This is a genomic window from Pseudomonas sivasensis (assembly GCF_052938085.1).
Map to the genome: position 1 here is coordinate 5,930,023 of NZ_CP176442.1, position 57,355 is coordinate 5,987,377.

Here is a 57,355-nt window from a genome sequence, read left to right on the forward strand (position 1 = left end):
CGACGCGAAGTAATCGCACGCCGAACTCACCACGAACCCCACCACTTCGCCGCCATGAATATCCAGCCCGCCCTGCTCGATCAGGTAGGTATTCACCGCCGTGTCGAAAAAGCTGTAGTAGGTGACGTTATTCACGTGACCGTACACATCATTGTCGTGCCAGCGCGTAATGATCGGCTGGAAGTGGGGGTAATCGGCACGCTGTGGCACTGAATCAGGCATGGGCACCTCTGGTGAAAGTGGGTTTACAGGTCATTCAAATGGACTTCGGCCCAACTGCGTACTTCGGCATAGGGATAGTCTTCCAGCGCAGCAAAACCGGGAATGCTCCGCGCCTTCAGCTTGGTAAACAACGGCACACTGATACCCCCGAGAAAGCGCGTCAGTCGCTCGGCACCGGGCAGTTGGCCCGTGTGCTCATGATGCCTGTGGATAAAATCACCGCACAGCTCCATGAAATTTTTATCCACAAGCGGCGGCAAGCCCGGCGGTGATGGCAGGTGCGCCACATGGCCGTGACAGACCGAGCAATGTCCGCAGCGATGGGGGGCTTTTTCATCACCAAAATAATGGGCCAAGCGCTGGCCCAAGCAGTGATCGGTGGCAAACAGATCGAGCATGGCGTGAATCCGCGCCACTTCTGTCACCTCGTGGTGCTTAAAGCCTGTGTATAACTCGGCGCTTAACACCTGTGGATCAAATTCGGTATTCAGCAGGCTGTAGACCTCAGTCATCTGCTTGCTTTCCAGCTCGATCAGGCCTTGCTCCTGGAAGTAATCCAGCGCCTTCACCACACGATTGCGCTCGGCATTGTGCTGCTGATACAGCGCGTCGAAATCCACCGTCGCCCAGGTCTTAGCACGCTTGCACACTTGAATAATCGCCGCGACAAACTGCTGCCGCTCACCGGAAAACCGTGCCAGTAACGCTTCGGGCTCAATCAGGTATTTGAAGCGGTATTCGGCATAAAACGCGTAGCGCGGCGCGATCACGCCTTTGAGCTCCAACTGCACCAGCAGGGTCTTGAGTGGCAGCTCGCGGATATTGCTGTGGTCCGACAGCGACCTCAGTAAAAACTCCCACTGCCCTTCACTGCGCGCCGCCTGCAAATCCTCCAGCACCCGGCGGATCCCCTCCTGCTCAGGCGTGTCACCGTACACAAAGTTTTCCAGCACATTGAGGCTGTCACGGTTGGCCAACACCAGGCAGTCCGAGGGCTGTCCATCACGCCCGGCGCGGCCTATCTCCTGGCTGTAGTTCTCGATGGATTTGGGCAGGTCAAAATGCACCACATTGCGGATGTCACTCTTGTCGATGCCCATGCCAAACGCGATGGTGGCGACAATGCAATTGGAGCGCCCGCCCATGAAGCGCTGCTGGATACCCTCACGTCTGTCGTGGGGCAAGCCGGCGTGATACGCCTCGGCCTGTATGCCATTGCGGTTCAGATGCTCGGCAATATGCTCGGCGGTTTTTTGCAGGGTGACGTAGACGATGCTCGGCTGGTTGGCCCGTTCGCTCATCCACTGCACCAGGCGACGGCGTTTGTCCGCGCCGCTGACCGGTTCGACCAACAGGTTCAGGTTCGGCCTATAGAACCCCGTAGTCACCACATCACCCGGCGCTATGGCGAACTTCGCCTGCATATCGGCAATCACCTTGGGCGTGGCTGTAGCCGTCAGCAGCAGCGCTTGTGGGATCTTGAACTGACGCTGGTAGTCCGGCAGCTTCAGGTAGTCCGGGCGAAAGTTATGGCCCCACTCGGAAATGCAGTGCGCCTCGTCCACCACCAGCAGAGAGATCTGCACACTTTGCAGGAAGTTGCGGAAGCGCTCGTTCTTCAAGCGCTCCACGGAAATCATCAGGATTTTCAGCTCACCGGAACGGGCGCGGGCCATCACGTCATTGGCGTCGTCACGACTCTGGGCCGAATCGATACTACCCGCCGAAATGCCATGGCGCTGCAAAAAGCCCAACTGGTCCTGCATCAGTGCCAACAGTGGCGAGACCACCAGCGTCAGGTGCGGCAGCAACACTGCTGACAGCTGATAACACAGGGATTTACCCGACCCAGTAGGGAAAATTGCAGCCGCCGAACGACCGGCCAGAACGGCGCTGACCGTTTCTTCCTGACCCAAACGAAACTGTGGATAACCAAAGACCTGCTGGAGGGTGTCGTGCATAGGCTGTCACTCCATTGACCGCTGAAGGTGGCTTAAAAACGTAGCCCAGTAAGCTCAGCGGATCGAGAAAGGTCGCATGGAAAAAGAGACAGGATGATACACAGGCTGGGAGATGGCCCAGGGCCGAAGTGGGAATAACCTGATGATGCAGTAGGAAACACACCGATCCAAATGTGGGAGGAAGCAAGCACCTCCCACATCTTTAGAACTGCACTACAGCTGAATCAGCGGTTCTGCACCCGCTCAATCGCCGTGTCATACACCGGGTTGGCTTTCTGTTCCTTGGCCAACTGGTAGTGACGCAGCGCATCCTGGAACTGCCCCGCCGCTTCGTAGATCCGCGCAATGTTGTAGTAGGCACCTGCACGCACGGTCGCAGCATTGGCGCCGGTGGCAAGGGCGATAGCCTTGCGGTTGGCCCAGATCGACTCGGCAGTGTTACCGGCTTTCTGATACGCCAGGCCGAGGTTGCCGTAAGCCTTGCCGAAGCTGTTATCCAGATCGATGGCCTGACGGAAGTAGTCAATCGCCTGATCCAGATTGCCTGCCTGGTAAGCCGCTTCACCTTTCAGGTTCAGCTTCTTCGCATCAGTCTGTACGGAAGAGCTAACGGTGACTGCGGTGACCGCGACGCTGTCATCCAGCAGCGGTTTGACTTCGTTCAGCACATTGGCGGCATTCACTGTCACGCCACTGAAGGTGTTGATGTCCTGGAAGTCGCCGCTGCCGGTCATGCGGAACACCGTCCACAGGTTGCCGCTGCGGTTCTTAGGCACGTAGTAGGTGCGCACCAGCGATTGGCCCATGTACACGAACACCTTGGCTTCGCTGTCGGACAACTGGCGCGAGCCTGGGTTGCCGCCATTACTGTAGTCGTGCACGGCATAGACGTAGCTTTCGCCGTAGTGCTTTTTCTGCAGGGTGATGGTTTCCGGGCCGTAGCTGTCGGTGTCATCCACATCCAACTCGGCGTCGGTACCCTTCTGGTTCTCGAAATAGATGTTATTGCCGGGGAAAATCATGTGGGAGTCGAGGTCACTCGGCGTCTTGCCCCAGGTCAGCACCACACGCAGGCCATCGAGGTTTTCCATCACCGGGCTGATGGCGTAGGTCATGCCCGCGCATGGGCACTTCACCACCAGGTTGGAGTAGCCGGGCTTCTTGATGATCAGCAGGTTGCTCGCGTCATCGGCGGCCTCACTGGTCAGCGTCACTTGGCCCTGGGCGTTGGTGCGACCCACCACATTCTGCGCGCCGTTGCGTTGCAGTAGCACTTCGGCGTCGGCGATTTTCTGATCCTTGACCACGGCGCTTAGCACTTCAATCGGCAACTGTTCGGCCTGGACGGAAAAAGCCAACGCACACAATGACATCGCCGAAGCGACACGAAGCAAACCCATGCTTAACTCCCTTTAAGTAGTGGGCGGAAATCGCCCTACAAGATTTTGCGGTGAAACATACGCTTAATTCAGGCCACTGGCGGAGTTTTTGTAGAAAATGTGATGCCAAGCCACAAATGCCTGAAACAGTCGTAGGAAATTTCCACAGGTCACGACATCTCCTTCCCAAACTGCTCCAGATACCCGCTTAACCCTCTACAGAAGTTACCCGTCGCTGAATGAAAATAGCGCGGCCTCAACTTTCCCGGCAGAAACCTGTGAACATCGAAAGGACTCAATACATTGGCCACTACGGCATCACCTTCGCGGTGATTCGGTTTAGCGTTCTACCCGCCCATCGACAAACACTGGCAAACCTCTGTCTTTTGGAAGCCGGCACCCGCGCAACCGAAGTTCGCTATCGGCTGGCGGATCTCTACGGAAAAATGTTACCCGGTGATTTGCCTTGCAAAATGACTGTCGCAATCGCTAAGCCGCTGAACCGGCAGCAGGCAGATTTGCTCAATGAACGCGGGCGCCTTATCGCTCTAGCGTTAGCGGGACTTTTCAGTGCGCCAATTCACCCGTTTTCAAAACCAATAGCGCGCGCCGCTGCCACCCCTGTGGGTGCGATCACCAAAAGTATTAGTCGCAGCTATCCCCTCGAAGCCATGGAATGTCAGAAGCCATGACTATCTGCGTTCAAATTGTCGCCTTTGTGGCGCTATACCTTGTTTTGAATCACCAAATCACAACCCCAATACTCAGAAGGCGATTTGCTATCACGTTGCTCGCGACAGGCGTTACGTTGGCATTCCTACTACCCTACGTAGCAGTAATCCTTAAAATGCCCCTCCTGTCTGTATTCCTATTCTTGATAGGCTTGGCACTCTTCATCACCCGAAACAAATTCCGCTTGAAACGCGACCTCCCTCTTCACCCACTCCTGCGTGCCCCCACCATGAACCTCGCCCCCGACTTCCCCGAAGACCCCGTCATGCAGCAACTCCTGCAACTGCTGCACGAAGAAATCGGCCTGCCGAAACACAAGACTATCCGCCTGCAAACCTCACTCAATTTCGACCTGGGCTGTGACGGCAGTGAAGCCAAGCAACTGATGGAAGCGCTGGAGCAGGAATTCGCACTCGACCTGGGCGACTACGACACTTATCGTTACTTCAACCCGCCGGTCTTTGATGTGTTCCTCAAGCGTCGGGCCAAGGGGCGCGGCAACAAGGTTCCACTGACCATCGGCATGCTCTATCTCGCCATCAAGACTCACAGCTGGGACACGCAGACGCTGGAAAACCTGAGCTAACACGCAGCCCCCTGTAGGAGCCCGGCTTACCGGCGATGGCGGTCTTGAGGTCGCCATTGCCGGCAAGCGGGGCTGTTAAAGGAAATTGAGTCTTCAGAAAGGACGATACATGGACGTAACAATGGGCCTGCTGGCCGCCCTGCTCTGGGGTGGCACGGATTTCCTCGTGGGCCTCAACGCCCGGGCTGTCGGCGTTAAACGCGCCGTTTACTTTGGCCAGGCGCTCGGCTTCCTGATCATGACCTTGCTACTGGTCATGTTGCCGACCTTTCTCTTCAAATCCCTCGACGCCCCGCTAAGCGTCTGGCTGCTGGGCATCGCAGCCGCGCTGCTCACCGTGTCCGGCGCTCTCGCGCTGTCCAAAGCCTTCGCCATGGGCAAAGCCGCGATCGTTGCACCACTGGTGACATCGTACGGCGTGGTCACTACCTTATTGTCCTGGGCCAGCGGCGAGCACATCAGCCTTATACAACTCGGTTGCATTGCCCTATGCGTCATCGGCGTGATCCTCTCCAGCATCCACAAGGACAACGGCGTACCCCACAACAACCCCCGCCTATCCATCGCCTACGCCATGCTCGCCGCACTGTTGTACGGCGCCAGTTTCTGGCTGCAAGGCCGCTACACGCTGCCCGCGTTGGGACCGATCACCATGCTTTGGTTGGGTTATCTGGTGGGCGTGTGCGTACTGGTAATGATGGTGCTGAAGATCAAAGACGGCCTGAAAATCCCGCCACTGAAAAACTGTGCGACGCTGACCGGCGCGAGCTTGATGAACCTCGGCGGGTTCTCGGCGTTTTCATGGGGTGCGATGGCGGGGTCGGTTTCGGTGGTGACGGTGATCAGTACGTTGTCAGGTGGGATTGCGGCGATTCTGGGATTTGTGTTTTTCAAGGAGCGGCTCACTGCGGTGCAGGTGCTGGGGGTTGTATTGGTATTGATCGGAGCAGTAGTTCTGCACATCGCCGACTGACCTTTCGCGCATAAAAAAGCCGCCCACAAGAGGCGGCTTTTTCACAACACGCGAATCTTACAACTTAGGACCCGCAGCCTTGATCGCATCGCTCACTTCAAACTTCTTGAAGTTCTCGATGAACAGACCCGCCAGCGCCTTCGCTGCTTCATCGTAAGCGGCCTTGTCAGCCCAGGTATTACGTGGGTTCAACAGGCCGGTTTCAACACCCGGTACGGCCAATGGCACGTCGAGGTTGATGGTGTCGAGGTGTTCGGTTTCAGCACCGATCAACGCGCCGCTCTGGATCGCTGCGATCACACCGCGAGTGGTCGGGATGTTGAAGCGCTTGCCTACGCCGTAGCCGCCGCCGGTCCAGCCGGTGTTGACCAGGTAGACCTTGGAGCCGAAGCCGCGGATGCGCTTGATCAGCAGCTCTGCGTATTCGCCGGCTGGGCGTGGGAAGAATGGCGCGCCGAAGCAGGTGGAGAAAGTCGACTTGATGCCGCTACCCGACCCCATCTCAGTCGAACCCACCAATGCGGTGTAGCCGGACAGGAAGTGGTAGGCCGCTTGTTCTTCGCTGAGGATAGACACTGGTGGCAGTACGCCGGTCAGGTCGCAGGTCAGGAAGATCACTGCGTTTGGCTCGCCGCCCAGGTTCTTCTCGGAACGTTTGGCAACGTGCTCCAGCGGGTAGGCGGCGCGGCTGTTCTGGGTCAGGCTCACGTCGGCGTAGTCGGCGTGCTTGGCGTCGTCGATCACGACGTTTTCCAATACTGCGCCGTGCTTGATGGCTTTCCAGATAACTGGCTCGTTCTTCTCGGACAGGTCGATGCATTTGGCATAGCAACCGCCTTCGATGTTGAACACCACGCCTTCGCCCCAACCGTGTTCATCGTCACCGATCAGGTAACGGCTTTCGTCGGCCGACAGGGTGGTTTTACCGGTGCCGGACAGGCCGAAGAACAGGGTCACGTCGCCCGCTTCGCCGATGTTTGCGGCGCAGTGCATCGGCAGTACGTCGGAAGCCGGCAGCAGGAAGTTCTGCACCGAGAACATGGCTTTCTTCATTTCACCGGCGTAACGCATGCCAGCGATGAGTACTTTTTTCTGTGCGAAGTTGAGAATCACGCAACCGTCGGAGTTGGTGCCATCACGCTCTGGCACGCACTCGAAGTTAGCCACGTTGAGCACTTGCCATTCGTCACGGCCGGCTGGGTTGTACTGGGCCGGGTTGATGAACAGGCAACGACCGAACAGGTTCTGCCAGGCAGTCTGGGTGGTCATTTTCACAGCCAGGTAGTGGTCTTCGGCAGCCCCTACGTGAACGTGGGAAACGAAGTGCTCTTGCGCGTTGTTGAAAGCCTCGACGCGAGCCCACAGGGCATCGAACTTGTCGGCCGGGAACTTGCGGTTGATCGGGCCCCAGGCGATGGCGTCCTGGGTGGAAGGCTCTTCAACGATGAAACGGTCGACCGGCGAACGACCGGTGCGATGACCGGTTTCTACGACCAGTGCGCCAGTATCGGCAAGCACGCCTTCACCGCGCTGCAGGGCTTCTTTGACCAGATCGTCAACACTCAGATCGGTGTATACGGCGTTATTGGCTTGCGTCATGAGGTTCCCCGTCGGCCTATGGCCGAGTGCTCCAAACGTTTTGTAGTAGAAAGTTGCGCACTACTACCGCGAAAAAAGTGGGCCGGATTATGCCAGAAAAGCCCAAAAAGAGTAGGGCCCTCCCGTCAGAACACCTCTAATCCGGCATTTGTCAGGTGATTTACCTGTGCTTAAACGTTTTAGTGGCGGGTGTCGGATGGCGTGTCGATGCCTGCGCCAGCGAACAATTGAGTGACATCGGCAGCATCGAACAGGTAGCGCTGGTTGCAGAACTGGCAGTCGATCTCAATATTGCCACCGTGTTCCACCACCAGATTTTGCGCATCTTCCAGACCCAGGCTGACCAATGCGCTACCTGAACGCTCGCGGGAGCAACTGCAATGGAAGCGCAAGGTTTGCGCGTCGAACAGGCGCACAGGTTCTTCGTGGTAGAGACGATGCAGGATGGTTTCGTTGTTCAAGCCCAGCAGTTCTTCGGCTTTCAGGGTGTCGGCCAGAGCGATGGTGTGCCGCCAGCTTTCAGCGCGATCGTCGTCGTCCTTAATGCGGTCGGCCGGCAATTGCTGCAACAGCATGCCACGGGCGCGTTTGCCGTCTGCGTTGAGCCAGAACTTGGTGCCGACTTGTTGGGACATCACGAAATAGTTAGTGAAGCAATCCGATAAGGTTTCGCCGTCGAGGTCGACGATGCCCTGGTAACGCTGGCCTACGGTCGGGTCGACGGTGAGCGCCAGGACGCCGTTGGGCATCAGGTCCGCCAGCATGGCGTCCGGGGCAATCAGATCAGCGTCATAACGGGCCAGGCCGCGGATTTCACGTTCGCTGGAGCACTCGATCATCAGCAGCGGGATCGGGCCTTCGGAGCGGGCCTGCAGGATCAGCAAACCGTCAAACTTCATGGTGCCGACCAGCAACGCCGCAGCGGCCATCAGCTCTCCAAGCAGTTGCGCGACCGGCTCAGGATAGGGGTGCTTGGCGAGGACTTCGGCGTAGCTGAGTTCCAACGAAACCATTTCGCCGCGGGCGTCGCTCTCGTCGAAGATGAAGCGTTGGGTGAAGTCGGTATCCGGTAGATCAGTCATAGGTCTGGGTATCTGAATTGATGACAAATTGATTACAAGGTTTATAGAATTAAACGCTTTAGCACCGTTTTGGTGCGAATTTCTCCTGGAAACAGAGAGTTTAAATAGAGCGAAGAGGGACAGTTTATGAACAATCCGGGTTTGTTCCAAGCCAAGTGGAACCTCCGGCGATGGGCTCTGTGCAATCTACTCGCTATCGCGCTGCTGTGTTTTTGGCTGTGGCCCACGGGCCAGATGCTCTGTGTGATTTTCGACGAGTGGCTGTTTCATCTGCTCAATGACCCTCTGGCCACTAACGCAACGTGGCTGCACATTTGGGCCGTGGCCAGTTTGCGACCGTTTGATGCGGTGGTCGGGGTGATCCTGCTGTCGCTGCTGGTTCGCGGCGACTGGGTGTTCAAGGCCGTGCAGGTGCGTCAGGCGCTGTTAGGTTTTGTCGGCATTTTGTTGCTGCTGTTGTTTATCCGCATGCTGTTTTCCAAACTTGCGGCACAGATGGGCTGGCAGCACAGCAGCCCGTCGATGGTGATCGGCGGGGCCATTCAGATGAGTGATTACTTTCCTGGCCTGGAGAAGACCTGGGAGCTGAAGGACCGTTCGAGCCAAAGCTTCCCTGGGGATCATGCGTCTGTGCTGTTGATTTGGGGGATGTTTATGACGGTGTTCGCCAAGCGCATCGGCCAAGTGCTGGTGATCTGGGGCCTGGCGCTGTTGTTTATGATGCCGCGGCTGGTGGCAGGTGCGCATTGGGGGCAGGACGATTACATCGGCGGAGTGCTGCTGGCGCTGTTGGCATTGGGCTGGGGGTATTACACGCCGTTTGCGGCAAAGGTGTCGGGCGCTTTGTTACACGTGACGACGCCGATCTTCGGGTTACTTGGCAAGCTGCCGGTGATCGGAGGATTGAGCGTCGTGCGCACATCCCCTTAACGCTGCAGGCCGAATAAGCGAGGGGGCTGGCTCCCTCCCTAATTCGGCTGGGGTTATGCGCAATCAGTCATCACTGCCACTGCCGCGAAACTTGAAGAGATCGCGGCGTTGCTTCTTGCTCGGCTTACCATCGGTGGTCAGGCCTGAAGCCCCCGCCTTGCGCATCGCCGCAGCATTTTCGCGCTTGGCGATGCTAGCGTCGGTCTCGGTGTAGAGCGCCTGAGCTTCAGGTGCGCCACGACGCACGATGGAAAGTGCTTGGACCACAATGGTCTTTTCATCAAAACCGGTACGAATCTGAAACTCATCGCCGACGCGTGGCTCCTTGCCCGGCTTGCAGCGCTCGCCACGATGGTGCACCTTGCCACTCTCTATCGCCGCCTTGGCCAGGGCACGGGTTTTATAGAAACGCGCGGCCCACAGCCACTTGTCCAGGCGAACCTTTTCTTCCTCTTCCTGCTTTTGAGCCACTTGAATTCCTCGCTCTGAAAAATGTCGCAACTTTACCGTTGAAACCCTTCGACGCATAAACCTCAAGGCTCACCTAAGATACGCCAGGTAGCACCCTGTTTTCGCGAGGATACGCCGTGACCGACTTTCCCACTTCACTCACCTCGCCTGACCAGCGCTGCGTAGGCTGCCAGCAAAGCGAGCCCCTGGGTTTCGATTTTGCGTTTGCCTACCAGCCTATCGTAGACCTTCGGGATCATTCGATTTTTGCCCACGAAGCCTTGGTGCGCGGTACACAAGGCGAAGGTGCGTTGTCGGTGCTGAACCAGGTTAACGAAAGCAATCGCTACCGCTTCGACCAACGCTGCCGCACCCAGGCAATTGCCGGCGCAGCAGCCATGGGGATGCAAACCCATCTTTCCATCAATTTCATGCCCAACGCCGTGTACCGTCCGGAGTTGTGCATCCGCAGCACCCTGGAGGCGGCTCGCGCACACAATTTCCCGCTGAACAGACTGATTTTCGAGACGCTGGAAAGCGAGCATGTAGATAACTATCGCCATTTGACGAATATTCTGCGTGAATACCGCGAATTCGGCTTCAAGACCGCCATCGACGATTTCGGAGCGGGCTATTCGGGGCTGAATCTGCTGGCCGATTTCCAACCTGACTTGATCAAACTCGACATGGCTCTTATCCGCGATGTCGACAAGGATCGTGTCCGCCAGGTAATCGTCCGGGGGATTGTCACAATCTGTGAGCAGTTGAACGTTACTGTCATCGCCGAAGGCATTGAAAGTGCCGGAGAGCGAGACTTTCTGTCTGACTGTGGAATATTTCTCATGCAAGGCTACTGGTTCGCCAAGCCCGCATTCAAAGCCCTGGCCGAGGTTTCACCGAAAGCTTGGGCTAATTGACCGGTTACCCATATTGAAGACATTTGACCATTTGACCGTTGTGGGTCTGCGTGAGTGGGTGGCACTTCCCGACTTGGGAGTGGCAGGCCTGCGCGCGAAGATCGACACAGGTGCCAGCACCTCAAGCCTGCACGCCACCGATATCGAACCCTTTGAGCGCGACGGTGAGAAGTGGGTGCGCTTCACTGCGCATCTGGGCAGTGTTGTGCAACTGCGCCACCGCCGCTGCGAAGCGCCTTTGGTGACGATGAAAACCATCAAGAGCTCCAACGGCCATGCGCAGGTGCGCTATGTGATCAGCACCACCCTGGCGTTGGGTGATCGGGTATGGCGGGTGGAGTTCACCCTGGCCTGCCGCAAGGCTATGCGTTACCGCTTGCTGCTGGGTTCCAAGGCGCTGATTGACGGCCAGTTGGTGGTCAACCCCGGCATCAAGTACGTTCAAGACAAGCCGGTGTTCCCGGTCTCTACTATTTCTGCCCCAGGTGCTGCATGAAGATTGCTGTGCTGTCGCGAAACCCGCGTCTGTATTCCACCCGCCGCCTGGTCGAGGCCGGCACCGAACGTGGCCACGAAATGGTGGTGATCGACACGTTGCGTGCCTATATGAACATTGCCAGCCACAAGCCGCAGATCCATTACCGAGGCAAACCGCTGGAAGGCTTTGATGCCGTAATCCCGCGGATCGGCGCTTCGGTGACGTTTTATGGCTGCGCGGTGCTGCGCCAATTCGAGATGATGGGGGTGTTCCCCTTGAACGAGTCCGTGGCCATTGCGCGCTCGCGGGACAAATTACGTTCGCTGCAACTGCTGTCGCGCCGGGGGATCGGCCTGCCGGTCACCGGGTTTGCCCACTCACCCGATGACATCCCGGACCTGATCGAGATGGTCAACGGCGCGCCACTGGTAATCAAGGTACTGGAAGGCACACAGGGCATTGGCGTAGTGCTGTGTGAAACCGCAACCGCGGCGGAGTCGGTGATCGAGGCATTCATGGGCCTCAAGCAGAACATCATGGTGCAGGAATACATCAAGGAGGCAGGGGGTGCGGATATCCGCTGCTTCGTGGTGGGCGACAAGGTAATTGCGGCGATGAAGCGCCAGGCCAAACCTGGAGAGTTTCGCTCCAACCTGCACCGCGGCGGCAGTGCCAGCCTGATCAAGATCACCCCTGAGGAGCGCATGACCGCGCTGCGGGCGGCCAAGGTGATGGGGTTGGCCGTGGCGGGGGTAGATATCCTGCGTTCGAACCACGGGCCGCTGGTGATGGAAGTCAATTCATCCCCGGGCCTGGAAGGTATCGAAACCACCACTGGCAAAGATGTGGCGGGGATCATCATTCAGCATCTAGAGAAGAATGGTGGGCCGAATATGACCAGGACCAAGGGCAAGGGCTGATAAAACGCAGTCTGTGGCACACGTAAACCAAATGTGGGAGGGGGCTTGCTCCCGATAGCGGTGGATCAGCCAGCTTATTGGTAGCTGACCCACTGCAATCGGGAGCAAGCCCCCTCCCACATTTTGATCTGCGTTGTTTGTTAGACCGCGTCTCGGGGCAACATCAAGCCCAACGGCAAACGCACCCGCGCCTCAAGGCCGCCGCCTTCGCGATTACGCAACTCAACATTGCCACCATGCATCGAGGCAATTCGTCGCACGATTGCCAGCCCCAGCCCCGTGCCTTTGCCACCGCGTGCACGGTCCCCACGAGTAAACGGGTTGAAGATGCCCTCCAGTTCCGCCGGGTCGATCCCCGTGCCACGGTCCATCACACTCAGCACCACATAAGGTGCAGCGCTGTCGCCCGAAACGTACGCCGCCACTTCCACATCAGAACCGGCGTGATGCAAGGCGTTGCCAATCAAATTGTTCAACAGGCGCTTCATCGACACACGTCGCAACGCAAACGGCTGGATCGGCTCAAGGCGCATCCGTACTTGTTCGCCGTTCTGGTTATAGGGCGCAACCACCTCGCGCACCAAATCCGTCAGGTCGACTTCCTCAACTACCTCATCGCGGCCATCGCGGATAAACGCCAGAAACTGATCGAGAATCGCGTCCATATCCTCGATATCGCGGACCATGTCGTCGGTCAGATCGGTATGGTTGTCCATCAACTCCAGGGACAGTCGCAAGCGTGTCAGCGGCGTGCGCAGGTCGTGAGAGACACCGGCCAGCATCAACTCGCGTTCGCGCCCGGCCTGTTCGACATCCTCTGCCATCTGGTTGAACGCGCCGTATACCTCGGTCATTTCACTCGGTGTATCGCTGACCGGCAGGCGCACGCTACGCCCCTGACCCAATTGCCGGGCGGCAAACACCAATCGTTTAAGGGGTTGGTTGAGCTGGCGCACAAAGATCCACGCGGATGCTGTGGAAAGCAGCCCGATCGCCAAAAACCAGCCCAACACGTTCCAGATCTTCTGCCCCCGCAAAGGATGAGGGTACAGCGGTACTTTCAGCCAGTCCTCACCCAGGCTCGGCGCACGTACCCACAATGCAGGAGACACATGCATACGCAGCCGTACTTCGGTGTCTTCACCCAGTTCGGCCTGCATTTGGCGCTGGTAAATCTCGCTATAAGGCCAATGTTGCTCGCCTTCCGGCACACCTGCACCCGCCACGCGTACCAGAGTGGCGGCCTTGGCAATCTTCTCGCGGTTCTCGGGATCGGCGGCCCAATAGGCGCGCAGCGTCAAAGCCACACCGTGGCTGTACTGTCGATCCACCAGCACATCTTCGTTCATCAGCAGATAAACCAGCGTGAGCGCTTTGGAAAACAGAACGACGATCAGCACCAGCCAAAGGGTGCGGGAGAAGAAACTTTGTGGGAACCACAGCGGGGTTTTCATAGATGAAAGCTGGACACCTTGCAGGAACGAGCGGCGCTCGCAGAATTGCAGACGCCGGGCATCCCGTCGACCCTCATGGAGTCAAACGCCAGGATGCCCGCCCTGCAAATCATCGATCACTTGGTTGCGGTGCCATCCGGCACAAACACATAACCCACGCCCCAGACAGTCTGGATATACCGTGGCTTGGAAGGGTCCGGCTCGATCATCCGGCGCAGACGGGAAATTTGCACGTCGATGGAGCGCTCCAGGGCGTCCCATTCACGACCACGAGCCAGGTTCATCAGTTTGTCGCGTGTCAGCGGCTGGCGAGCGTTCATCACCAGCGCCTTGAGCACGGCGAATTCGCCGGTGGTGAGCATGTGCACTTCATCGCCGCGCTTGAGTTCGCGGGTCGCCAGCGACAGTTCGTAGTCGCCGAAGGTAACGCTTTCGTCTTCGCTGCCTGGCGCGCCCGGTACTGGCGGTGCCTGACGGCGCAATACGGCTTTGACCCGTGCCATCAACTCATCCGGATTGAAGGGTTTGGCCAGGTAGTCATCGGCGCCCAGTTCAAGGCCCTTGATGCGGCTCAGCTCATCGCCCTTGGCGGTGAGCATGATGATTGGAATCTGATTGTTCGCGCCGCGCAGGCGTTTGCATGCGGTCAGGCCATCTTCGCCGGGCAGCATCAGGTCGAGTACGACCAGGTTGAATACTTCGCGCCCCAGGAGGCGATCCATCTGCTCGGTGTTCGGCACCGCGCGGGCACGGTAGCCCTTGGAATTGAAGAAACGCTCCAGCAGGCTGCTCAGCCCTGGATCGTCATCAACGATGAGAATTTTTTCGCCTTCAGCAGTTTGTGCAGTGCTGCTCATTAGATGCTCCTCTTATCTCGGCGCGCATTATGGCGTAGCTGTCGTTATACGCACCGTGTGCATTGTTAGCAGATTTTTCCTCAACTGCCAGCAAACCCGCGCCCTACAACCACCCGCGCAGTAGCCCTCAAGGACAAAACGCTGGTTATAATGCGGCGCCCTCATACAGGGCGACGTCAGATCGTTACCTTTTTACTGCCAAGCTTTTTTACCCGCTTGTCGCGATTTTTCCGATTTCGAGGGTCAATAGGCTGCCTCTTGACCCAGGCAGCGGCGCCAGTCGGGCCGCTCAACCAGCTGCGCAAGGCCTTGTTTTCCGGGCCTGCGAGCTGCTTCTAAGAATTTCAGGTGGTTTTATGGACAGCATCAACAGCCGCATCGCCGAGGAACTCGGTGTACGCCCACAACAGGTCGAAGCGGCCGTCGCTCTACTGGATGAAGGCTCCACGGTGCCCTTCATCGCCCGTTACCGAAAAGAAGTGACAGGCAGCCTCGACGACATCCAACTGCGTCACCTGGAAGAGCGCCTGCGCTACCTGCGAGAACTCGACGAACGGCGTATCAGCATCCTCGCCAGCATCGAGGAACAGGGCAAGCTGACCCCGCAGCTTGAGCGCGACATCAAGCTCGCCGACACCAAAACCCGCCTCGAAGACCTTTACCTGCCCTACAAACAAAAGCGCCGCACCAAGGGCCAGATCGCCCTCGAAGCCGGCCTGGGCGAACTGGCCGACGGCCTGTTCAACGACCCGTCGCTGACCCCGGACACCGAAGCCGCGCGCTTCGTCAACGCTGAAAAAGGCGTTGCCGATGTCAAGGCAGCCCTCGAAGGCGCCAAGTACATCCTCATGGAGCGCTTCGCCGAAAACGCCAGCCTTCTGGAAAAACTGCGTACCTACCTCAAGCAGGAAGCCATCATCAGCGCTCGCGTCATCGCCGGCAAAGAGGAAGAAGGCGCTAAATTCCGCGATTACTTCGAACACGACGAACCGCTCAAGAGCATGCCGTCCCACCGTGCACTGGCGATTTTCCGTGGCCGCAACGAAGGCATTCTCAGCTCCGCACTCAAAGTCGGCGACGAGCTGCCGGGCACCATGCACCCGTGCGAAGGCATGATCGGTCAACAATTCGGCATCCAGAATCAGAATCGTCCTGCTGATAAGTGGCTCGGTGAAGTAGTGCGCTGGACCTGGAAGGTCAAGCTCTACACCCACCTGGAAACCGACCTGCTGGGCGAATTGCGCGACGGCGCCGAAACCGAAGCGATCAACGTCTTCGCCCACAACCTGCACGACCTACTGCTGGCCGCACCAGCCGGCCCGCGCGCCACCCTGGGCCTCGACCCGGGCCTGCGCACCGGCTGCAAGGTCGCCGTGGTCGATGCCACCGGCAAGCTGCTGGACCACGCCACCGTGTACCCGCACGTGCCGCATAACAAGTGGGACCAGACCCTCGCGATTCTGGCCGCCCTGTGCGCCAAGCATTCGGTGGACCTGATCGCCATCGGCAACGGCACCGCCAGCCGTGAAACCGACAAGCTTGCCGCCGAACTGATCAAAAAATACCCAGCCATGAAGATGACCAAGGTCATGGTCTCCGAGGCGGGCGCTTCGGTGTACTCGGCGTCGGAACTGGCTTCCAAGGAATTCCCGGACCTCGATGTGTCGATCCGTGGCGCGGTATCCATCGCCCGTCGCCTGCAGGATCCGCTGGCCGAACTGGTGAAGATTGACCCTAAATCCATCGGTGTCGGCCAGTACCAGCACGACGTGTCACAGCTGAAGCTGGCGCGTGGCCTGGATGCGGTGGTGGAAGACTGCGTGAACAAGGTTGGCGTGGATGTAAACACTGCCTCGGTCGCGCTGTTGGCCCGTATCTCCGGCCTGAACACCACGCTGGCGCAGAATATCGTCACTCACCGAGACGAAAACGGCGCGTTCAAAACCCGCGCCGCGTTGAAAAAGGTCGCTCGACTGGGCGAGAAAACCTTCGAGCAAGCCGCCGGTTTCCTACGCGTAATGAACGGTGACAACCCGCTGGATTCCTCGGCCGTTCACCCGGAAGCGTATCCGCTGGTGCAACGCATCGCCGCCGAGACCGACCGCGACATCCGTTCGCTGATCGGTGACGCTGCGTTCCTCAAGCGCCTGGACCCGAAGAAGTACACCGACGAAACGTTCGGCGTACCGACCATCACCGACATCCTGCAAGAGCTTGAAAAGCCTGGCCGCGACCCACGTCCTGAGTTCAAGACCGCCGAGTTCCAGGACGGCGTCGAAGACCTCAAGGATCTGGAGCTGGGCATGATCCTGGAGGGTGTGGTGACCAACGTGACCAACTTTGGCGCGTTTGTGGACATCGGCGTGCATCAGGATGGTTTGGTGCATATCTCCGCACTTTCGGAGAAGTTCATTAAAGACCCACGTGAAGCGGTGAAAGCCGGTGATGTGGTCAAGGTCAAGGTCATGGAAGTCGACATCCCGCGCAAACGCGTTGGTCTGTCTATGCGTATGAGCGACACCCCCGGCGAGAAAATCGACGGTGCCCGTGGCGCACGCCCAGGCTCGGCGCCGCGCCAGTCGCAGAACCGTTCCGAAAGCAGTCAACCGCGCAAGGAAACCGCAACCGCGGCGCCAAGCAACAATGCCATGGCCTCGCTGTTCGCCAACGCCAAGCAGTTGAAGAAACGTTGATGGAAATCCCGGCCGGTTTGACTCAGAGCGCCTTCAGCGAACTGATCGGCTGCCGCCTGCAACGCCTGGAAGAAGGCGTTGCCGAGGTGGCCCTGACCCTGGAGCCGCACCTGCGCAACCGCGCGGGCAAGCTCCATGGCGGGGCGATTTTCAGCCTGGTAGACATCACCATGGGGCTGGCCTGTTCCAGTTCCCATGGTTTCGACCAGCAGAGCGCGACCATCGAGTGCAAGATCAACTACATCCGCGCCGTGGAAGACGGGGATGTGCTGTGCACCAGCCGTGTGATTCACGCCGGCCGGCGCACCCTGGTGGTCGAAGCCGATGTGTATCAGGAGGAACGACTTGTCGCAAAAGCACAGGGCACCTTCGCTGTCCTATAGCTCACCACCCACGATTTGAGTTAATTTCGGCGCTGCGATAACGGCGTCGGAATTTTCCTGCTGCGCTATGGCCCAATTCATGGAGTGAAGTAGGCTTTTTTACCGCGGGTCAAATCGACTCACAACCAGGCGATCACGCCAGTTTTAACTTCACCCTTGTAGACCGTCCTGCCCACCCCCATATTGGGGCGACTGACGCGTGAAGGAATCCAACTTGAGCGAACTTCTCAACCGCCGCCTGGCTCTGCTCGGCAAGCGCGAACACCTCTCCCTGCTAGAGCAGTGCCTGCATGGCATCGAGCGTGAGTGCCTACGTGTCACGGGTGAAGGTCGCCTGGCGCAAACGCCGCACCCGGAAGCCCTGGGCGCCGCGTTGACCCACGAACAGATCACCACAGACTACTCGGAATCGCTGCTGGAGTTCATCACCCCAGCCCTGCCCAACCCGGCCGATACTCTGAGCAGCCTGGACAAGATCCACCGCTTTGCCTACACCAAGCTGGGCAGCGAATACCTGTGGAGCCCCTCGATGCCGTGCCCGTTGCCGGCCGAGGAAGATATTCCGATTGCCTACTACGGCACCTCCAATATCGGACAGCTCAAGTACGTGTACCGCAAGGGCCTGGCCCTGCGTTACGGCAAGACCATGCAGTGCATCGCCGGCATCCACTACAACTTTTCCCTGCCGGAACAGTTGTGGCCGTTGCTCAAGGAAACTGAAGGGTTCGTCGGCACCGACCGCGACTATCAGTCCACGGCTTACATCGCGCTGATCCGCAACTTCCGCCGTTACAGCTGGCTGCTGATGTACCTGTTCGGTGCCTCACCGGCCCTGGACGCGGGTTTCCTGCGCGGTCGCTCGCACCAGCTGGAAGTGCTCGACGCCGACACCCTCTACCTGCCCTACGCCACCAGCCTGCGCATGAGTGACCTGGGTTACCAGAGCAACGCCCAGGCCGGCCTAACGCCGTGCTACAACGACTTGGCGAGCTACACCGACAGCCTGCGCGAAGCGGTAGCAACGCCCTACGCGCCTTACGTCGAAATCGGCACGCACAAGGACGGTGAGTGGGTACAGCTCAACACCAACATCCTGCAGATCGAAAACGAGTACTACTCCAACATCCGCCCCAAGCGCGTGACCTACACCGGTGAACGACCAATCCAGGCGCTGGTGGCACGCGGCATTCAGTACATCGAAGTGCGTTGCCTGGACATCAACCCGTTCTTGCCGATGGGCATCGACCTGCCCGAGTCGCGCTTCCTCGACGCGTTCCTGCTGTACTGCGCGCTGAACGACAGCCCGTTGTTCGCCAACAACGCGTGCGGCAATGCCACCGCTAACTTCCTCAGCGTGGTCAAGGAAGGTCGTCGTCCGGGCCTGCAATTGCAGCGCGACGGCGCGCCGGTGGACATGAAGGAATGGGCCACCGAGCTGTTGGAGAAGATTGCACCGTTGGCCGCCCTGCTCGATCAGAGCCATGGCATCAGCGAGCACAGCCAGGCGCTGGACGCCCAGCTTGCTAAGGTCAACGACCCATCGCTGACCCCTTCGGCGCAGGTACTGGCCGCGATGGCCGAGCGCAAAGAGAGTTTCGCGCAGTTCTCCCTGCATCAGAGCGAGTTGCATGCCGAGTATTTCCGCCGTGAGCCGTTGCCCGCAGAAGAGCAGGCGCGCTTTGAGGACCTGGCGCGCAAATCGCTGGCGCAACAGGCGGAACTGGAGCAGAACGAAGTGGGCGATTTTGATGTGTTTGTGGGGTCGTACCAGGCGAGCATTCTCGCCATCAGTAACTAACTGAAGCCGGACCCGGCTCAAAATGTGGGAGGGGGCTTGCCCCCGATAGCAGAGCGTCAGTCACCCATCAGTGGCTGAGCTACCGCCATCGTGGGCAAGCCCCCTCCCACATTTGCCCTCATCAAGCTCAAGACTTACTTCAACCTTTCCCCACATAAGCTAATTCGAAAATGTTATTTATTTTCGGATTCTTAGATCATTTAGTCTCCTCTCACGCCGACCCTCGGCCGCCTGATTGAGGAGCTTCCCCTTGAAACTTTTAACCCCCCTGCGCCTCTTGGCGGCGTTGTCCCTGGCCGGTGCCAGCCTGTTTGCCCAGGCGGCTGATGTGACCATCGCTTACCAGACCACCGTGGATCCGGCCAAAGTCGCCCAGGCCGACGGTGCGTATGAAAAAGCCACCAACGCCAAAATTGATTGGCGCAAATTCGACAATGGCGCCGACATCATTGCCGCCATCGCCTCCGGTGACGTGCAGATCGGCTACCTCGGTTCCAGCCCGCTGACCGCGGCGATCACCCGCAAAGTGCCAGTGGAAACCTTCCTCGTCGCCACCCAGATTGGCGGGGCCGAAGCCCTGGTGGCGCGCAACGGTTCGGGGATCAACAGCCCCCAGGACCTGATCGGCAAAAAGATCGCCGTGCCCTTCGTCTCCACTGGCCACTACAGCCTGCTGGCCGCACTCAAGCACTGGAACATCGATCCGTCGAAAGTGACCATCCTCAACCTCGCACCGCCGGCGATCATCGCGGCCTGGAAGCGCGGTGACATCGACGCCACTTACGTGTGGGATCCCGCGCTGGGCGTGGCCAAGGAAAACGGCAAAGTGCTGATCACCTCTGGCGAGCTGGCCAAGTTCGGCGCGCCAACGTTCGATGCGTGGATCGTGCGTAAGGATTTTGCCGAGAAGCACCCGGAAATCGTCACGGCCTTCGCCAAAGTCACTCTGGATGCCTACGCCGCCTACCGCAAAGACCCACAAGCCTGGCTCGCCGACAAAGGCAACGTCGACAAGCTGGTGAAGCTATCCGGCGCTAAGGCCAGCGATATCCCGCTGTTGTTGCAAGGCAACGTCTACCCGCTGGCCGCTGACCAAGTGACCCTGCTGGGCGCCCCGACTACCAAGGCCGTGACCGATACGGCTGCGTTCCTCAAGGAACAAGGCAAGGTCGACGCCGTGCTGCCGGACTACGCGCCTTACGTCAGCGCCAAGTTCATTACTAACTGAGGAGTTCATCGCGATGGCCTTGCTACAACTGGAGCGCATCAGCGCACAGTACCCAGGCGCCCCGGAACCGGTACTGGCGGATATTTCACTCGACCTTGGGCCCCAGCAATTGCTGGTGGCCCTCGGGCCGTCCGGCAGTGGCAAGACCTCGCTGTTGAACCTGATTGCCGGTTTTGTCGAACCTTCTGCCGGGCGCATTACCCTTGATGGCGTGCCGGTCAAAGGCCCCAACGCCGAGCGTGGTGTGGTATTCCAGGACGATGCGTTGCTGCCCTGGCAGGATGTGTTGGCCAATGTCGGCTTCGGCCTCGAATTGGCCGGCGTACCCAAGGCCCAACGTGAAGTACGTGCCAGGGAAATGCTCGCGCTGGTGGACCTGGCGGGTTTCGACAGCCGCCGTATCTGGCAGCTCTCCGGCGGCCAGAAGCAACGCGTCGGCCTCGCGCGCGCCTTGGCGGCAGACCCGCGTGTGCTGCTGATGGACGAACCCTTCGGCGCCCTCGATGCCTTCACCCGCGAACAGATGCAGGAGCTGTTGCTGCAAGTCTGGCGCCGCACGGCCAAGCCTGTGTTCCTGATTACCCATGACATCGAAGAAGCCGTGTTCCTCGCCACTGATTTGATCCTGCTGGCGCCCAACCCAGGCCAGATCGTGGAACGCCTGCACCTGGACTTCGGCCAACGCTATGCGGCGGGTGAATCGGCGCGGGCGATCAAGTCCGACCCGCGCTTTATCGAGACCCGCGAACACGTGCTGGGCAAAGTGTTCTCCCAACGGCAGGTGTCCGCATGAGCAGCTACGAACTTCCCGCCACCGCCGCCAAGCCGGTGAAGCACGCGGTCATTGCGGTGCGCCGCAGCTTAAGCACACGCTGGATCAGCCTGCTGACACTGGCCGCGCTCCTGGCAATTTGGTGGGGGGTGACCGCCACCGGCTTGATCGAACCGCTGTTCCTGCCACCGCCGTCCGCTGTGCTGCAAAAAGGCTGGTTGCTCGCGACCACGGGCTATATGGACTCCACTCTGTGGCAACACCTGGGCGCGAGCCTCAGCCGTATCGGCCTGGGCCTGGGCTTCGCGGTGCTGACCGCCGTGCCGGTGGGCATCGCCATCGGTTCCAATCGCATTGCCCGAGGCATTCTCGACCCGCTGATCGAGTTCTACCGACCGATTCCACCTTTGGCCTACCTGCCGCTGATTGTGATTTGGTGCGGCATCGGTGAGCTGTCTAAAGTGCTGCTGATTTACCTTGCGATCTTCGCACCGATTGCCATCGCCACCGCGACCGGCGTACGCACCGTCGACCCGGCCAAATTGCGCGCCGCGCAGTCATTGGGCGCCACCCGCGCCCAGCTGATTCGCCATGTGATCCTGCCAAGCGCCCTGCCTGACATCCTCACCGGCGTGCGCATCGGACTGGGTGTGGGCTGGTCGACCTTGGTCGCTGCCGAGCTGATCGCCGCCACAAGCGGCCTGGGCTTTATGGTGCAGTCGGCGGCGCAGTTCCTGGTCACCGATGTGGTGGTGCTGGGGATCCTGGTGATCGCTCTGATCGCCTTCGCCATGGAAATGGGCCTGCGTGCCCTGCAGCGTAAGTTAGTGCCTTGGCATGGCCAGGCACATTGAGTGAGAACCGCATGAGCAGCCTGACCGTTACCCCATTGAGCACTGCCTTGGGCGCCCAGATCAGTGGCGTCGATATTACCCAGCCGCTGAGCGCCGAACACCGCGATGCCATCGAGCAGGCGTTACTCCGCCACTCGGTGCTGTTCTTCCGTGACCAGCCGATCACCCCGCAGCAACAAGCGCGGTTCGCCGCGAATTTTGGCGACCTGCATATTCATCCGATCTACCCCAACGTGCCGGAACAGCCCGAAGTGCTGATCCTCGACACCGCCGTCACCGACGTACGCGACAACGCCGTGTGGCACACCGACGTGACCTTCCTGCCCACCCCGGCGCTCGGCGCGGTGCTTAGCGCCAAGCTGCTGCCGGCGTTTGGTGGCGACACGTTGTGGGCCAGTGGTATTGCGGCGTATGAGGCGTTGTCCGAGCCGTTTAAGGCGTTGCTCAACGGCCTCACCGCCACCCACGATTTCACTAAGTCTTTTCCGCTGGAGCGCTTCGGCAACACCGCCGAAGACCTGTTGCGCTGGGAAGAAACCCGTAAGAAGAACCCGCCGCTGTCGCACCCGGTGGTGCGTACTCACCCGGTGAGTGGACGCAAGTCGCTGTTTGTCAGCGACGGGTTCACGACCAGGATCAATGAACTGGAACCGGCGGAAAGCGAGGCGATTCTTAAGCTGTTATTCGCCCACGCGACGCGCCCCGAATTCACTATCCGCTGGCGCTGGCAGGAAAACGACGTGGCGTTCTGGGACAACCGCGTGACCCAGCACTACGCGGTGGATGACTACCGGCCGCAGCGGCGGGTGATGCATCGGGCAACGATTCTTGGGGACGTGCCGTTCTAAACCACACTGCACATCAAATGTAGGAGGGGGCTTGCCCCCTCCCACATTGACCGAGTCATATCAAACTATTCAGCGGTCGATGGCTTTTCCCACAGGTTAATCCCGCCTTCCTGCGCAAACCGATCGATTTCCGCCAGTTCTTCCGCAGTGAAGCTCAAGTTCTTCAATGCTCCGACGTTCTCGATAATCTGCTCCGGCCGGCTCGCGCCGATCAGCGCACTGGTGACCCGTGGATCACGCAACGTCCACGCCAGTGCCAGCTGCGCCAGGCTCTGACCACGACGCTGGGCGATTTCGTTCAGCGCACGCACATGGGCGATGTTGGCGTCGGACAAGTGCTTGGCCTGCAACGAACCACCGCCCGGGCGATTGACCCGTGCATCGGCCGGCACACCGTTGAGGTACTTGTCGGTCAACAAACCCTGAGCCAGTGGCGTAAAAGCGATCACGCCGGCGCCGAGTTCCTCGGTGGTGTCGAGCAGGTCTTTTTCCACCCAGCGGTTGAGCAGGTTGTAGGCCGGCTGGTGGATCAGCAGCGGTACTTTCCACTCCTTGAGCAGCGCAGCGATTTCGCGAGTCTTCACGCCGGAATACGACGAAATGCCGATGTACAACGCCTTGCCTTGTTGCACGGCGGTGGCGAGGGCGCTGGCGGTTTCTTCAAGCGGGGTGTCGGCGTCAAAGCGGTGGGAGTAGAAAATATCCACATAGTCGACGCCCAAGCGCTGCAGGCTTTGGTCCAGGCTGGCCAGCACGTATTTGCGCGAACCGCCGCCCTGGCCGTAAGGGCCGGGCCACATGTCCCAACCGGCCTTGCTGGAGATAATCAATTCGTCGCGGTACTGCTTGAAGTCTTCACGCAGCAAACGACCGAAATTGATCTCGGCGCTGCCGTAGGGCGGGCCGTAGTTATTAGCCAGGTCGAAGTGGTTGATACCCAGGTCGAACGCCGTGCGCAACAGGGCGCGCTGGGTGTCGATCGGGGTGCTGTCGCCAAAGTTGTGCCACAGCCCCAGGGACAGTGCAGGCAGCACCAATCCACTGCGGCCTACGCGGCGATACGGAATAGATTCATAGCGGTTTTCGGCAGCAATGTACGTCATCGAATCCTCTCTGGGTCTAGGGCAAATAAGGCCTGGGAATAAGGTTATTCCCAGGCCTTTTAACCAGCTGAATCGCTTAAGTCTGCCCTTTCGTTGTACAGCAAAGTCCTACGCCAGAGGAACGATAAGACTCATAAAAAACTGCAATTTCACGCAAGCCCAACGTCACCGCTGGCCTGCGCAAAACCTAACGCACCAGGTGCAGGAACTGCAGGTGCCGCTCGTACTGGTCGAGGATGTCGTTGATGATCTGCTCCTTGGTGTAGCCCACCAGGTCGTAGTCCTGGCTGCCCTCGCTCAAGTGCACTTCCGCCCGGTAATAGCGACGGTTGTTGATCTCTTTGGAGCCCATGCCGCCACGGGCAAACGACGGCGTGAAATAGCCGCGCATCTGCACCTGGTAGATGAACGGATGCTCCTCGCCATGGCCGATTTCCAGGCTCACGCTGTCGTTGGATGGATCCGGTTGGGTGACCACCGAAAGTCCCTTCTCGACAAACACCGCCGTCACTTCTTCAATCGCCGGGCGCACCGTCGATTCAAGGAAGCGGTACACCTCATCGCGCGATGGGAAATGCACCGCCTGGCTCAAGCGCTGGCGCCAGCCGCCCTTGCCTTTACGCGAAGCCGAGATCGGCGCCAAGGAATGCAACTGGGCGATCTGCTTTTGCGACTCCAGATAGAAAGCCTTGTGCAGCCCCCACATCATCAGCAACAGAATCAGCGAGAACGGCAGCGAGGTCAGCACCACCGCCGATTTCAGCGAGTCGATACTGCCAGCAAACAGCAACGCACTGGTGACCAGCGCGGTCATCGCACCCCAGAACACCCGCAGCCATTTCGGCCCGTCTTCATCGGCGTTGCCGCCTTTGGACGACAGCGTCGACAAAACTACCGTGCCCGAGTCCGCCGAGGTGACGAAGAACACGAAGCTGATAAACACGGTCACCGCGATAACGGTTTTGCTCCACGGATAGGTTTCCAGCAGCAGGTAGAGGCTCATCGACGGGTCATCGATGGCCGACTGACCGAGCGCGGTCATGCCGTGGTTGAGCACTTGGTCGATGGCGCTGTTGCCGAAGATCGACATCCACGCCAGGGTAAAGCCCAGCGGGATCAGCAGCACGCCGAACACGAATTCGCGGATGGTGCGGCCACGGGAAATCCGCGCGATAAACAGGCCCACGAACGGCGACCATGCGATCCACCAGGCCCAGTAGAACACCGTCCAACCGCCCAGCCAGTCGCTCGGCTTGTCGTAGGCGTAGACGTCGAAACTCTTGGTCGGCAGCGCGCCGAGGTAGTCACCGATGTTCTGGATCAAGGTGTTGAGCAAGTGCTGGGTAGGCCCGGCGAACAATACAAACAGCAGCAGCGCGCAAGCCAGCAGCATGTTGATGTCGGACATCACCCGCACGCCCTTATCGACGCCGGCCACTGCAACAAGGATCGCCGCGCCCATCATCAGGGTGATCAAACCGACCTGAATCCACTGGGTGTGGGCAATGCCAAACAAGTAGTCGAGGCCGGAGTTTAGGTGCAGCACGCCGAAGCCCATGTCGGCGCCAAGACCAAACACCGTGGCAATGATGCCGAAGCCATCCACCGCGTAGCCGATAGGGCCGTTGATGCGCTTACCGATCAGCGGGTACAGCGCCGAACGCAACGCCAGTGGCAGGTTATGCCGGTAGGCGAAATACGCCAGCGCCATGCCGACAAACGCAAACACACCCCAACCGTGCAGGCCCCAGTGCAGAAACAGAATCTGCATGGCTTGGCGCGCGGCATCGGCGTTCATCGGCGCGCCTTGGGGCGGCTGCACCAAGTGCGTCAGCGGCTCGGAGACGCAGAAGAAGAACAGCGTGATGCTGATCCCTGCGGCGAACAGCATGCCGGCCCAGGACAGATAACTGAATTCGGGCTCGTCGTGGTCGGCACCGAGTTTTATCTTGCCGTAGCCCGATAGCGCGGTGACCACCACGAAGACCAGATACAGGGTCATCGCCAGCATGTAGTACCAGCCGACCGTATTGGCCGCCCAGTTTTGCGCTGCCAGCAACCAGGCACCGGCCTGTTGCGGGATAGCGATGACAGTGATGCCGAACAGCAGGATGAAGGTCGCGGCGAAGTAGAAAACCGGCGCATTCATGCGCACTTGGCCGCTGGCTGGGGTGGACGATGCACTCATGAGCGATGCACCCCGAGGTTGAAGCATGTGGCTGTAAATAACGGACTCAGCAAAGGTAAGCCTCCTGTTGTGAGCGGGCAGCGAACCACCGGGTTTAACTTGAACGAACATTCAAGTTAAACATGGATAGGCGGTTTTGGACTAATCGCAGGGCTGAGTGGTCGGTTATTCCTACACTAGCTCAAGGATTGGTATGACGGGTGCGGGAGGCAAATCGTTCAGCGATTGCGGGGTAAATCTGGAATGAGGCTAACAATGTGGGAGGGGGCTTGCTCCCGATGGCGGCGTGTCAGTCAATGAATGTACCAACTGACACTGCGCTATCGGGAGCAAGCCCCCTCCCACAGGGGATCTGCGTAGGGTTTTACTTCTGCGCCCCGTCATCATGCTGCAGATTCGCCTGAGTAATGTTCGCCTCAGCCGGCACACTGCGCGTCAGCCACACATTGCCGCCAATGGTCGAGCCCTTGCCGATGGTGATCCGTCCGAGGATCGTCGCCCCGGCGTAGATCACCACATCATCCTCGACGATCGGGTGACGCGGATGGCCTTTCTGCAACTGCCCATCTTCATCTGCCGGGAAGCGCTTGGCGCCCAACGTCACGGCCTGGTAGATGCGCACCCGCTCGCCGATGATCGCGGTTTCACCAATGACCACACCGGTCCCATGGTCGATAAAGAAGCTCGGGCCGATCTGCGCGCCGGGGTGGATGTCGATGCCGGTAGCCGAGTGGGCGATTTCCGCAATGATCCGCGCCAGCAGCGGCAAGCCGGCGCGGTACAAGTGGTGGGCCAGACGGTGGTGAATCACCGCCAGGATCCCCGGATAGCACAGCAACACTTCATCCACACTGCGCGCGGCCGGGTCGCCGTGGTAGGCGGCAAGTACGTCGGTGTCCAGCAGGCTGCGCAGAGACGGCAAGGCCAGGGCAAAACCCTGGATCAGGCGGATGGCGTGGGCATCGATCTGGCTGTCATCCTGCCCGCCCTGTCGCGCGGCATAACGCAGCTCAAGACGCGCCTGGGCGAGCAACGCATTGAGCGCGACGTCGAGGGTATGACCGACGTAAAAATCTTCACTTTCTTCACGCAAATCCGCCGGCCCCAAGCGCATCGGGAACAGCGCGCCGCACAGCGCTTCGAGGATTTGTGCAACGGCTTCTCGGGACGGCAATTCGCGTCCGCCATGCTCGCCGCTCAAGCGGCCATTGCGCGTTCGCCACTGGTCCCGGGCGCCGCGCAACTGGCTGACAATGGTCTGCAATTGCCAATGACTGGAACGCTCACTCACAGTATTTACTCCTGACGTAATGGCCATCACTTTACGGTATGCACCCTGGCCGCCATTAAGAACCAATGGTGTGATGCTAAGAACCATCGGGCATAAGCGATTGACGGTTGCCCGATGAAAAGTGCCTGCCTATAGTCGCTTCATCCCTTAGCCACCGTGCGTAGCCATGATCAAGCAACAGCTCGACCGTTTTAACCGCCTGGACCTGCTCGGCGGTGCCACCGCCCTGGAAAAACTCGAACGGTTGTCGACCTGGTTGGGACGGGACATCTACGTCAAGCGCGACGACACCACGCCACTGGCGATGGGCGGCAACAAACTGCGCAAACTCGAATACCTGGCCGCCGACGCCATCGCTCAGGGGGCCGACACCCTGGTGACCGCCGGTGCCATCCAGTCCAACCACGTACGCCAGACTGCCGCCCTTGCCGCCAAGCTCGGCCTAGGCTGCGTGGCCCTGCTGGAAAACCCCACCGGTACCGAAGACCCCAACTACCTGGGCAACGGCAATCGCCTGCTGCTGGAGCTGTTCGACGCCAAGGTGGAATTGGTGGAAAACCTCGATAACGCCGACGACCAACTCAACGCCCTCGCCGACCGCCTGCGCAGCAACGGCAAGAAGCCGTATCTGGTGCCCATCGGCGGCTCCAATGCCCTCGGCGCCTTAGGTTATGTGCGCGCCGGGCTGGAACTGGCCGCGCAGATCGAAGACAGCGGCATCGAATTCGCCGCCGTGGTACTGGCGTCCGGCAGTGCCGGCACCCACAGCGGCCTGGCCTTGGCGTTGAGTGAAGTACTGCCGAACTTACCGGTAGTCGGCGTCACCGTATCGCGCACCGACGAAGCCCAGCGCCCCAAAGTACAGGGCCTGGCCGAACGCACTGCCGAGTTGCTCGGCGTGGATATCCCCGAAGCCTTCAAGGTGATCCTGTGGGACGAATACTTCGGCCCGCGTTATGGCGAACCGAACGCCGGGACCCTTTCGGCGGTCAAGCTATTGGCGAGCCAGGAAGGCCTGCTGCTGGACCCGGTCTACACTGGCAAGGCCATGGCCGGCTTGCTGGACGGTATCGGGCGCCAGCGCTTTGAAGATGGTCCGATCATTTTCCTGCATACCGGTGGGGCACCGGCGTTGTTTGCCTATGACTCGGTTTTCAACTGAATAAACGCGGGCTAAATGTGGAAGGGGGCCTGCCCCCGATAGCGGAGTGTCAGCCAGCTCATCTGTTACTGATACACCGCTATCGGGGGCAAGCCCCTTACCACATTAGACTCAACGCATATTCATAAAAAGAATATCAATTGAGTTTTATATTATTTTCAAGTCTTAAAACCGGGCTTTATCATCGCGCCGAAGGCGAAGACGCGCTTCGCGCTTTAAGGCAGGATACGACTACCGCGTCACCTGCTTCGCTCAACATAAAAACACAGGGGCTCTTCATGACTATTTCCGTATTCCGTCGCACGTTGCTGGTCGGTACTTTGGGTTTGGCTCTCGGTGCCAGCCTGCTGGGCCAGGCCGTTGCCGGCGAGCAACTGGGCAACATCAAAAAGGCCGGCGAGATCAAAATCGGCCTGGAAGGCACCTATCCGCCGTTCAGCTTCGTCGATGAAAGCGGCAAGCTCAGCGGTTTCGAAGTCGAGCTGTCCGAAGCGCTGGCCAAGGAGTTGGGCGTCAAGGTCAAGCTGCAGGCCACGCCATGGGATGGCATCCTCGCTGCCCTGGAATCCAAGCGCCTGGACGCAGTGGTCAACCAAGTGACCATCTCTGAAGAGCGCAAGAAGAAGTACGATTTCTCCACGCCTTACACCGTTTCCGGTATCCAGGCGCTGGTGCTGAAGAAGAACGTTGACACCATCAAGACCGCCGACGACCTGGCCGGCAAAAAAGTTGGTGTGGGCCTGGGCACCAACTACGAGCAATGGCTCAAGGACAACCAACCCAAAGCCATCATCAAGACCTATAACGATGATCCGACCAAGTTCCAGGACCTGCGCATCGGCCGTATCGACGCGATTCTGATCGACCGCCTGGCCGCCCTGGAATACGCCAAGAAAGCCCCGGACACCGCCGCTGCAGGCGATGCCTTCTCCCGCCAGGAAGCCGGTATCGCGCTGCGCAAAGGCGAGCCTGAATTGCTGGAGGCGGTGAACAAGGCCCTCGACAAGCTGCGCGCCGATGGCACCTTGAAGAAGCTGTCCGAGAAGTACTTCAACGCTGACGTCACTCAATAATGGAAGCAGGTTTCCAACTCGCGCTGGACTCCGCGCCCTTTCTGCTCAAGGGCGCGTATTACACGGTGATTCTCAGCCTTGGCGGCATGTTCTTCGGCTTGCTGCTGGGCTTCGGCCTGGCCTTGATGCGTCTGTCGCGCTTCAAGCTGCTGAGCTGGACTGCCCGTGTCTATGTCTCGTTCTTTCGCGGCACGCCCTTGCTGGTACAGCTGTTTTTGATCTACTACGGCTTGCCGCAAGTGGGCATCGAGCTGGATCCGATCCCGGCAGCCATGATCGGCTTTTCGCTGAACATGGCCGCCTACGCGTGTGAAATCCTGCGGGCCGCCATCGCGTCTATCGAGCGTGGCCAGTGGGAGGCCGCTGCCAGTATCGGCATGACCCGCGCGCAGACCCTGCGCCGGGCCATCCTGCCGCAGGCGATGCGCACCGCGCTGCCGCCGCTGGGCAACAGCTTTATTTCGCTGGTCAAGGACACGGCGCTGGCCGCCACCATTCAGGTGCCGGAGCTGTTTCGCCAGGCGCAACTGGTGTCGGCGCGCACCTTCGAAATTTTCACCATGTATCTGTCCGCCGCTCTGATCTACTGGGTACTGGCGAGCATCCTGGCGCATTTTCAAAATCGTCTGGAAGACCGGGTCAACCGGCATGACCTGGAGTCTTGAAGCATGATCGTGGTTGAAAAACTGACCAAACAATTCAACGGTCAGGTGGTGCTCAACGGCATCGACCTTGAGGTCAAGGAAGGCGAAGTTGTCGCCATCATCGGCCCCAGCGGTTCCGGCAAGACCACCTTCCTGCGCTGCCTGAATTTCCTCGAAGAACCCACCAGCGGCCGCATCAAGGTGGGCGACATCCAGATCGACGGCAGCAAACCGCTCAACCAGCAACAGAACCTGGTGCGGCGCCTGCGCCAACACGTGGGTTTTGTGTTCCAGAACTTCAACTTGTTCCCCCATCGCACTGCGCTGGAAAACGTCATCGAAGGCCCCACCGTGGTCAAGAAGATGCCGCGCGAAGACGCTATTGCCCTGGGGCGCAAGCTCCTGGCCAGGGTCGGCCTGGCGGGCAAGGAAGACGCCTACCCACGGCGTCTGTCCGGTGGTCAGCAACAGCGCGTGGCGATTGCCCGTGCATTGGCCATGGAGCCGGAGGTGATTCTGTTCGACGAACCCACCTCGGCACTCGACCCGGAACTGGTGGGTGAAGTGCTGGCGACCATCCGCAGCCTGGCTGAGGAGAATCGCACCATGGTCATCGTCACCCACGAAATGAGCTTTGCCCGAGACGTTGCCAACCGGGTGATCTTTTTCGACAAGGGCGTGATCGTGGAACAGGGCGAAGCCAAGGCATTGTTTGCCAACCCCAAGGAAGAACGCACGCGGCAGTTTTTGAGCAAATTCCTCGCGCATTAACTGCACCCTACGATTGAGCATTTGTGGCGAGGGAGCTTGTTCCCTCGCCACCATTAGTATTCCTACAAGAAGTCCTCGCCCGCAGCTGTAAAACACGCTCGCTATTGCGCCTTAAAATCCCCCGCCCAGTCAGACCCGTCTGAATATCACCGAACCCGCCGTTAAGCCTTTTGCCGCCATTGACGCCCCTTGGCCAACCCTCTTATCTAAGGCCCAGAGGATTGGATCCTATCCCGGCTATTCACTGAATCGTTCCTTTCAGCCCCGCTGCGCACCTGCGCCTAAGGGTCGGAACGATTGCTGCTGGCTGCATCAAGGAGATTACTTATGACGTGCACTGCAACCCCGGCCCTGCTCACCGCCCCGACGTTGCCACAGGCCCTTCGAAACGGCATCAATGCCCTGGCAGCCGCACAGCTGCTGGTCGATATCGCACCCTACCCTGGCATGGATGACGGCGATCTGATCGAGCTGTTCTGGAACAACTGTTTTGCGGCCTCACGGCGGGTGACTGCCTGCGAAGTCGGCATGCCTACCCGACTGCGTGTTCCGGAAAGTTTTGTGCAGGAGGGTGTCGCTCAGGTTCATTACCAAATCATGCAGGTCGGCCGCGCCCCGGCACGTTCGGCCATGACGCACCTGCGTGTGAAAACCAACTCCCCCGGAGGCCTGCCCTGCGCCCTCTACAGCGATGAAAACCAGAACCTTGCACCGGTGGGTCTGCCGGACACCATTCGCCGCTACGGCGTGAATGCCAGCCAGGTGCGGCGGGGGATTCCGCTGACCATCGAGCCCTACCTGAACATGACCACCGGCGATGCCATCACCCTGCGTTGGGGCGACGCACGCATGGACCTGCCGAAGATCCAGGCCAAGGCCGTCGGCCAGGCGGTGCAGGTTTGGGTGCCGCCGACGTTGATAGTCGAGGCCGGCGACGACAGCCGGCTGGAGGTGACTTACTGCATTCTGGACCGGGTCGGCAACAATTCGCGCTGGGCGCCAGCCCGGACGCTACGTATTGCCGCCAGCGCGATCACCCGTCCGACCGGCACCTCGCCGGTCTATCAGCCACGCCCTCTGGGCTCACCCTGTGAACCCGGTTGATCGCCCTTCTATGCATATTCCCAAAAGTTAGTTTATTTAAATATTTAACAAGCTTAGGGTATATGCACCGGACCACCGGACATCTTTGATTTTTCTGTTTTCATTTCATTGAATGCGAGGTCGGTATGGTCAGAATTACCCCGGTGCACAACGCCAGGGCATTACGTGCAGCCAAGGAGCGGCGCTGATGTCTAACTTGGCTCTAACACCCCCCCAACGTGATCTGGACGTAGCACCGCTGCTGTTGCCGGCCGCCGTGCTGCGCAACGACGCCGAGGCGCTGAACGCCGCCCATGAGCTGGCCGAGGCCGCGCGCCTGCAAGCGGCCACGCGCGATCAGCAACGCAAGCTGCCATGGGCACAGATCGAACAGTTCACCCGCAGTGGGCTAGGCAGTATTTCCATTCCCCGCGAATACGGCGGCCCGCAGGTGTCATTCGTGACGCTGGCCGACGTGTTCGCAATCATCAGCGCGGCAGACCCGGCCCTCGGGCAGATCCCGCAGAACCATTTCGGCATCCTGCACCTGTTGCAGGGCGCTGCCACCGAACGCCAGAAAAAGCAGTTGTTCCAGAGCGCGCTCGACGGCTGGCGCATCGGCAACGGCGGCCCGGAAAGGGGCACCAAAAACACTCTGGAACTCAAGGCGCGCATCACCGCCAAGGGCGACGGTTACGTGATCAGCGGCCAGAAGTTCTACTCCACCGGTGCGCTGTTTGCCCACTGGGTAGCGATCAAGGCGCTGAACGATGACGGCAAGCAGGTCATGGCGTTCGTGCGCCGTGGCACCGAAGGGTTGCGCATCGTCGATGACTGGTCAGGCTTCGGCCAACGCACCACCGCCAGCGGTACGGTGCTGCTCGACCAGGTGCCGGTCGACGCCGACCTGGTGGTCGACAACTGGCGCATCGGCGACAGCCCGAACATCCAGGGCGCCGTCTCGCAATTGATCCAGGCCGCGATCGACGCCGGCATCGCCCGCGGCGCTCTGGATGACACCATCAGCTTTGTTCGCGAGCGCTCACGGCCCTGGATCGACGCCAAGGTCGAACGCGCCAGCGATGACCTGTATGTGATCGCCGATATCGGCAAGCTGAAAATCGAGCTGCACGCCGCCGAAGCGCTCTTGCGCAAGGCCGGCCAAGTGCTGGATCAGGTCAGTGCCGCGCCGATCACCGCGCAGTCCGCTGCACGCGCCTCAATCGCCGTGGCCGAGGCCAAAGTGTTGACCACTGAAGTGTCGTTGCTGGTCAGCGAGAAGCTCTTTGAACTGGCCGGCAGTCGCGCCACCCTCGCTGAGTTCAACCTCGACCGGCATTGGCGCAACGCGCGCGTACACACGCTGCACGACCCCGTGCGCTGGAAGTACCACGCGGTGGGCACCTATCGCTTGAACGGCACCCTGCCTGCTCGCCACTCCTGGATTTAACCGACCAGACCTCTGGAGAAATACGCATGACCCTTTCTCATCACGTCGCGGTTATCACCAGCGATGAACAAGCCCTTGTTGTCGCCAGCGACCTGGCCGAAGACTTCCGCCGCGACAGCGCCCAGCGCGACCGCGAACGCCGCCTGCCGCTGCCCGAGTTGGACGTGTTTTCCCGCTCCGGCCTGTGGGGCATCAGCGTGCCGAAGGCATACGGCGGTGCAGGCGTGTCCAACGTCACCCTGGCGAAGGTCATCGCCTTGATCGCCCAGGCCGACGCCTCCCTGGGCCAGATTCCGCAAAACCATTTCTATGCCCTGGAAGTGCTGCGCGTGAATGGCAGCCCGGCGCAGCAACAACGCCTGTACGCCGAAGTACTCGCCGGCCAGCGCTTCGGCAATGCCCTTGCAGAACTGGGCACCAAGACCGCTCACGATCGCGTCACGAGCATCACCCGCGACGGCGACGGCTTTCGCATCACGGGCCGCAAGTTCTACTCAACCGGTGCGATCTACGCGCAACGCATCCCGACCTCAGTGGTGGATGAGCACGGCGTGCAGCAGTTGGCGTTTGTACCGCGCGACAGCGAAGGCCTGAGCGTGATTGACGACTGGAGCGGCTTTGGCCAGCGCACCACCGGCAGCGGCTCGGTGGTGTTCGATAACGTCTGGGTCGCTGCCCACGACGTGGTCCCTTTCCAAAGCGCCTTTGAACGCCCGACTACCGTCGGCCCGCTCGCGCAGATTCTTCATGCTGCCATCGACACCGGCATCGCCCGCGCCGCCTTTGAGGATGCGCTGCACTTTGTGCGCACCAAGACTCGCCCATGGATCGATTCCGGCAACGACAAGGCCACTGAAGACCCGTTGACCCTGAAGAGCTTCGGCCACTTGAGCATCCGTCTGCACGCCGCAGAGGCATTGCTGGAACGCTCAGGTGAATTCCTCGACCGCGCCCAGGCCGACAGCAATGCCGAGACCGTTGCGGCTGCCTCGATTGCCGTGGCCGAAGTACGCGCCTTGAGCACCGAAATCTCCCTGGCCGCCGGCAGCACCTTATTCGAACTCGCCGGCAGCCAGGCGACCCTGGCCGAGCACGGCCTCGACCGCCACTGGCGCAACGCACGGGTGCACACCCTGCACGACCCGGTGCGCTGGAAGTACCACGCGGTAGGCAATTACTACCTCAATGCTGAAAACCCGCCACTGCGGGGGACCATTTGATGGCGAAGAAAAAGATCCTGCTCAATGCCTTCAACATGAACTGCATCGGGCACATCAACCACGGCCTGTGGACCCACCCACGGGATACGTCCACCCAGTACAAGACCATCGAGTACTGGACTGAGTTGGCGCAAACCCTGGAGCGTGGGCTGTTCGATGGCTTGTTTATCGCCGATATCGTCGGCGTGTACGACGTCTATCAAAACTCCATCGACGTGCCACTCAAGGAGTCGATCCAACTGCCGGTCAACGACCCGTTGCTGCTGGTCTCGGCCATGGCTGCGGTCACCAGGAATCTAGGCTTCGGCCTGACCGCCAACCTCACGTATGAGCCGCCGTATCTGTTCGCCCGACGCATGTCCACGCTTGATCACCTGAGCCGTGGCCGGGTGGGCTGGAACATCGTCACCGGCTACCTCGACAGCGCCGCCAAAGCCATGGGCCTTAGCGAGCAGGTCGAGCATGACCGGCGCTACGACCAAGCCGATGAGTACCTGGAGGTGCTGTACAAACTTTGGGAAGGCAGTTGGGAAGACGACGCGGTGCTCAACGATCCGCAAGCGCGGGTCTACGCGCAGCCGGACAAGGTGCACAAGGTCGAGCACCATGGCGAGTTTTATCAGGTGGAGGGTTATCACCTGTGTGAACCGTCGCCGCAACGTACGCCGGTGCTGTTCCAGGCCGGCAGCTCGGACCGTGGCTTGCTGTTCGCCGGACGCCATGCCGAGTGCGTGTTTATCAGCGGGCAGAACAAAGCGTCGACCAAGGTCCAGGTGGACAAGGTGCGCGCCAGTGCAGTCGAGGCCGGGCGTAATCCGGATGACATCAAGGTGTTCATGGGCCTCAACGTAATCGTCGGCGCCACCGAAGAGCAGGCCTGGGCCAAGCATGCCGAGTACCTGAGCTATGCCAGCGCGGAGGCCGGCGTGGCGCACTTCTCGGCGTCCACCGCGATTGATTTTTCCCAGTACGAAATCGACGAACCGATCCAGTACGTGAAGAGCAACGCAATCCAGTCGGCCACCAAGAACCTGCAAAACAACGACTGGACCCGGCGCAAATTGCTGGAGCAGCACGCCCTCGGCGGACGCTATATCACCTTGGTCGGCTCGCCCGAACAAGTCGCTGACGAGCTGGAATCGTGGATCAGCGAAACCGGGTTGGATGGCTTCAACCTGACGCGGATTGTGACGCCGGAAAGCTATGTGGACTTTATCGACCTGGTGGTGCCGGTGCTGCAGAAGCGGGGGTCGTACAAGACCGAATATGAGAACGGCACGCTGCGTGAAAAAGTATTCCACGGCAGTGCTCGCCTACCTGAACAACACACCGGCTCGACCTACCGCCACTGAACAAAAATGTGGGAGGGGGCTTGCTCCCGATAGCGGTGTATCAGTCACCGGATTGGTTTGCTGACACTCCGCTATCGGGAGCAAGCCCCCTCCCACATTGGATCTGCATTGTTTGTCCTAATACCTTATGACTGGAAACCCACTATGAAAAAGACATTCCTCAATAACCCAGTCAAAGCACTGGCCCTGGCCTTCGGGTTGTTCAGCTCGGCGGTGTTCGCCGCCGATGCACCGTTGAAAATCGGCACCACCGCGGCCTTCGCGATTCCCCTGGAAGCCGCAGTCGCCGAAGCCGGCAAGCAAGGCTTGAAAGTCGAGCTGGTGGAGTTCACCGACTGGATCGCGCCCAACGTCAGCCTGGCCGCCGGCGATATTGACGTGAACTACTTCCAGCACATCCCCTTCCTGGAAAACGCCAAGGCCGCCGCCGGTTTTGACCTGGTGCCTTACGCGCCGGGCATCATCAACAACGTCGGGCTGTATTCGAAAAAGTACAAAAGCTTCAACGAGCTGCCCGAAGGCGCCAGCGTGGCCATCGCCAACGACCCGATCAACAGCGGTCGCGGCCTGCAACTGCTGGCCAAGGCCGGGCTGATCACCCTCAAGCCGGGCGTGGGCTACAAGGCCACCGAAGAAGACATCGTCGCAAACCCAAAGAAAATCAAAATCCTGCAAGTCGAGGCCGTGCAGCTGGTACGTGCCTATGACGATGCAGACCTGGTGCAGGGCTACCCGGCGTATATCCGCCTGTCCAAGACTTTCGACGCGGAATCGGCGCTGCTGTTCGACGGCCTCGACCACCCGGAATACGTGATCCAGTTCGTGATCCAACCGAAGAGCAAAACCGACCCGCGTGTGATCAAGTTCGTCGACACCTACCAGCACTCGCCGGTGGTGCGCGCTGCGTTGGATAAATCCCTTGGCAAGCTCTACCAAGTGGGTTGGGAAGATAAAAAATGACCGCCGCCCACTCTCACCTGCGCGACCTGGGCACACCGCCCAGGGACGCCGAGCAGACTGAACTGCATCCAGACCTGAACCGCGCGCACGTGCGCTTTATCAACCTGGGCAAGACCTACGACGGCACGGTGCATGCCCTGCACGGCATCGACCTGGCGATCCAGCGCGGTGAGGTGTTTGGCATCATTGGCCGCAGCGGTGCCGGTAAATCCTCGCTGATCCGCACCATCAACCGGCTGGAGCAACCGAGCAGCGGGCGCGTGCTGATCGATCAGGTGGACATCGGCGACTTCGACGAAGACCGCCTGGTGGCGCTGCGTCGGCGCATAGGCATGATCTTCCAGCACTTCAACCTGATGTCGGCCAAGACCGTGTGGCAGAACGTCGAATTGCCGCTGAAAGTCGCCGGCGTGCCCAAGCTCCAGCGTGAGCAAAAGGTGCGTGAGCTGCTGGAATTAGTGGGTTTGCAGGACAAGCACAAGGCCTACCCGGCGCAGCTTTCCGGTGGGCAGAAACAGCGCGTGGGCATCGCCCGTTCGCTGGTGCACGACCCGCAGATCCTGCTGTGCGACGAAGCCACCTCGGCGCTGGACCCGGAGACCACCCAATCGATCCTCGGCCTGTTGCGCGAGATCAACCGGCGCCTGGGCCTGACCATCGTCTTGATCACCCATGAGATGGCGGTGATCCGCGACATCTGCGACCGCGTGGTGGTGCTGGAACACGGGCGCATCGTCGAGCAAGGCCCGGTGTGGCAAGTTTTTGGCAACCCGCAGCACGAGGTCAGCAAGACCCTGCTGGCGCCGCTGCAACATGGGCTGCCGGAAGAACTGCAAAGCCGGTTGCAGCACTCGCCGTCATCAGCGGACGCTGCAGTGGTGTTGCGCTTGCAGCTCACCGGCAGTGCCAGCGATGAACCGGACCTGGCCGCGCTGTTCAGCGCTCTCGGCGGGCGCGTGCGCTTGCTGCAAGGCGGTGTCGAACGCATCCAGGGCCATGCCTTGGGGCAATTGCTGCTGGCGGTGAATGGCTCACCCCACAGCGCCGAAGAACTGCGCAACCGCGCCGCGAATTGGGCACAACAGGCGGAGGTGCTGGGCTATGTGGTTTGATCGTTTAGTACAGGGCGCCATCGACACCTTGTTGATGGTCGGCGTGTCGTCGCTGATTGCATTGCTGGTGGGGATTCCACTGGCGGTGTTTCTGGTGACCAGCGACAAGGGCGGCATCTACCAGGCGCCGGCGCTGAACCGGGTGCTGGGGGCCTTCGTCAATCTGTTCCGCTCGATTCCTTTTTTGATTTTGATGGTGGCCTTGATCCCGTTCACCCGGCTGATCGTTGGCACCACCTACGGTGTGTGGGCGGCGGTTGTACCGCTGACCATCGCCGCGACACCGTTCTTCGCGCGGATCGCCGAAGTGAGTTTGCGCGAGGTCGACCACGGGCTGATCGAAGCCGCACAAGCCATGGGCTGCCGTCGTTGGCACATCATCTGGCATGTGCTGTTGCCCGAAGCGCTGCCGGGAATTGTCGGCGGATTTACGATTACGCTGGTGACCATGATCAACTCGTCAGCCATGGCCGGCGCGATTGGTGCCGGCGGCTTGGGCGACATTGCGTACCGCTACGGCTATCAGCGTTTTGACACGCAGATCATGCTGACCGTGATTGTGCTGCTGGTGGTGCTGGTGGCGGTGATTCAACTGAGCGGCGATCGCCTGGCGCGGGTGCTGAACAAGAGGTGAGGTATAGTCGGGCCCTCTCAGCGCCCGGTATTCACCGTCATGACCCTCAAGCCCGACGATCTCAACCAGATCACGTCCACCACCCTCGGCCACTACAACACAGTGGCCGAGGACTTCCGTGAAGGCACTCGCGATCACGATGTAAGCCAGAATATCGACGCACTGCTGCGGCATATCCAAGGTGCTGCGCCGTTCACCGTGCTGGATTTCGGTTGCGGGCCGGGACGGGATTTGCAGACGTTTACGCGAATGGGCCATATCGCCGTCGGCCTGGACGGCTCGGAGCGCTTTGCGCAGATGGCGCGCGAAGACAGCGGCTGCGAGGTGTTGCAGCAGGATTTCCTCAAGCTGGACTTACCCGCTGAACGCTTCGATGGGATCTTTGCCAATGCGGTGCTGTTTCATATCCCCAAGCAGGAACTGCCACGTGTGCTCAAGCAACTGCATGGGGCGCTGAAGCCTGGGGGTGTGCTGTTCAGCTCCAACCCGCGGGGTGAGAACCAGGAAGGCTGGAATGGGCCGCGCTATGGGGCTTATCACGACCTGGAGGCGTGGCAAACACTGCTCACCACCGCGGGGTTTGTGGAGCTGGAGCATTACTACCGGCCGGCGGGGTTGCCGCGTGAGCAGCAGCCTTGGCTGGCCAGTGTCTGGCGCAGACCTTAGAGGCAACGCACTTCAAATGTGGGAGGGGGCTTGCCCCCGATAGCAGTGGATCAGTTGGAGCATCTTTGACTGACCCACCGCCATCGGGGGCAAGCCCCCTCCCACATTTTTAACCGTGTTCTTCCTGTTGGGGTTCGCGGATCTTGTACCAGGCCACATACAGCGCCGGCAGGAACAACAGCGTCAGCAAGGTGGCGATGATGATGCCGCCAATCATCGCGTAAGCCATCGGCCCCCAGAACACTTCCCGGGCAATCGGGATCATGCCCAGACTCGCCGCTGCCGCCGTGAGCAGGATCGGACGACGCCGATGCTCGGTGGCTTCCACCACCGCGTCCCACGGCGTGTAGCCGGCCACTTCATATTCGTGGATCTGCGTCACCAGGATCACCGAGTTGCGGATGATGATGCCGATCAGCGCCAGGATACCGAGGATCGCCACAAAGCCCATGGGCGTGCCCGTGGGGATCAACGCCAGCACCACGCCGATCAGCCCCAACGGCGCGACACTGGCCACCAGGAACATCTTCTGCACGCTGTGCAGTTGGATCATCAGGAACGTCGCCATCAGGAACAGCATCAACGGCACCACGCTGGCAATCGGGCCTTGGGCCTTGCCGCTTTCTTCCACGGTACCGCCCGTGGCGACCTTATAGCCCACCGGCAGGCCGTCGCTGAATTTGTCGATCTCCGGCTTGAGCTGCTTGACCAAGTCGGTCGGCTGCATCTCGTCACGCACCGAGGCCTTGATGGTGATGGTCGGCTTGCGGTCGCGACGCCACACCAGCGGCTGCTCCAGTTCATAGCGCACAGTGGCAAACGCCAGCAGCGGGATCGAGGTGCCGTTGGGCGTGACAATCTGCAGGTTCTGCAAGGTTTCCGGGGTACCGCGCTCGGCGTCCTCGGCGCGGCCGACCACGTTGATCAGGTAGATATCGTCGTGCACCTGAGTCACCGAGGCGCCGCTGACCACGCTGTTCATCAACTGCGCCACGTCTTCGGATGACAGCCCGAGCTGGCGCGCCTTGTCCTGGGCAATGTCGATGCGCAGCACTTTGCCCGGCTCGTTCCAGTCGTAGATGATCTCGCCCAGGTGGGTGTTTTTATCCAGCAGGGTCGCCAGTTCGATGGCGTGCTTGCGCACTTGGTCGGTGTCTTTGCCGGACACGCGATACTGGATCGGGCGGCCCACCGGCGGGCCCATTTCCAATGGCTGCACAAAGCTGCCGATACCGACGAAGTCATCACGCAGGCGTTTTTGCAGGCGCGCGATCAGCTCACCGCGTTCTTCCAGGCCTTTGCTGACGATCACCAACTGCGCGTAATACGGGTTTTCCAATTGCTGATCGAGGGGCAGGTAGAAACGGATCGCGCCCTGGCCGATATAGGTGCTCCAGCGCGTAATGTCCGGGTCGTCCTTGATGATCGCTTCGAGGCGATCAACAGCCTTGCGCGTCTCGTTGATCGAGGCGTTTTGCGGCAGGTTGAGGTCAACGAGGATTTCCGGTCGGTCCGACGACGGGAAGAACTGGTTCTGCACGAACTGCATGGAGAACACCGACGCCACGAACAGGCCCACGGTGATGCCGATGGCCCACCAACGGTTGCGCATGGCCCACAGCATGCCGCCATTGAACGCGCGGCCGATGCGCCCCGGCTCGGCGCTGTGGGGTTTCACCTTGGCACTGAGGATGTGCACGCCAATCACCGGCGCAAACAGCACCGCCACCACCCACGACACTAGCATCGCCACGGCAATCACCGCGAACAGGGTGAAGGTGTACTCCCCCGCCGAACTGGCGTTGAGGCCAATCGGCACGAAACCGGCGACGGTCACCAAGGTACCGGTAAGCATCGGGAATGCCGTGGAGGTGTAGGCGTAGGTGGCGGCCTGCTCCTTGGTTTCGCCTTTTTCCAGGCGCGTGATCATCATCTCCACGGTGATCATCGCGTCGTCCACCAACAGGCCGAGGGCGATGATCAACGCACCGAGCGACACGCGCTGCATGGTGATGCCGCTGTATTCCATGAACACGAACACCAGCGCCAGCACCAATGGAATCGAGCACGCCACCACCAGCCCAGCGCGCATGCCGAGGCTGATAAAGCTCACCACCAACACGATGATCACCGCTTCGAACAGCGCGCTGGTAAAGCCGCCGACGGCCTCTTCCACCACCTCGGCCTGGTCGGAGACCTTATGCACACCGACGCCCACCGGCAGGTCGGCGGTCAGTTCGTCCATGCGCGTGTGCAGCGCCTTGCCGAACGACTGGATGTTGCCGCCCTTCTGCATGGCGATGGCCAAACCAATCGCCGGCTTGCCGTTGAAGCGGAACATCGGCCGCGCCGGGTCGACGTAGCCACGGGTAATCTCGGCGATGTCCGCCAGGCGATAGAAGCGGTCATTGAGGCGCAAATTGACATCGGCCAGGTCTTTCTCCGAAGCAAACTGCCCGGATGTGCGCACTGAAATCCGCTCAGGGCCGGCCTCGATCACCCCGGCCGGGGTCACCGCGTTCTGCGATTGCAGGCTCTGCACCACCTGGCGCTGGTCAACGCCCAACGCAGCCAATTTGCGCGTGGAGAAATTCAGGTAAATCACTTCGTCCTGCTGGCCGATCATCTCGACCTTGCCCAACCCCGGCACCGAACGAATCTCGGCGCGCACCTGCTCCACGTAGTCGCGCAACTGGCGCATCGACAGGCCGTCGCCGGTAAAGGCGTAGACCGAGCCGAACACATCACCGAATTCGTCGTTGAATGACGGCCCCTGCAAACCCTGGGGGAAGCTACCGCGAATGTCGTCGATCTTCTTGCGGACCTGGTACCAGATCTCCGGGATGGCCTTGGCGCTGGTGGTGTCCTTGAGGAACACGAACACCGTGGATTCACCCGGTCGCGTATAGCTTTTCACGTAGTCGAGGGAGTCGAGCTCTTCGAGTTTTTTCTCGATGCGGTCGGTGACCTGCTTGAGGGTTTCTTCCTGGGTCGCGCCCGGCCAGCGGGTCTGGATCACCATGGTCTTGATGGTGAACGAGGGGTCTTCCTCGCGGCCCAGGTTCATGTACGAGAACACGCCCATCAGCAGCGCGACGAACATCAGGTACCAGACGAAGGACTGATGCTTGAGGGCCCAGTCGGATAAGTTGAAGCTCCCTTTCATCGCGGGCTGTCCTCGTCGATTTTGACTTTTTGCCCAGGCTTCAGGCTGTTTACGCCGGCGGTGACGATACGTTCGCCGGGTTTGACCCCACCGTTGAGCAAGGCGCTATCAGCATCACGGCTAAGCACTGTGATGTCGCGCGGTTGCACGGTCTGGCTTTGGGTGTCGAGGATCCAGATGCGGGTCTTGCCGTCGACATCCTGCAAGGCGCTCAGGGGCAACTCAATGCGTGGAGCGATGGCCGAACTCAAGGTCACGCTGATCGCCGTGCCAAGGCGGAACGCGGGCGGTGTTTCGGCCAGGGTCAGGCGCGCGCGACGGGTGCGCGTGGCGCTTTGGGCCTGGGGTTCGATCTCGCGCACAGTGGCAGTGGTGTTGACGCTGGGGTCGAGTTGCCCGGCTACGAGGAACACCACGTCCGGGGGCAGCCGCTCGGCGAGACCTGCGGGCAGGTCGATCACCGCCTCCTTGATGTCCGGGCGCGCCAGGGTCACCACTTGCTGACCGGCGCTGACCACTTGGCCAGCCTCAGCGTTCCAGGCGGTGATAATACCGGCGTGGTCGGTGCGCAGCTCGGCGTAGTTGAGCTGGTCCTTGGCTTGGTTGACTGACGCTTGGGCCTGGTGGAGAGAGGCCTGAGTGGTTTTCAGATCGGTCTGGGCGATATCCAACTGCGCCTGGGCGCCGACGCCACGGTTGAACAATTCCTGCTGGCGGCGAGCGTTGGCCTGGGCGTTGATGAATTGCGCCTGGACGCGAGCGAGGTCGCCTTGGGCGGCGCGCAACTGGTTTTGCTGGTCGGTGGGGTCAAGGACAGCGAGCAAGGCCCCCTTCTGCACTTCAGCCCCCACATCCACGGCGCGGCGGGCGATACGCCCCGACACACGGAACCCCAGGTTGCTTTCGTAGCGCGCCTGGATGGTGCCGGCGAAGCGGCCGAGGGTTTCCTGGTCTTCGGCCTTCACTTCCATGGACAGAACTGGGCGCACCGGCTCGGGCGCGGGTTCTTCCTTGGAGCAGGCCATCAGCAACAGGCTGGCGGCGAGTATGAGCGTCAGGCGCTTCATGGCTTGGCTCCCTGCTGGGCAATCTCGACCAACATGCCGGGATGCAGCAATTGCCCACCGGCCACGACGACTTTTTCGCCGCCTTTAAGGCCGTCACTGATGATGACCTTACCGGTGAGGTACCGCGCCACCGTGACTTTATGCAACTGCGCCTTGCCGTCGCCGTCGACCAGCCACACGGCGGGTTCGCTCAAGTCTTTGGTCAATGCCGACCACGGCAGCTCGACGCTGGGCTTGGCCGGGCCATTGGCGGTGGCGCTGACCACCGAACCGAGCTGCATGCCTTTAGGCAGAGATTGCAGCGCAATCTTCACCTGCACCGTGCCGGTGTTGGCCGCCACGGCCGGCGTGACTTCACGGACTTTGCCCTGGACCTTGATGCTGGGGTTATCCAACAGGCTGACGGTGATCGGCGCGTCAGGTGGCGGCTCCACCAACAGGGATTCATAGACGTTGAACACCGCGTCGCGCTCGCCATCGGTGGCCAGGCTGAAAATCGGCACGGTGGCTTGCACCACCTGGCCGACTTCAGCTTGGCGTGCGGTGATCACTCCCGGCGCATCCGCAATCAGCGCGGTATAGCCGAGTTGTTCACGGGCGTTGGCCAACTGGGCCTGCGCGGCGGCCAGGGCACTTTGGCTGCTGCGCAGCGCGGCCTGGGCAGAATCGTATTCGCTGCGGCTGGTGTAGCCCTTGGGCAGGAGTTTTTCCTGGCGCACAAAGGCAGCGGCAGTCTGTTTTACCCGCGCCTGTTCCGCCACGACCTGGGCCTGAGCGGAATCGACGTTGGTTTGCAAATCCTTGGGATCGAGCTTGGCCAGCACTTGTCGGGCGGTCACGCGGTCGCCCACATCCACCATGCGCTGGATGATTTTTCCGCCGACGCGGAAGGACAAGTCGGTTTGCACGCGCGCCTGGATATCCCCGGTCAGCGTGACTGCCGCGGCGAAATCCGCGGGCTGCACGGTTTGCACAAATACTCGGGAATGCTGCTTGGGTTCAGCCTTTTCCTGGCCGCAAGCGCTCAGCAACACCACTAAACCCAAACCGACGATACAGATGGAAATACGACCGCCCATGCAGACTCCTTGTGCGCGATGCGATGTGCCAGTGTGTATGCGACTGTGAGCTTAGATCAGGGTTCCTTATCTGCATGGGGAAGGCGTATTGAGGGGGGGGTCACCGGCCTCATCGGGGCATAGGTATCTACACAACGTTGGCTCAACGCTGAACGTCCGGCAGATAGGGCTGTTGTGGCGAGCGGGCTTGTCCCGTTCGCCACAGGGAGATTTGTCAGCGTTTGAAAGTTGTGTAGATACCCATGCTCCCAATAGCGGCATAACAGTCAGCGCAGAACTAGCCCTGCCACTTCCCGCCTTCAACAATCACACTCTCAGGCTTGGTGTCATCGCTCAGTTCTTTGCGCACATATTGGTCATACAGCTTGAGCAGGAATTTCTCCTCACCCAACTTCGCCAACTCGGCATTCACCCAGTCACGCAGTTCGACGTTGCCCTTCTTCACGGCAGGCGCGATGGGCGCTTCGTCGCCGAGTTTCTCTTCCAGCACGCGGTAGCCTGGGTTCTGCTTGGCCCAGCTGAACAGCACCAGGTTGTCCTGGGCATAGGCATCGCCACGGCCAGCCGACAACGCTTGCAGCGACTCGGAGTTTTTCTCGAACTTGAGCAGTTTCCAATCCGGGTGGTTCTTGGTCAGCCAGATGTCAGCAGTGGTGCCGGTGGTGACGATAGTGGTGCGGGTGGCCAGGTCGTCCAGGCTTTTGACCGAGCTGTTGTTCGGCACCAGGGCCTGTACCGCGACTTTCAGGTTGGGGTTGGTGAAATCCACGGCGTCCTTACGTTCCGGGGTCACGGTCATGTTGGCGAGGATCAGGTCGACCTTATCGCTTTGCAGGAACGGAATGCGGCTCGCAGGCTCGACGGCGACGAATTCGACTTTGTTTTCATCGCCCAACAGGTCTTTGGCGAATCGACGGCCAATGTCGGTATCGAAGCCGACGTAGCGACCAGCTTCATCTACGAAACCAAACGGTGGCTTGTCAGTGAAGACCCCAACGATCAGCTTGTCGCGCGCCTTGATCTTGTCGAGGTAGCTCACGGCAGCAGCAGGTTTGGCGGGCTCTTCGGCCTTCTTATCGCAGCCGGCCAGTAAGGCGACGGCCAACAGTGGCAGCAGTAACTTTTTCATAGCAACTCCAGTTCCTTGGTTTTCTTGGGCAGTGTTGACACAAAGGAGAACTTCTCCAGGAACTGCTGCGCGCGTGCGGTTTGCGGGTTCGTAAAGAATTCTTCGGGGGTGTTGTGTTCGAGGATGCGGCCGGCCTCCATAAACACCACGCGGTCGGCGACGGCGCGGGCGAAGGCCATTTCATGGGTGACGATGAGCAGGGTCATGCCATCGCGGGCCAGGCCTTGGATCACTTCCAGCACTTCCTTGACCATCTCCGGGTCGAGGGCGGCGGTGACTTCGTCGAACAGCATGACTTGAGGGTTCATGCACAGCGAACGGACGATAGCGATGCGTTGCTGCTGGCCGCCGGAAAGCTGGCGCGGGAAGGCATCGCGTTTGTCAGCCAGGCCCACGCGCGCCAGCAGTTTCTCGGCCTGCTCGCGGGCCTCGCGGGGGTCGCGTTTCTGCACTTTGAGCGGGCCGAGCAGGATGTTGTCGAGCACACTCATGTGCGGGAACAGGTGGTAGCTCTGGAACACCATGCCGATGTCCTGGCGTACCTGGCGCCAGTCGGTATTTTTTTCCAGCAACTCCTTTCCGGAAAACCGCAGGCTACCGCTGTGGGCCACTTCCAACCCGTTAAGGCAACGCAGCATGGTGCTTTTGCCGCAGCCGCTGGGGCCGAGGATCACCACCACTTCGCCGCTTTGCACACTCAGGTCGATGCCCTTGAGCACCTGCTGGTCGCCGAAGAATTTGTTGAAACCCTGAAACTCGATCAATGCGCTCATGCTTGGGCCCAGCGCCGTTCCAGCACCTTGGAGGCGGCCGACAACGGGTAGCAGATAAAGAAGAAAAACAGGAACAGCACGCCGTAGATCAGAACCGACTCATAGGTGCGCTCGATGATTTGCTGGCCCACCTTGATCACATCCACCACGCCGATCAGCACCGCCAGGGAGCTGGTCTTGATGATGCGCGTGTAGACGTTGATGGTCGGCGGGGTCATACGCTTGAGGGCCTGAGGCAGCAACACGTAGCCGTATAACTGCGGGTCGGACAAGCCGATCGACAGGCCGGCTTCGCGCTGGCCACGGGGCAGCGAATGCAACGCGCCGCGTACCACCTCGCCCACTTCGCTGGCGCCCCACAACGACAGCACCAGCACCGCGCACCAGAAGCTCGGGATGCTCAGGCCAAAGAAGATCGGCAGGCCAAAGAACAGCAGGTACAACCACACCAGCACTGGAATCGCCCGGAACAGCTCCAGGTATACCCGCAGCACCGCGTTGATCAGCGTGTTGTTCAAGGTGCGCAGCACGCCATACAACACGCCGCCGACCGTACTGAAGGCGATGCTCAAAAACGAAATCGACAGGGTTTGCGCAGCGCCCTTACCCAATTGCGGCAACGACACCCACAACAACTCAAGACCCGAACTGGCCATGCTGGAGCCTCCTTTCCAAGCGGCTGAGCAGCAGCGATAGCGGCAAGAACAACAGCACGCAAATCAGCGTCAGCACGGCGAGCATTTCGTAGGTCTTGTAGTAGAGGGCGATGTAGCTCTTGGTGGTGTAGAGAATCTCCGGCACCGCCACGGCAGAGACCACGGTGGTCTCCTTGAGCAAGAAGATGAAGTTGGCGAACAACGCCGGCAGGCTGAGGATGCCCGCTTGAGGCAGGATCACGTGGCGCAGCAGTTGCCAGTGAGACAGGCCAATGGACTTGCCCGACTCGATCTGCGCCAGCGGCACCGCTTCCACACCGGCGCGCAGCACTTCGGTGAGGTAGGCGCCGCCCAGGAAAGTCATGGTGATGATGGCCGCCCAGAACCCGGAGATATTGAACCCCAGGGCCGGCAAGGCGAAGTACACGAAGAACAGCTGGATCAGCAGCGGCGTGTTACGCGCCAGCTCCACGTACAGCGCCACCAGGCGCGACAGGTAGGGCGTGCGAAACACCAGCAGCGCGGCGTTGATCAGCGCCACCAGCAGCGAGGTGGCAATGGCGATCAAGCCTACTTGCAGTGTCACCCCTACGGCTTTTAGAAACGCCGGCAGGGTGCTGAGGATAAATGCGAAATCGAAGGTCATCTTGAGTCCATATCGCCGCATGGGTAATGCCGCGAGCGCAGTCCGTTCCGGCGTGGGTAACGCCGGGTAGCGCGAACTCTAAAGGTATAAAAAGCAAAATTTAAATACCGAAATAGCATATTGATATCACCCAAAAAGATAACCCCCGGATTCGCGGGTTGGACAGGTGGCAGCTATGGTTGGGGGGTCTGTTTTTCGAGGGAATGAACCATGAACAAAGCGAAACCGATTGATCCGCAGGAGCTGGTGAAGTGGTTGGTGGCGTTGCGCAGGGCGATTAACAGCCGAGCTCTCTAAAACCACGAACAATCCAAAGTGAGATGAAGATCAAGTGTGGGAGGGGGCTTGCTCCCGATAGGGGTGTGTCAGTCAGTACATCTTTGACTGACACACCCCTATCGGGAGCAAGCCCCCTCCCACATGTCGATTGCATTCCAAATTCCAGGCATAAAAAAACGCCGACGCTCTACAAGCCGTCGGCGTTGAAACCTTGAAGGGGGTTTTGAGTTACATCAGAACGCCGGCACGACCGCGCCGTTGTACTTCTTCTCGATGAATGCTTTCACTTCCGGGCTGGTCAGGGCCTTGGACAGTTTCTGAATAGCGTCGCTGTCCTTGTTGTCCGGGCGAGCCACCAGGAAGTTCACGTAAGGCGAGTCGGCACTTTCGATGATCAGCGCGTCCTTGGCTGGGTTGAGGCCAGCTTCCAGGGCGTAGTTGGTGTTGATCAAATCCAGGTCAACCTGGTCCAGCACGCGTGGCAGCAGGGCCGATTCCAGCTCTTTGAACTTCAGGTTCTTCGGGTTGCTGGCGATGTCTTTCGGCGTGGCCAGGGCGTTGGTCGGGTCTTTCAGGGTGATCAGACCGTTCTTTTGCAGCAGCAACAGGGCACGGCCGCTGTTGGAACCTTCGTTCGGAATGGCAACGGTGGCGCCATCTTTGAGCTCAGAAATATTCTTGATCTTTTTCGAGTAACCGCCGAAGGGTTCAACGTGCACGCCAACCACGGTAACCAGGTTGGTGCCCTTGCCCTTGTTGAAGTTTTCCAGGTACGGCAGGGTCTGGAAGTAGTTGGCGTCCAGGCGCTTCTCGGCAACCTGCACGTTTGGCTGTACGTAGTCGGTGAAGACTTTGATTTCCAGGTCCACGCCTTGCTTTTTGAGGGCTGGCTTGACCAGTTCGAGGATCTCGGCGTGCGGCACCGGGGTCGCGGCTACGACCAGTTTCTCGTTGGCCTGGGCGAAGCCGGCAGTCAGGGCAGCCGCCAGAGCGGTAAACAACAGAACCTTTTTCATGCAGTGTCCTTATCGGAATTCCGGGGGCGTCGGTGACGACCGTTTTTATGTGGTGTGCCAGCGAAGTGCTATCGCGGCGTGAAACGGACAATACCTATATTTTTTATTCCCGAACAATATCTTTTATTCACGTTGATATTCCATTTTGCTCATACAGGAATTTTCGCAATGATTCCTGCTCGGCAGGACTGGCAGCGTTGAAAATCCGCTGCAGCTGCTCCACCGGTGAACCCGCCACCGGCAGGTTCAAATGTTCGGGCAAAATCTCGTCGCCGCTGCTGACCAGCAAGGCAAAGTGAATAACGTTCTCCAGCTCGCGCGTATTGCCCGGCCAGCTGTGGTGCTCCAGGACTCGCTGGGCAGCGTCGCTGATCAACGGCACCGGCAGGTCCAGGCGCTGGCTGTAGATGCCCAGGAAATATTCGGCCAACGAAAGGATATCGCCGACCCGCTCGCGCAGCGCTGGCAAGTCCAGTCGGCCTTCGCTCAAGTAATGGAACAGTCGCTCATGAAACTTGCCCGCCGCCACGGCCTGGGCCAGATCAATACTGGTGGCAGCTACCAAGCGCACATCCACCGGGCTGGGCTGATGGGCGCCGACGCGGGTAACTTCGTGGTTTTCCAGGGCTGCGAGCAATTTCACCTGGATCGGCAACGGCAAGTCGCCGATCTCATCCAGGTATAAGGTGCCGCCATTGGCCGAACCAAACCACCCGGCCCGGCTGCTGGCCGCGCCGCTGTGGGCGCCCGCCGCGTAGCCGAACAACTCGGCGTCGGCGTACGTCGGGCTGATGGCGCCGCAATTGACGGAGACAAACAAACCGGTGCGGTCGCTGCCCCGGTGAATATGCCGCGCCAGCAGTTCTTTACCGCTGCCGGTCTCGCCGCGAATCAACACGGGCAAAGCACGCGGTGCGAGGCTTTCCAGCTCTTCGCGCAGTTGACGCGAACGCGGGTCGACGAACACCAGTGCCTTGGCACGAATGCTCAGTGGGCTTTTTTCGGCGTCGGGGAAGGTCAGCAACGGCTGGCCGAAGGTTTCATGCAGACTCATGGCAGGCTCCCGCCCCAAATCCACTCAGGGACGGGGCGTTGAAAAAATTTATGCGCTACGCCGGGCGTGGTGCTCAAGGCGGCTTTGCAGGCGATAGAGGTAGGCGAAACCCTGCTCCCAGCGCTGGTGGCCGGACTTCACATTGATATGGCCGGCGCCGGACAGGATGCCGGCTTCGGCGCCCCAATTGCGCGCCAATTCCAGCGCACGCGGGGCGCTGACGGCACTGTCGTTGTCGGAGCTGACCACCTGACTGGGAAAAGGCAGCAAGTCGGTCGGGATCGGTGCGAAGTTGCGCAGGGCTGGAGAGCAAGCCGGGCGTTCGACATCAGCCGGCGCAACCAGCAAGGCACCGCGCACCTGCCGCAAGTACTGCAACGGCGCAGCGGCGGCCCAATGGGCCACAGTGATGCAGCCAAGGCTATGGGCGATCAGGATTACCGGCGTGCTGTCGGCAGCGATGGCTTCAGCCAACGCAGCCACCCAGTCTTCGCGACGCGGGGTGAGCCAATCGGCCTGCTCAACGCGCGCGCTGTTGGGCAAGCTATTTTGCCAATGGGTTTGCCAATGATCTTCTGGCGATCCTTGCCAGCCCGGCACGATCAGATAACGAATCGACTCGCTGTGCATGGGTGTGCCCTCCTGCAGCGTTTAACGTTGTAGGACAGTATAGGGACGAGGGTTATATTCGTTAAGGAATAAGAAGCTATTTATTAATAACCAAAAAACCAAATGTATCTAGGCTCAAAATGTGGGAGGGGGCTTGCCCCCGATGGCGGTCCGTCAGCAACAAGTAGGTGGCTGATCCACCGCTATCGGGGGCAAGCCCCCTCCCACATTGACTCGATTTCACATTCAATTTGCAGTGGTTTTTAGATGACGTGATGGGTACGAGGCATGCAGTCGATGGTGCGATTTACCACGGTCTTGGCCATTTCCAGCAAATGCCACACCGCATGGATTTTCGCTCGATCATGCGTTTGCAGGTGGTCACAACAGTCCCATACGGTGGCCTAGGCGCTGTGAATCAGATGGGCGATACAGAGTTGGGCGTCCTCGAAACTGAGGTTGTCGTTGGCGACGAGACAGTCAACGGGTTGAACAGGAAGTGCTTTGGTCATGGTGCAACTCCTAGTGAACACCGGAGCTACCACTAGCGCTGCTAAACGATAGGTGGCAGCTGTACGCGGGTTAGCAGACTGGCCAATAGGAACACCAGCGCACCCGAGGGTGCCCCACGCACAGCCACCATAAATGGAGATGTGAACCGTGTGCCTATTGAAATCAGGCTGCTAAACCCGATCACTGGAAACCAGCGACGGGCCGAAGACTAGCCATCCATTCCAACAGCCGCAAGGCGGCGGGGATTGTCTCGGAAACGTCCTGCAATTTAAAGGGACATGACTTGCTGGCCCTTTAAAAACCATGACGGCTCTTAATGGCAGCACTGACGAGCTTTCGCTTCTGACCATGGCACATGACTGCGTTAAATAGCCGCCTTCATTTCCTCCCCCGCCCGAGCCCCATGGACAACTCCAACATCGCGATCACCCTAGTTTTGATATCTGCCCTCATGCACGCCACTTGGAACGCAGTCGTCCGGGCCGGGAGCAGTCGCTTGATGACCTTGGCCATGGTCGACGGTACGGCGTTGCTGATCTGCCTGGCGGCGCTGCCGCTGGTGAATGCGCCAAGCCTGCAGGTGTGGGGCTACGTGCTGGTTTCCGTAGTGCTCAACACCGCCTATCGATTGTTCCTGATCAAAGCGTATGAAACCGGTGATTTCGGCCAGGTCTACCCGGTGATGCGTGGAGTGCCACCGGTTCTGGTCGCACTGTTTTCTTACGTCCTGCTGAATGAGCATCTGTCGTTCCACGCATTGGGCGGGGTGTTGCTGATTTGTGTAGGCATCATCAGCCTGACATTCGTGCGAAGGATGACCGCGCGCATGTTCAAACCAATCTTGATGGCCGTATGTGCTGGTGCGTTTATCGCGTCATACACGGTGGTGGATGCCAAAGGGGTAAGAGCCAGTGAGACGGTGCTGCAATACATCCTCTATCTGACGGTATTCCAGAGCATTCCGATTCCGGCGCTGGCGTTTTTCAAGAAGCGTTTGGCATTCGCCGAGGCCATTCGCAACCATTGGAAAGTCGGCGTTATGGGCGGCGTTCTTTACCTCACTTCCTACGGATTGGTGCTGTTTGCGCTGTCCCTGGACGCGGTGGCCAAGGTCTCAGCGTTGCGGGAAACCAGTGTTATTATCGGCGCCATTATTGCCGCGCTGTTTTTTCACGAGCGGTTCGGCTGGCGGCGGATGCTTTCGGCGTTCGTCATTGTTTGCGGGATCATCCTGATCAAAGTGAGCACCTGATGGGCCAACGTCCGCCACCTACTCCCATGCTGCAAGCCTTCGTCAGCGCTGCGCAAACGGGGAGTTTGCGCGCGCCGCCTCCCAGTTGAACCTGACCGCCAGTGCGATAAGCCATCAGATTGCAGGGCTGGAGGAGTGGTGGGGCGTGCAGTTGTTCGAGCGCCACTCTCGGGGCGTCAATCTCACCGCTGCGGGACAGGCTTTGTTGCCGGTGGCTGACGGTTTTTTCAACGCGCTTGAGGCGGTGTTGCACACACTTAACCCGAGCAAGTCCCAGCCGCTTTACCTCTCGTGCACGTCTTCTCTGTGTTCCAGCTGGCTGATTCCCAGGATGCATGGTTTTCACTCCGACGCTTCATTGAATCTCGACCTGGTATTGACCAGTGCGGATATGAACAGCACCCATCTCGGCGCCCATCAATTCGATGTTGCGATTGTGATGGGATACGGCAACTACCCGGATCATCATGCCGAGCTACTTATGCGCGATGCCGTGTTCCCGGTTTGCTCACCGGCATTTCAACAAGCGAACGGCGATATTCCGCTGACAGATATTGCGCAATACCCGCTCATTCACCGCGTGGACGATCAAGTGTGCCCGGGGTGGGAAAGCTGGTTTGCATTTCAGGGCTTGGCGGCTGCGCCTTATCACCATGGGCCGCGCTTTCCGGACTCAAGCCTGGCAATCAGCCTGGCGGTGAAGGGGGACGGGATTGCGCTGGCCAGAACAGCGTTGGTGTATGACCAGTTGGAAGAAGGTGCGTTAGTCACGCTAGGCGGCCCGGTGATGATGTCGCCGGCCGCGTACTACGTTATTTGTCGGAATGGGCGGCAGTCGGAACCTGATATCGCCAGGTTGATTAACTGGCTAAAAGAGAGCGTTAGAACGTTTCAGCGAGAAGTTGAAATCCGGTATCCACAAATCGCTGGGGTTGGCGCACTTTGAACGTGTGGTATTGCTGAAACCCAGGCAAAAAAAAGGCCGCACCCTGCCAAGGAGACGGCCAAAAAATTGTCGAGGCTTTTGAAGCTAACGTGCAGTAATCACCGACAGTTTGGTAATCCCCGCGCGCTCGATAGACGCCATGGCTCGCGCCACTTCGCCGTAGTTCACTCCGTCATCCGCCTGCAGTTGCACCCGCACATCGGGGTCCTTAGCCTTGGCCGCCTGCAGGTTGAATTCCAGCAGGTCCGGCTGGATTTCGTCCTTGTTGATAAACAGTTTGCCGGCGCCGTCGATGCTCACCACCAGCGGGTCTTTCTGCTCCACCGGCGCCACGGCCTCGGTCTTGGGCAGGTTGATCGGGATCGCGTTGGTCAACAGCGGTGCAGTGACGATAAACACCACCAGCAGCACCAGCATCACGTCTACCAGCGGCGTGACGTTGATCTCGCTCAGTACCTCATCGCTGTCTTGCGTGGAAAAGGCCATTTCAGGACGCCTCCTTCACTTTTTGCGGGTTGCCGGCAGCGCTTTTGTTGAGCGCCGGGTGCAGCAGCACACGGAAGGAATTTTTCTGCGCCAGGCTATAGAAGTCGTGGGCGAAGTCATCCAGGTCGGCGGCAGTCAGCTTGAGGCGACGCAGGAAGTAGTTGTAAACCAGCACCGCAGGTACGGCGACGGCGATCCCCACGCCTGTTGCAACCAGTGCGGCACCGATGGGGCCGGCCACGGTTTCCAGGCTGGCGGAACCGGCGGCGCTGATGCCCTTGAGCGCTTCCATAATCCCCCACACGGTGCCGAACAGGCCGATAAACGGCGAGGTGCTGCCGATACTGGCGACCACCGCCAAACCGGTCTCCAGAGAGCGGCGCTCACGTACGATCTGCTGGCGCAGGGCGCGTTCGAGGCGGTCCTGATGGTTGATTGCCTGGCTCAAGTCGGCAGCGTGAGGCGCATCGCCAACCTGGATCGCGGCATAACCGGCCTGGGCCACGCGGGCAGCGGCACCCGGTTGGGTCTCTGCCAATTCAGCGGCCGAATCAAGACTCGACGCCGCCCAGAACTGTTTGTGGAACTTGCGATCCTGGGCCTTGAGGCGACCGAATTGCACGCCCTTGAGCAAGGCCAAGCCCCAGGTGGCGACCGAAAAGACCACCAGCAGCCAGATCACCGCGCTTTCGATGGATTCAAGTGGAGATGCTAATGCCATGATGTTTTCCCTCTGTACAAGTCGCGGCGTGTGCAACACACCGAAGCGCAATAGTTAGTGAATCTTGAAGTCGATCGGAACGCTGACCCAGCCGTCCTGGGCCACATCGCCCTGCTTGGCCGGCACGAAGCTCCAACGCTTTACAGCGGTCAGTGCGGCGTCGTCGAGTTGCTGGCGACCGCTGCTTTTCTGGATCTGGATCTCACCCGGCTTGCCGCTGGCCAACACATGAACCCGCAACAACACCGTGCCTTCCCAGCCCCGGCGCTGGGCCAGTGACGGGTATTCAGGTGCCGGGTTCTTCAGGTACGCGGCGTTGGCAGAAGCCGGAGTAACCGGGGCGGGCGCAGGCGCGGCGACCGGCGCTGGCGCAGGTGGCGCAGGGACCGGTGGCGCCGGCGGTTGCTCTACCGGTTTGGCGACGGGTTTGGGCACGGGTTTTGGCACCGGCTTGGGTTTCGGAATCTTTTTCGGCGCCGGCTTGGCAGCCAACTCATCCACCACAGGGGGCGGTGGCTCGACCACAGGCGGCGGCGGTGGTGGTGGCGCAGGCGGTGGAGGTTCAACCACTGGCGGCGCTGGCTGGGAAAACTCGATGGTCATCGGTGGGATTTCCGGCGGCACAATCGGCAGCACTGGCGTCGCCTTCTGGCTCACCCAATAGATCACCGCACCGTGCAGGGCCAGCACCAGCAGCCCCAGCAGAATCCCTTCGCGGCGGCTAGAAAAACGCTTTGGAGTCTTCTGCGTTCGCAGTTGCCCCAACGGCGCGCGGTGCGGCCGGCCAAGGTCGACCAACTCACCACCAGGTGCCTGACGCCATAGCGCCTCGTGTGCACTGGCGGCGGTCTGGACATTGCCCATTGATTCACTCCCTACGGTCTTAAAACAAAAACCGACAGGCCTGCGTGGAAGGCCGTCGAGGGCTGAATCATCGGGGCCAGACGCTTATCTCTTAAAGTAATCTTTGAAGTTATACATAGATCTAAATTGAATAAACGAAGCCGGCACGAACGCCCAAGCCAGAGCCTGCAAGGCCTGGCGCCGAGGTGTGTTTTTTCAATGCTTTTCAGGCATAAAAAATATTCAGTAAAGGCATGGTTCGACGGGGCTGTTTGCGCACAAATCCAACAGTTCAGCCTGCAAGCATTGCCCCGCCGCGCTCAGGCCAGGACGCGCATATAACGCCAGGCGCACGCCTTGCACCGCCGGTAAACCGCTGTCCGGCCCCAACTCCACATGCCCAGGCTGCACCACCCGGCGCGGTAACAGACTCACGCCCAACCCCGCCGCCACAGCCGAACACACACTGGCCAGGCTGGCGCTGGAATAGCCGATGCGCCAGCGCCAGCCGCTGACTTCCAGGTGGTGCAGCATTTCGTTGCGGTACAACCCGCCCACCGGAAAGGCCACCAACGGCAAGGGGTCGCGGCCCAACGACGGCATGCTGCGGCTATCGACCCAACACAGCGGCTCGGGCCACGAGGCCAGACAGTCATCGCTGTCGCCCATCTGCTTGACCAACAACACATCGAACTCGCCGCTGCGGAATTGGCGCTGCAACTCGGGACCGAGACCGCTGGTGACCTCCAGGCGCACCCGTGGATACGCCAACACAAACGCCGAGAGCAGCGGCATCAGGCGCTCTGCGGCAAAGTCTTCCGGTACCCCCAGGCGCAGCACGCCGTCACTCTGCTGGTTGATCAGCACATCGGCGGCTTCTTCATGCAGCGCAAGGATGCGCCGCGCATAGGCCAGCAAGCGCTCACCTTCAGCCGTGGCGACCACGCGGCGTTGGTCGCGGTCCAGCAACTGGCACGCCACCGCGTCTTCGAGGCGCCGAATCTGCTGGCTGACGGTGGATTGGGTCAAATGCAGTCGCTCGGCGGCGCGGGTGAAGTTGCTGCAGTCCACCACGGCGACAAAGCTTCTGAGCAACACGGGATCGAACATCATCATTCTCTTTGCCACTGGTTGGCATGGTTATATTTAATTTCAGAATACCTGTGGCGATGGCCATACTCACGCCTCATTTACCCACTGCATGGACGCTGCATGACCCTCAACAAATCCCTCGCCGGCTGGGGCCTGCTCGTAGTGCTGGGCCTCAACCTTCGGCCGATCCTCAGTTCTATCAG

At 59.9% G+C, this 57,355-nt stretch carries 54 protein-coding genes (2 of these 54 running past the window's edge); 29 read left to right on the top strand and 25 right to left on the bottom strand.

All coding sequences use genetic code 11. The annotated features are described in order from the left end of the window. The 3 genes from ACKZ62_RS27205 to ACKZ62_RS27215 all read right to left on the bottom strand — a co-directional run. Positions 1–222, bottom strand: partial view of an acyl-CoA thioesterase gene (locus ACKZ62_RS27205; RefSeq protein ID WP_447096087.1) — the 5' portion only. 210 nt of this gene lie to the left of the window's left edge; 222 of the gene's 432 nt are visible here — the first part of the coding sequence; it begins with the start codon at positions 220–222; its stop codon lies off the left edge, out of view. Positions 223–245: 23 nt separating this feature from the next. Then, positions 246–2,183 (bottom strand): RecQ family ATP-dependent DNA helicase, encoded by a 1,938-nt coding sequence (locus tag ACKZ62_RS27210; protein WP_339484048.1) that lies wholly within the window; start codon positions 2,181–2,183, stop codon positions 246–248. 224 nt (positions 2,184–2,407) lie between these two features. Continuing rightward, entirely contained in the window at positions 2,408–3,583 is a 1,176-nt protein-coding gene (locus tag ACKZ62_RS27215) for a tetratricopeptide repeat protein (RefSeq protein WP_122682156.1), read from the bottom strand. Between the two features lie 257 nt (positions 3,584–3,840). Here ACKZ62_RS27215 and ACKZ62_RS27220 point away from each other — a divergent pair, with 257 nt between their 5' ends. From ACKZ62_RS27220 to ACKZ62_RS27230, 3 genes are all read left to right on the top strand, one after another. Next, the gene (locus ACKZ62_RS27220) at positions 3,841–4,254 is read left to right on the top strand and encodes a hypothetical protein (protein WP_260368046.1); all 414 of its coding nucleotides are present in this window, start codon (positions 3,841–3,843) and stop codon (positions 4,252–4,254) included. A gap of 269 nt (positions 4,255–4,523) precedes the next feature. Further along, positions 4,524–4,880 carry a DUF1493 family protein gene (locus ACKZ62_RS27225; protein ID WP_095186348.1) on the top strand — a complete coding sequence of 119 codons (357 nt, stop codon included), beginning with the start codon at positions 4,524–4,526 and terminating at the stop codon, positions 4,878–4,880. A 109-nt stretch (positions 4,881–4,989) separates the two neighbouring features. Continuing rightward, positions 4,990–5,853: an EamA family transporter gene (locus ACKZ62_RS27230; protein WP_241150151.1), complete on the top strand. Its 864-nt coding sequence runs from the start codon at positions 4,990–4,992 to the stop codon at positions 5,851–5,853. A 57-nt stretch (positions 5,854–5,910) separates the two neighbouring features. On the opposite strand, the gene ACKZ62_RS27235 is transcribed toward ACKZ62_RS27230, so the two are convergent. Next, the gene (locus ACKZ62_RS27235; RefSeq protein WP_032884949.1) at positions 5,911–7,452 is read right to left on the bottom strand and encodes a phosphoenolpyruvate carboxykinase; all 1,542 of its coding nucleotides are present in this window, start codon (positions 7,450–7,452) and stop codon (positions 5,911–5,913) included. A 179-nt stretch (positions 7,453–7,631) separates the two neighbouring features. Further along, on the bottom strand, positions 7,632–8,534 hold the full coding sequence (gene hslO / locus ACKZ62_RS27240; protein ID WP_032884948.1) for an Hsp33 family molecular chaperone HslO: 903 nt from the start codon (positions 8,532–8,534) through the stop codon (positions 7,632–7,634). A gap of 126 nt (positions 8,535–8,660) precedes the next feature. On the opposite strand from hslO, the gene ACKZ62_RS27245 reads away from it, so the two are divergent. Further along, positions 8,661–9,464 carry a phosphatase PAP2 family protein gene (locus ACKZ62_RS27245; RefSeq protein WP_122764501.1) on the top strand — a complete coding sequence of 268 codons (804 nt, stop codon included), beginning with the start codon at positions 8,661–8,663 and terminating at the stop codon, positions 9,462–9,464. A 63-nt stretch (positions 9,465–9,527) separates the two neighbouring features. Here ACKZ62_RS27245 and ACKZ62_RS27250 read toward each other — a convergent pair whose 3' ends face one another. Beyond that, entirely contained in the window at positions 9,528–9,935 is a 408-nt protein-coding gene (locus ACKZ62_RS27250) for an RNA-binding S4 domain-containing protein (RefSeq protein ID WP_032884944.1), read from the bottom strand. 116 nt (positions 9,936–10,051) lie between these two features. Between ACKZ62_RS27250 and rimA the strand changes: the two genes are divergently transcribed. The 3 genes from rimA to rimK are packed head-to-tail and all read left to right on the top strand — an operon-like array spanning position 10,052 to position 12,229. Then, positions 10,052–10,831, top strand: coding sequence for a S6 modification regulatory phosphodiesterase RimA (rimA, locus tag ACKZ62_RS27255; RefSeq protein ID WP_122756732.1), 780 nt, complete (start codon positions 10,052–10,054; stop codon positions 10,829–10,831). A 13-nt stretch (positions 10,832–10,844) separates the two neighbouring features. Then, positions 10,845–11,327 (top strand): retropepsin-like aspartic endopeptidase RimB, encoded by a 483-nt coding sequence (gene rimB / locus ACKZ62_RS27260; protein ID WP_032884940.1) that lies wholly within the window; start codon positions 10,845–10,847, stop codon positions 11,325–11,327. Then, on the top strand, positions 11,324–12,229 hold the full coding sequence (gene rimK, locus ACKZ62_RS27265; protein ID WP_003171022.1) for a 30S ribosomal protein S6--L-glutamate ligase: 906 nt from the start codon (positions 11,324–11,326) through the stop codon (positions 12,227–12,229). Before rimB ends, rimK begins: the two co-directional genes overlap by 4 nt. Positions 12,230–12,369: 140 nt before the next feature. Here rimK and ACKZ62_RS27270 read toward each other — a convergent pair whose 3' ends face one another. Continuing rightward, the gene (locus ACKZ62_RS27270) at positions 12,370–13,683 is read right to left on the bottom strand and encodes an ATP-binding protein (RefSeq protein WP_032884939.1); all 1,314 of its coding nucleotides are present in this window, start codon (positions 13,681–13,683) and stop codon (positions 12,370–12,372) included. A 116-nt stretch (positions 13,684–13,799) separates the two neighbouring features. Continuing rightward, entirely contained in the window at positions 13,800–14,540 is a 741-nt protein-coding gene (gene ompR / locus ACKZ62_RS27275) for an osmolarity response regulator transcription factor OmpR (RefSeq protein WP_015373500.1), read from the bottom strand. A gap of 356 nt (positions 14,541–14,896) precedes the next feature. On the opposite strand from ompR, the gene ACKZ62_RS27280 reads away from it, so the two are divergent. The 7 genes from ACKZ62_RS27280 (at position 14,897) to tauD (ending at position 23,116) form a co-directional block, all read left to right on the top strand. Further along, on the top strand, positions 14,897–17,233 hold the full coding sequence (locus ACKZ62_RS27280; protein ID WP_095186289.1) for a Tex family protein: 2,337 nt from the start codon (positions 14,897–14,899) through the stop codon (positions 17,231–17,233). Next, a complete protein-coding gene (locus ACKZ62_RS27285; protein WP_050442803.1) occupies positions 17,233–17,616 on the top strand; it encodes a PaaI family thioesterase in 384 nt (127 codons plus the stop codon). Before ACKZ62_RS27280 ends, ACKZ62_RS27285 begins: the two co-directional genes overlap by 1 nt. A 214-nt stretch (positions 17,617–17,830) precedes the next feature. Next, a complete protein-coding gene (gene gshA, locus ACKZ62_RS27290; RefSeq protein ID WP_095186290.1) occupies positions 17,831–19,414 on the top strand; it encodes a glutamate--cysteine ligase in 1,584 nt (527 codons plus the stop codon). Between the two features lie 250 nt (positions 19,415–19,664). Continuing rightward, the gene (gene tauA, locus ACKZ62_RS27295; RefSeq protein WP_095186291.1) at positions 19,665–20,642 is read left to right on the top strand and encodes a taurine ABC transporter substrate-binding protein; all 978 of its coding nucleotides are present in this window, start codon (positions 19,665–19,667) and stop codon (positions 20,640–20,642) included. A gap of 13 nt (positions 20,643–20,655) precedes the next feature. Continuing rightward, the gene (gene tauB / locus ACKZ62_RS27300; RefSeq protein ID WP_447096088.1) at positions 20,656–21,435 is read left to right on the top strand and encodes a taurine ABC transporter ATP-binding subunit; all 780 of its coding nucleotides are present in this window, start codon (positions 20,656–20,658) and stop codon (positions 21,433–21,435) included. Then, positions 21,432–22,268: a taurine ABC transporter permease TauC gene (tauC, locus tag ACKZ62_RS27305; protein ID WP_447096089.1), complete on the top strand. Its 837-nt coding sequence runs from the start codon at positions 21,432–21,434 to the stop codon at positions 22,266–22,268. The genes tauB and tauC overlap by 4 nt, the downstream gene beginning before the upstream one ends. Positions 22,269–22,279: 11 nt before the next feature. Continuing rightward, positions 22,280–23,116 carry a taurine dioxygenase gene (gene tauD, locus ACKZ62_RS27310; RefSeq protein ID WP_181644142.1) on the top strand — a complete coding sequence of 279 codons (837 nt, stop codon included), beginning with the start codon at positions 22,280–22,282 and terminating at the stop codon, positions 23,114–23,116. A gap of 65 nt (positions 23,117–23,181) precedes the next feature. On the opposite strand, the gene mgrA is transcribed toward tauD, so the two are convergent. From mgrA to epsC, 3 genes are all read right to left on the bottom strand, one after another. After that, the gene (mgrA, locus tag ACKZ62_RS27315; RefSeq protein ID WP_032884927.1) at positions 23,182–24,219 is read right to left on the bottom strand and encodes an L-glyceraldehyde 3-phosphate reductase; all 1,038 of its coding nucleotides are present in this window, start codon (positions 24,217–24,219) and stop codon (positions 23,182–23,184) included. Positions 24,220–24,406: 187 nt separating this feature from the next. Further along, a complete protein-coding gene (gene betT, locus ACKZ62_RS27320; protein WP_163033287.1) occupies positions 24,407–26,368 on the bottom strand; it encodes a choline transporter BetT in 1,962 nt (653 codons plus the stop codon). Between the two features lie 403 nt (positions 26,369–26,771). Further along, complete coding sequence (gene epsC, locus ACKZ62_RS27325; RefSeq protein WP_095186296.1) at positions 26,772–27,698, bottom strand: serine O-acetyltransferase EpsC; 927 nt, start codon at positions 27,696–27,698, stop codon at positions 26,772–26,774. Between the two features lie 166 nt (positions 27,699–27,864). Between epsC and ACKZ62_RS27330 the strand changes: the two genes are divergently transcribed. From ACKZ62_RS27330 to ACKZ62_RS27385, 12 genes are all read left to right on the top strand, one after another. After that, positions 27,865–28,860 (top strand): D-cysteine desulfhydrase, encoded by a 996-nt coding sequence (locus ACKZ62_RS27330; RefSeq protein WP_447096090.1) that lies wholly within the window; start codon positions 27,865–27,867, stop codon positions 28,858–28,860. A gap of 278 nt (positions 28,861–29,138) precedes the next feature. Then, the gene (gene tcyJ / locus ACKZ62_RS27335) at positions 29,139–29,933 is read left to right on the top strand and encodes a cystine ABC transporter substrate-binding protein (protein WP_032884923.1); all 795 of its coding nucleotides are present in this window, start codon (positions 29,139–29,141) and stop codon (positions 29,931–29,933) included. Beyond that, a complete protein-coding gene (gene tcyL, locus ACKZ62_RS27340) occupies positions 29,933–30,598 on the top strand; it encodes a cystine ABC transporter permease (RefSeq protein ID WP_032884921.1) in 666 nt (221 codons plus the stop codon). Before tcyJ ends, tcyL begins: the two co-directional genes overlap by 1 nt. Before the next feature lie 3 nt (positions 30,599–30,601). Then, positions 30,602–31,348, top strand: coding sequence for an L-cystine ABC transporter ATP-binding protein TcyN (gene tcyN / locus ACKZ62_RS27345; RefSeq protein ID WP_032884920.1), 747 nt, complete (start codon positions 30,602–30,604; stop codon positions 31,346–31,348). A 327-nt stretch (positions 31,349–31,675) separates the two neighbouring features. Further along, entirely contained in the window at positions 31,676–32,452 is a 777-nt protein-coding gene (locus ACKZ62_RS27350; RefSeq protein WP_181640204.1) for a hypothetical protein, read from the top strand. A 187-nt stretch (positions 32,453–32,639) separates the two neighbouring features. Further along, complete coding sequence (locus tag ACKZ62_RS27355) at positions 32,640–33,881, top strand: SfnB family sulfur acquisition oxidoreductase (protein ID WP_447096091.1); 1,242 nt, start codon at positions 32,640–32,642, stop codon at positions 33,879–33,881. A 26-nt stretch (positions 33,882–33,907) separates the two neighbouring features. Next, positions 33,908–35,101 carry an SfnB family sulfur acquisition oxidoreductase gene (locus ACKZ62_RS27360; RefSeq protein ID WP_032884916.1) on the top strand — a complete coding sequence of 398 codons (1,194 nt, stop codon included), beginning with the start codon at positions 33,908–33,910 and terminating at the stop codon, positions 35,099–35,101. Continuing rightward, the gene (locus tag ACKZ62_RS27365; protein WP_447096092.1) at positions 35,101–36,453 is read left to right on the top strand and encodes an LLM class flavin-dependent oxidoreductase; all 1,353 of its coding nucleotides are present in this window, start codon (positions 35,101–35,103) and stop codon (positions 36,451–36,453) included. The genes ACKZ62_RS27360 and ACKZ62_RS27365 overlap by 1 nt, the downstream gene beginning before the upstream one ends. A 144-nt stretch (positions 36,454–36,597) precedes the next feature. Next, the gene (locus tag ACKZ62_RS27370) at positions 36,598–37,413 is read left to right on the top strand and encodes a MetQ/NlpA family ABC transporter substrate-binding protein (RefSeq protein ID WP_447096093.1); all 816 of its coding nucleotides are present in this window, start codon (positions 36,598–36,600) and stop codon (positions 37,411–37,413) included. Then, positions 37,410–38,525, top strand: coding sequence for a methionine ABC transporter ATP-binding protein (locus ACKZ62_RS27375; RefSeq protein WP_181640208.1), 1,116 nt, complete (start codon positions 37,410–37,412; stop codon positions 38,523–38,525). The genes ACKZ62_RS27370 and ACKZ62_RS27375 overlap by 4 nt, the downstream gene beginning before the upstream one ends. Beyond that, a complete protein-coding gene (locus tag ACKZ62_RS27380) occupies positions 38,515–39,159 on the top strand; it encodes a methionine ABC transporter permease (protein ID WP_003187635.1) in 645 nt (214 codons plus the stop codon). The genes ACKZ62_RS27375 and ACKZ62_RS27380 overlap by 11 nt, the downstream gene beginning before the upstream one ends. A gap of 39 nt (positions 39,160–39,198) precedes the next feature. Beyond that, positions 39,199–39,825: a class I SAM-dependent methyltransferase gene (locus ACKZ62_RS27385; protein WP_122682173.1), complete on the top strand. Its 627-nt coding sequence runs from the start codon at positions 39,199–39,201 to the stop codon at positions 39,823–39,825. 109 nt (positions 39,826–39,934) lie between these two features. Here ACKZ62_RS27385 and ACKZ62_RS27390 read toward each other — a convergent pair whose 3' ends face one another. The 10 genes from ACKZ62_RS27390 to ACKZ62_RS27435 form a co-directional block, all read right to left on the bottom strand. Further along, on the bottom strand, positions 39,935–42,991 hold the full coding sequence (locus tag ACKZ62_RS27390; RefSeq protein ID WP_095186303.1) for an efflux RND transporter permease subunit: 3,057 nt from the start codon (positions 42,989–42,991) through the stop codon (positions 39,935–39,937). Beyond that, positions 42,988–44,058 (bottom strand): efflux RND transporter periplasmic adaptor subunit, encoded by a 1,071-nt coding sequence (locus ACKZ62_RS27395; protein ID WP_095186304.1) that lies wholly within the window; start codon positions 44,056–44,058, stop codon positions 42,988–42,990. Before ACKZ62_RS27395 ends, ACKZ62_RS27390 begins: the two co-directional genes overlap by 4 nt. Beyond that, positions 44,055–45,137, bottom strand: a complete 1,083-nt coding sequence (locus ACKZ62_RS27400; RefSeq protein ID WP_447096094.1) for an efflux RND transporter periplasmic adaptor subunit — start codon at positions 45,135–45,137, stop codon at positions 44,055–44,057. Before ACKZ62_RS27400 ends, ACKZ62_RS27395 begins: the two co-directional genes overlap by 4 nt. Before the next feature lie 277 nt (positions 45,138–45,414). Further along, on the bottom strand, positions 45,415–46,266 hold the full coding sequence (locus ACKZ62_RS27405) for a transporter substrate-binding domain-containing protein (protein ID WP_179179673.1): 852 nt from the start codon (positions 46,264–46,266) through the stop codon (positions 45,415–45,417). Then, entirely contained in the window at positions 46,263–47,039 is a 777-nt protein-coding gene (locus ACKZ62_RS27410; protein WP_447096095.1) for an amino acid ABC transporter ATP-binding protein, read from the bottom strand. Before ACKZ62_RS27410 ends, ACKZ62_RS27405 begins: the two co-directional genes overlap by 4 nt. Then, a complete protein-coding gene (locus ACKZ62_RS27415; RefSeq protein ID WP_032884905.1) occupies positions 47,036–47,695 on the bottom strand; it encodes an amino acid ABC transporter permease in 660 nt (219 codons plus the stop codon). The genes ACKZ62_RS27410 and ACKZ62_RS27415 overlap by 4 nt, the downstream gene beginning before the upstream one ends. Next, complete coding sequence (locus ACKZ62_RS27420; RefSeq protein WP_032884903.1) at positions 47,676–48,341, bottom strand: amino acid ABC transporter permease; 666 nt, start codon at positions 48,339–48,341, stop codon at positions 47,676–47,678. Before ACKZ62_RS27420 ends, ACKZ62_RS27415 begins: the two co-directional genes overlap by 20 nt. Positions 48,342–48,853: 512 nt before the next feature. Then, positions 48,854–49,636, bottom strand: coding sequence for a MetQ/NlpA family ABC transporter substrate-binding protein (locus ACKZ62_RS27425; RefSeq protein ID WP_095186308.1), 783 nt, complete (start codon positions 49,634–49,636; stop codon positions 48,854–48,856). Between the two features lie 127 nt (positions 49,637–49,763). Beyond that, on the bottom strand, positions 49,764–50,690 hold the full coding sequence (locus tag ACKZ62_RS27430) for a sigma 54-interacting transcriptional regulator (RefSeq protein ID WP_032884899.1): 927 nt from the start codon (positions 50,688–50,690) through the stop codon (positions 49,764–49,766). A gap of 48 nt (positions 50,691–50,738) precedes the next feature. After that, positions 50,739–51,320, bottom strand: a complete 582-nt coding sequence (locus ACKZ62_RS27435; protein WP_032884898.1) for an alpha/beta hydrolase — start codon at positions 51,318–51,320, stop codon at positions 50,739–50,741. A gap of 895 nt (positions 51,321–52,215) precedes the next feature. Here ACKZ62_RS27435 and ACKZ62_RS27440 point away from each other — a divergent pair. Both ACKZ62_RS27440 and ACKZ62_RS27445 read left to right on the top strand, forming a co-directional pair. Further along, entirely contained in the window at positions 52,216–53,064 is an 849-nt protein-coding gene (locus ACKZ62_RS27440) for an EamA family transporter (RefSeq protein WP_032884895.1), read from the top strand. An 85-nt stretch (positions 53,065–53,149) separates the two neighbouring features. After that, positions 53,150–54,010 carry a LysR substrate-binding domain-containing protein gene (locus tag ACKZ62_RS27445; protein WP_447096096.1) on the top strand — a complete coding sequence of 287 codons (861 nt, stop codon included), beginning with the start codon at positions 53,150–53,152 and terminating at the stop codon, positions 54,008–54,010. A gap of 84 nt (positions 54,011–54,094) precedes the next feature. Here the strand turns inward: ACKZ62_RS27445 and ACKZ62_RS27450 are convergent, their stop codons facing one another. The 4 genes from ACKZ62_RS27450 to ACKZ62_RS27465 all read right to left on the bottom strand — a co-directional run bounded on the left by ACKZ62_RS27450 (position 54,095) and on the right by ACKZ62_RS27465 (position 57,170). Further along, entirely contained in the window at positions 54,095–54,496 is a 402-nt protein-coding gene (locus ACKZ62_RS27450; protein WP_010565408.1) for an ExbD/TolR family protein, read from the bottom strand. A 1-nt stretch (position 54,497) separates the two neighbouring features. Continuing rightward, a complete protein-coding gene (locus tag ACKZ62_RS27455) occupies positions 54,498–55,220 on the bottom strand; it encodes a MotA/TolQ/ExbB proton channel family protein (RefSeq protein WP_099602154.1) in 723 nt (240 codons plus the stop codon). A gap of 51 nt (positions 55,221–55,271) precedes the next feature. Beyond that, on the bottom strand, positions 55,272–56,081 hold the full coding sequence (locus tag ACKZ62_RS27460) for an energy transducer TonB (protein ID WP_032884892.1): 810 nt from the start codon (positions 56,079–56,081) through the stop codon (positions 55,272–55,274). A 222-nt stretch (positions 56,082–56,303) separates the two neighbouring features. Beyond that, on the bottom strand, positions 56,304–57,170 hold the full coding sequence (locus ACKZ62_RS27465) for a LysR family transcriptional regulator (RefSeq protein ID WP_032884891.1): 867 nt from the start codon (positions 57,168–57,170) through the stop codon (positions 56,304–56,306). Positions 57,171–57,272: 102 nt separating this feature from the next. Here ACKZ62_RS27465 and ACKZ62_RS27470 point away from each other — a divergent pair, with 102 nt between their 5' ends. Then, positions 57,273–57,355 carry the 5' portion of a CynX/NimT family MFS transporter gene (locus tag ACKZ62_RS27470; RefSeq protein ID WP_447096097.1) on the top strand. The gene runs 1,087 nt beyond the window's last position, so 83 of the gene's 1,170 nt are visible here — the first part of the coding sequence; it begins with the start codon at positions 57,273–57,275; its stop codon lies beyond the right edge, outside the window.

Coding starts and splice junctions, on each gene's coding strand:
- ACKZ62_RS27210 (WP_339484048.1), bottom strand. CDS start 2,183: ATGCACGACACCCTCCAGCAGGTCTTTGGTTATCCACAGTTTCGTTTG.
- ACKZ62_RS27215 (WP_122682156.1), bottom strand. CDS start 3,583: ATGGGTTTGCTTCGTGTCGCTTCGGCGATGTCATTGTGTGCGTTGGCT.
- ACKZ62_RS27225 (WP_095186348.1), top strand. CDS start 4,524: ATGAACCTCGCCCCCGACTTCCCCGAAGACCCCGTCATGCAGCAACTC.
- ACKZ62_RS27230 (WP_241150151.1), top strand. CDS start 4,990: ATGGACGTAACAATGGGCCTGCTGGCCGCCCTGCTCTGGGGTGGCACG.
- ACKZ62_RS27235 (WP_032884949.1), bottom strand. CDS start 7,452: ATGACGCAAGCCAATAACGCCGTATACACCGATCTGAGTGTTGACGAT.
- hslO (WP_032884948.1), bottom strand. CDS start 8,534: ATGACTGATCTACCGGATACCGACTTCACCCAACGCTTCATCTTCGAC.
- ACKZ62_RS27245 (WP_122764501.1), top strand. CDS start 8,661: ATGAACAATCCGGGTTTGTTCCAAGCCAAGTGGAACCTCCGGCGATGG.
- rimK (WP_003171022.1), top strand. CDS start 11,324: ATGAAGATTGCTGTGCTGTCGCGAAACCCGCGTCTGTATTCCACCCGC.
- ACKZ62_RS27270 (WP_032884939.1), bottom strand. CDS start 13,683: ATGAAAACCCCGCTGTGGTTCCCACAAAGTTTCTTCTCCCGCACCCTT.
- ompR (WP_015373500.1), bottom strand. CDS start 14,540: ATGAGCAGCACTGCACAAACTGCTGAAGGCGAAAAAATTCTCATCGTT.
- ACKZ62_RS27280 (WP_095186289.1), top strand. CDS start 14,897: ATGGACAGCATCAACAGCCGCATCGCCGAGGAACTCGGTGTACGCCCA.
- ACKZ62_RS27285 (WP_050442803.1), top strand. CDS start 17,233: ATGGAAATCCCGGCCGGTTTGACTCAGAGCGCCTTCAGCGAACTGATC.
- tauB (WP_447096088.1), top strand. CDS start 20,656: ATGGCCTTGCTACAACTGGAGCGCATCAGCGCACAGTACCCAGGCGCC.
- tauC (WP_447096089.1), top strand. CDS start 21,432: ATGAGCAGCTACGAACTTCCCGCCACCGCCGCCAAGCCGGTGAAGCAC.
- tauD (WP_181644142.1), top strand. CDS start 22,280: ATGAGCAGCCTGACCGTTACCCCATTGAGCACTGCCTTGGGCGCCCAG.
- mgrA (WP_032884927.1), bottom strand. CDS start 24,219: ATGACGTACATTGCTGCCGAAAACCGCTATGAATCTATTCCGTATCGC.
- betT (WP_163033287.1), bottom strand. CDS start 26,368: ATGAATGCGCCGGTTTTCTACTTCGCCGCGACCTTCATCCTGCTGTTC.
- ACKZ62_RS27330 (WP_447096090.1), top strand. CDS start 27,865: ATGATCAAGCAACAGCTCGACCGTTTTAACCGCCTGGACCTGCTCGGC.
- tcyJ (WP_032884923.1), top strand. CDS start 29,139: ATGACTATTTCCGTATTCCGTCGCACGTTGCTGGTCGGTACTTTGGGT.
- tcyL (WP_032884921.1), top strand. CDS start 29,933: ATGGAAGCAGGTTTCCAACTCGCGCTGGACTCCGCGCCCTTTCTGCTC.
- tcyN (WP_032884920.1), top strand. CDS start 30,602: ATGATCGTGGTTGAAAAACTGACCAAACAATTCAACGGTCAGGTGGTG.
- ACKZ62_RS27350 (WP_181640204.1), top strand. CDS start 31,676: ATGACGTGCACTGCAACCCCGGCCCTGCTCACCGCCCCGACGTTGCCA.
- ACKZ62_RS27355 (WP_447096091.1), top strand. CDS start 32,640: ATGTCTAACTTGGCTCTAACACCCCCCCAACGTGATCTGGACGTAGCA.
- ACKZ62_RS27360 (WP_032884916.1), top strand. CDS start 33,908: ATGACCCTTTCTCATCACGTCGCGGTTATCACCAGCGATGAACAAGCC.
- ACKZ62_RS27365 (WP_447096092.1), top strand. CDS start 35,101: ATGGCGAAGAAAAAGATCCTGCTCAATGCCTTCAACATGAACTGCATC.
- ACKZ62_RS27370 (WP_447096093.1), top strand. CDS start 36,598: ATGAAAAAGACATTCCTCAATAACCCAGTCAAAGCACTGGCCCTGGCC.
- ACKZ62_RS27375 (WP_181640208.1), top strand. CDS start 37,410: ATGACCGCCGCCCACTCTCACCTGCGCGACCTGGGCACACCGCCCAGG.
- ACKZ62_RS27380 (WP_003187635.1), top strand. CDS start 38,515: ATGTGGTTTGATCGTTTAGTACAGGGCGCCATCGACACCTTGTTGATG.
- ACKZ62_RS27385 (WP_122682173.1), top strand. CDS start 39,199: ATGACCCTCAAGCCCGACGATCTCAACCAGATCACGTCCACCACCCTC.
- ACKZ62_RS27390 (WP_095186303.1), bottom strand. CDS start 42,991: ATGAAAGGGAGCTTCAACTTATCCGACTGGGCCCTCAAGCATCAGTCC.
- ACKZ62_RS27395 (WP_095186304.1), bottom strand. CDS start 44,058: ATGAAGCGCCTGACGCTCATACTCGCCGCCAGCCTGTTGCTGATGGCC.
- ACKZ62_RS27400 (WP_447096094.1), bottom strand. CDS start 45,137: ATGGGCGGTCGTATTTCCATCTGTATCGTCGGTTTGGGTTTAGTGGTG.
- ACKZ62_RS27405 (WP_179179673.1), bottom strand. CDS start 46,266: ATGAAAAAGTTACTGCTGCCACTGTTGGCCGTCGCCTTACTGGCCGGC.
- ACKZ62_RS27410 (WP_447096095.1), bottom strand. CDS start 47,039: ATGAGCGCATTGATCGAGTTTCAGGGTTTCAACAAATTCTTCGGCGAC.
- ACKZ62_RS27415 (WP_032884905.1), bottom strand. CDS start 47,695: ATGGCCAGTTCGGGTCTTGAGTTGTTGTGGGTGTCGTTGCCGCAATTG.
- ACKZ62_RS27420 (WP_032884903.1), bottom strand. CDS start 48,341: ATGACCTTCGATTTCGCATTTATCCTCAGCACCCTGCCGGCGTTTCTA.
- ACKZ62_RS27425 (WP_095186308.1), bottom strand. CDS start 49,636: ATGAAAAAGGTTCTGTTGTTTACCGCTCTGGCGGCTGCCCTGACTGCC.
- ACKZ62_RS27430 (WP_032884899.1), bottom strand. CDS start 50,690: ATGAGTCTGCATGAAACCTTCGGCCAGCCGTTGCTGACCTTCCCCGAC.
- ACKZ62_RS27435 (WP_032884898.1), bottom strand. CDS start 51,320: ATGCACAGCGAGTCGATTCGTTATCTGATCGTGCCGGGCTGGCAAGGA.
- ACKZ62_RS27440 (WP_032884895.1), top strand. CDS start 52,216: ATGGACAACTCCAACATCGCGATCACCCTAGTTTTGATATCTGCCCTC.
- ACKZ62_RS27450 (WP_010565408.1), bottom strand. CDS start 54,496: ATGGCCTTTTCCACGCAAGACAGCGATGAGGTACTGAGCGAGATCAAC.
- ACKZ62_RS27460 (WP_032884892.1), bottom strand. CDS start 56,081: ATGGGCAATGTCCAGACCGCCGCCAGTGCACACGAGGCGCTATGGCGT.
- ACKZ62_RS27465 (WP_032884891.1), bottom strand. CDS start 57,170: ATGTTCGATCCCGTGTTGCTCAGAAGCTTTGTCGCCGTGGTGGACTGC.